The organism is Streptomyces sp. SID12501 (genome assembly GCF_010550245.1).
Classification (GTDB): Bacteria; Actinomycetota; Actinomycetes; order Streptomycetales; family Streptomycetaceae; genus Streptomyces.
In genome coordinates, this window is record NZ_JAAGLU010000013.1 from 1 (window position 1) to 55,658 (window position 55,658).

Sequence of the window (55,658 nt, forward strand, 5' to 3'; positions counted from 1 at the left end):
GATCTCGTCGTCGATCTTCACGTACAGTGCGGTCAGCAGGGCGTCCAGGTTGTTCGTCACACAACGATCATGGACGCCCTGTCTGCGTTCCCGGACACACCGTCAGCATTCGGAATGACTCGTCTAGGCCGGGTTCGGGGCAGCACGCAGAAGCGTAGCGATCGAGTCCCGGCACCGCTGAAGTTCCCCCTCGGGGGCTCCCCTTGAAGGGGAATGGATCGTCCCTCACGAGGGACCGGCCGGAGGAGGTGGGGCTGCAATGGATCGAAGTCATCCGTGCAGTAGCACCCGCTCTTCCGCCCGCTGATGTAGTTGCTCCGGCTTCTCCGGCTGGCTGTCACCTCCTCGCATTCGCGTCATCGCGGAAGAGCACTTGGTTTCGTTTTGCCTGATCCATGTGATCTGCGTCAGTTCTGAATCAGCAGCGAAAGCTCACCACCGCGACGGTGCGGTGCTCCCCGCTTTGTGGACGTGCCGGACATCCTCAGTCAGGACGTCCCCATTCCGGGTAGTTCCAACCGTTGTCGGCGGTCTTTCGTTGCCTGTAGCGAAGGAACCTGCCAATGTCGATGATCAACAACCTGCGTGCCGCCGTCCGCCCGTCCCGTCCCTCCCTGCGCAAGGACGGCAGCAGCTACGACACCACCCGCGACCCCTCGACGCCCTCCGCCGTCGTCGACTGCGCCGTCTACCGTGACGGCGCCCGGGTCGAGACCCCGAAGCCGCTCACCCCGCACGAGGCGATGCGCAAGGTGCGCCGTGACGGCGGCTTCGTGTGGATCGGGCTGCACGAGCCGACGGAGGGCGAGTTCTCCGGTATCGCCAGCGAGTTCGGGCTCCACCCGCTCGCCGTCGAGGACGCGATCCAGGCCCACCAGCGGCCCAAGCTGGAGCGGTACGACGACACGCTCTTCACCGTCTTCAAGACCATCCACTACGTCGACCACACCGAACTCACCGCGAGCAGCGAGGTCGTGGAGACCGGCGAGGTGATGTGCTTCACCGGGCGGGACTTCTTCATCACCGTCCGGCACGGCGGCCAGGGTTCCCTGCGCGCGCTGCGCCACCGTCTCCAGGACGACCCGGAGCTGCTCGCCAAAGGTCCCTCCGCCGTGCTGCACGCCATCGCCGACCACGTCGTCGACGGCTACGTGGCGGTCGCGGACGCCATGCAGGACGACATCGACGAGGTCGAGACGGAGGTGTTCTCGCCGGGCCGCAAGGGCACCCCGCGCGGTACGGACGCCGGCCGGATCTACCAGCTCAAGCGTGAGGTCCTGGAGTTCAAGCGGGCCGTCTCGCCGCTCCTGCGGCCCATGCAGCTGCTGAGCGAGCGCCCGATGCGGCTGATCGACCCCGACATCCAGAAGTACTTCCGCGACGTCGCCGACCACCTCGCCCGGGTCCAGGAGCAGGTGATCGGCTTCGACGAGCTGCTCAACTCGATCCTCCAGGCCAACCTCGCGCAGGCGTCCGTCGCGCAGAACGAGGACATGCGGAAGATCACGTCCTGGGCGGCGATCATCGCCGTACCGACGATGGTGTGCGGCGTCTACGGCATGAACTTCGACTACATCCCGGAGCTGCACTGGAAGTTCGGCTACCCCATGGTCATGACGGCCATGGTGGGCATGTGTGTGGGCATCCACCGCACGCTGAAGCGCAACGGCTGGCTCTGACGGCGACCGGGGCGGCGGACGGCATCGCTACCCTTCTGCCCATGACTGACACGCTGCTCGACCGGGCCCTCGTCGAGGAGGCCACCAAGAAGTCCGGGCTCATCTGGGTCAAGGGCAACGGCGTGCCCGCCCAGCACGTCGCGGGCCATGGCATCCCGGCCCGTCCGATGTGGCACGTCTGGCACGAGGGGGCGGCCGTCCTGGTCGGCGACGGGCCCGGTGAGCAGCCGTTGCCCGGCCTGATCGAGGGGGCCGACGCGGAGGTCACCGTCCGCAGCAAGGACAAGGGCGGGCGGCTCGTCACCTGGCCGGCGACGGTCGTGGAGCTGGCCCCGCACTCCCCGGAGTGGGAGGCCGCGGTCGCCGAGCTGAAGGGGAAGCGGTTGAACGCGCCGGACGGTGAGGCGATGACGGATCGGTGGGCGCGGGAATGCAGGGTGGTGCGGTTGGTTGTTCGCGCCGGGGAAACGCGCCCCCTGCCGGACGGGTCGCTGTCTGCGCCGCCGCTGCCGACGCCCGCGACCACCCGGGAGCCGATCCCGGCGGGGTTGCCGCGGCTGCTCTTCAAGAAGCGCAGGCGGTCTGTGGGGTAGGTGGTTCGTTCACCGCGGGCCCGGTGGGGGCTGGTCGCGCAGTTCCCCGCGCCCCTTTCGGGGCGCTGCCCCTCAAGAGGTCGGCAGTTGCTGGCCGTAGTCCACTGTCTCGTTCTTCGCCGGTTCCTTCAGGGGGAAGTCCTTGCCCCAGTCGCTCAGCAGGAGGGTGCCCGCGCCGCCCGCGCGGACCAGGCGCAGGGGGTACGGGGCTCCCTCCAGGGAGACATCCAGGGTGCCGCCGTCGCCCTTGTCGCCGGTGATGCGGATCGTGCGGACGCCCGACTGCTTGTGGTGGCCGTCCGTGGCGAGACTGCCGTGCAGGGTGAGCAGACCGTCGAGGAGCACGTCCTTGTCGGTGAAGCCGCTGAACTTCTTGTACGAGGGGTCGCCCGTCGGCACCTTCACGAAGAGGCCCCCGAGCTTCGCGGCGGCTGCCGTGTCCGACTCCCCGCCCTTCCCCTTACCGCCGTCCTCGTGGCTCCAGAACGCGGCGTCGGCCTTCAGGAACAGGTGCTTCCCGACCCGCAGCAGCCGGAACGTCGACCCCTTCGCGGTGACCGAGCCGGTGCCGCCGTCGTCCTTGAGGCTCATGTCGAGGGTGTACGTGGTCCCGCTGGTCACCACGGTCCCGGAGAGGCGTACGGCGTCGGCGGACCCGGCTGCCGTACGGGTCTTCGTCTGGATGGTGTCGGCGGGCAGTTTGCCGACCCCGTTCGTGCCCTCGTCCGGGTCGGCGGCGCATCCCGTCAGCCCTGTCCCCGTCACGAGCAGTGCGCACATCGCGCTCACCAGGCCGACACTGCGGGTACGGCCACGGGGAATCGCAGACACAGGTGGGGCTGCCTCTCGTACGAGTGTCCTGAGGAGTGTGGACGGCAGCGTACCGGTGCCGTCGGCCCCCGGCGGAGCCAGTCCGTCCGGACCCCCCACCAAGGCGCGGCCGAACCGGACGGGCTAGCCTGAAGCGCACCCGAGCAGGCAATTCGGAACCCCCGGACGCAATCTGACGCGCTCCCCGCAGCGCACACCGAAGCAGGAGGCGTGGCATGGCGGCAGGATCGTCCCGTGTCTTCGTCTCGCACCTCGCCGGTATGGCCGTCTTCGACCCGAACGGCGACCAGGTGGGCCGCGTGCGCGACCTCATCGCGATGCTGCGCGTCGGCAACCGCCCGCCCCGGCTGCTCGGCCTTGTCGTCGAACTCACCACCCGGCGCCGCGTCTTCATGCCCATGACCCGCGTCACCGGCATCGAGTCCGGCCAGGTCATCACGACGGGCGTACTGAACGTCCGGCGCTTCGAGCAGCGCCCCACCGAGCGGCTCGTCCTCGGTGAGCTCCTCGACCGGCGCGTCACCCTCGGCGAGACCGGCGAGGAGGTCACCGTCCTGGATGTGGCCGTACGACAGCTGCCTGCCCGCCGCGACTGGGAGATCGAGCGGGTCTTCGTACGGAAGAAGGGCCGCGGCGGTGCCTTCCGGCGCAACACCGGGGAGACGCTGACCGTCGACTGGTCCGCCGTCACCGGCTTCTCGCTGGAGGAGGACGGACAGGGCGCCGAGAGCCTCCTGGCCACCTTCGAGCAGCTGCGGCCCGCCGACCTCGCGAACGTCCTGCACCACCTCTCCCCCAAGCGGCGCGCGGAGGTCGCCGCCGCCCTCGACGACGACCGGCTGGCCGACGTACTCGAGGAGCTGCCCGAGGACGACCAGATCGAGATCCTCGGCAAGCTCAAGGAGGAGCGCGCCGCCGACGTCCTGGAGGCGATGGACCCGGACGACGCCGCCGACCTGCTCGGTGAGCTGCCCGAGAACGACCAGGAGCGGCTGCTGAGCCTGATGCAGCCCTCCGACGCCGCCGACATGCGCCGGCTGATGGCGTACCGGGAGGACACGGCGGGCGGTCTGATGACGACCGAGCCGATCGTGCTGCGCCCCGACGCGACCGTCGCCGACGCGCTGGCCCGGGTCCGCAACCCCGACCTCTCCCCCGCGCTCGCCGCCCAGGTGTACGTGTGCCGTCCGCCGGACGAGACCCCGACGGGCAAGTACCTGGGCGCCGTCCACTTCCAGCGGCTGCTGCGCGACCCGCCGTACACCCTGGTCGGCTCGCTCGTCGACGACGACCTCCAGCCGCTGCGCCCGGACGCCGAACTGCCGGTCGTCGCCGGTTTCTTCGCGACGTACGACATGGTGGCCGCGCCGGTGGTCGACGAGAGCGGGTCGCTGCTCGGCGCGGTGACCGTGGACGACGTACTCGACCACATGCTGCCCGAGGACTGGCGGGAGACGGAGTTCCACCTGGCCGAGGGCGACACCGACATCAACGCCGATGACGATGACGATCACGACACTTACGGCGATGACGAGAGCGAGTCCGAGAGAGCGGGTGGTCATGACTCCTGAGCGTGAGCCCGGCACCCGCGAGCGCACTGCCAGTGGCTCCACGGCGGCCTCCCGCCCCCGGGTGCGCCTCGACCAGCCGCGCGCGCCCAGGCGTCGGCTGCTGCCCGAGTACGACCCGGAGGCATTCGGACGGCTGTCCGAACGCATCGCGCGTTTTCTCGGCACCGGGCGGTTCATCGTCTGGATGACGGTCGTCATCGTCCTGTGGGTGGTGTGGAACGTCTCCGCGCCGGCCGACCTGCGCTTCGACCACTACCCGTTCATCTTCCTGACCTTCGCACTTTCGCTCCAGGCCTCCTACGCGGCCCCGCTGATCCTGCTGGCGCAGAACCGGCAGGACGACCGCGACAAGGTCAACCTCGAACAGGACCGCAAGCAGAACGAGCGGTCGATCGCCGACACCGAGTACCTGACCCGTGAGGTCGCCTCCCTGCGCGCCGGACTCGGCGAGGTCGCGACCCGGGACTGGATCCGGTCCGAGCTCCAGGACCTGGTCAAGGAGCTGGAGGAGCGGCGCGCGGAGCGGTACGAGGGCGGGCACCACTCCGACAAAACAGTCAGATTCCCGACAGAACGGCCGCGAGGGCGTGACGCAGAAGACCGGTGACGGGCTTTCCGCGTGCCGTGTGCGGCCCCGTACCATCGGGGTCATGGCTACGGAAGACGCGGTGCGTGAAGCACTGTCGACGGTGAACGACCCCGAGATCCACCGACCCATCACCGAGCTGGGGATGGTGAAGTCGGTGGTGATCGGCGCGGACGGGGCGGTCGCGGTCGCCGTGTACCTGACGGTCTCCGGCTGCCCGATGCGCGACACGATCACGAAGAACGTGACGGAGGCGGTCTCGCGGGTCGAGGGTGTCACCCGCGTCGACGTCGAACTGGACGTCATGAGCGACAACCAGCGCAAGGAACTGGCGTCCGCCCTGCGCGGCGGCCAGGCCGACCGCGAGGTCCCCTTCGCCAAACCGGGCTCCCTCACGCGCGTGTACGCGGTCGCGTCCGGCAAGGGCGGTGTCGGCAAGTCGTCGGTCACCGTCAACCTGGCGGCGGCGATGGCGGCCGACGGCCTCAAGGTGGGCGTGGTCGACGCCGACATCTACGGCCACAGCGTGCCGCGCATGCTGGGCGTCGAGGGGCTTCCGACCCAGGTCGAGAACATGATCATGCCGCCGTCCTCGCACGGCGTGAAGGTCATCTCCATCGGCATGTTCACCCCGGGCAACGCCCCGGTCGTCTGGCGCGGCCCGATGCTCCACAGGGCCCTCCAGCAGTTCCTGTCGGACGTGTACTGGGGCGACCTGGACGTGCTCCTGCTGGACCTGCCGCCGGGCACGGGCGACATCGCGATCTCGGTCGCCCAGCTGGTCCCGAACGCCGAGATCCTGGTCGTGACGACCCCTCAGCAGGCGGCGGCCGAGGTGGCCGAGCGCGCGGGCGCCATCGCCGTCCAGACCCACCAGAAGATCGTCGGCGTGGTCGAGAACATGGCCGGGCTGCCCTGCCCGCACTGCGGCGACATGGTCGACATCTTCGGCACGGGCGGCGGCCAGAGCGTCGCGGACGGCCTCACGAGGACGACAGGGGCGACGGTCCCGGTCCTCGGCTCCATCCCGATCGACGTCCGCCTGCGCGAGGGCGGCGACGACGGCAGGCCGGTCGTCCTGACGGACCCGGACTCCCCGGCGGGCACTGCGCTGCGCGCGATCGCCGGCAAGCTGGGAGGCAGGGCACGAGGCCTGTCGGGCATGTCCTTGGGGATCACCCCGAGGAACAAGTTCTGATTCTCGCCGGGTCCTGATTCCTTCACCGCACTCCGTGTACGTGGCTGGGGGCGCCCTCTTCCGAGAGGGCGCCCCCAGCCACGTACCGCCGACTACGCGTACACGCCAATATCCTTGATCACGGCGAAGCCCAGCCCGTACGCGCTCATCCCACGCCCGTACGCACCCACGTGCACGCCCTCCTGCGTCGACCCGGCGAGGACCCAGCCGAACTCGGACTCGCGGTAGTGGAAGGGCGTGGGCACCCCGTCGACCGGGAGGGAGAGGGTGGACCAGTCATCGCCGCCGAGATCGTCCGCGAGGACCCACGCCGTCTCCGTCTGCTGGTCGAGCCAGTCGTCGCGGAGGGTGTGGTCCATCTGGCCGGGCCAGGTGAAGGACAGCAGCCCCACACCGGCCAGCCAGGCCGCCGACGAGACCGACGTGGCCTCCAGCAGCCCCGTGCCGTCCGCACTGCGTCGTACGGGGTTCGCGGCCACGGTGACCACCACCGCGAACCGCTCCTTGTCCTCCCCCATGGCCTCGTGCCGTACGGAGGGTTCGTCGCCGTGCCCGATCGAACCGTGCTCGACGGCGCCGTTGGCCGCCGTACCCACCTGCATCAGCCAGCGCGGTCCCGTGAAGGCCTCGTCGAGGCCGTACCAGGGGAAGGGCGCCAGCAGATAGCCGTCGACCGTGCGCCGGGCGGAGGGGACCTGTTGTCCGCCCTCCGCGGCCGGCGCCTGCGCGCCCACCCGACTTGTCGTCTCCATGTACCCGGACGCCTCCTCGTTCTCGTCGGCCCGGAGCGGCCCGCCCCCCTTCGGGCGGCGTAGTTCGCCCATGTACGGCCCACAACAACTCGGCAGCATAGCCACACCGCTCGGAGCGGCAGGGAAAGCGCCCGGCGCGCGGGCCGCGCAGACGTCCGGATCAGGCCCTCAGAGGCCCGGTCGGAGTATGAGACACGTCACGCGCGGACCTACGACGGTCAGGTGGCGTCCGCGTCGAAGGGCGGGCGCTCGTCCGGCTCGGGCTTCTTCGTCATGTCGACGGTGCCACCGGAGGAATCCGACGAACCGGACGAGCCTGAAGACGAAGAGGACGACGACGTGTCCGACGCTCGGCCGTGGACCGCGTCCGTGACGTCGGCCATCTCCTTCTTCAGGTCGAAGCCGTTGCGGATCTCCTTGAGCCCCAGCTCGTCGTTGTCCAGGTGCTTGCGGATGAACGCCTTGGGGTTCAGGTCCTCGAACTCGAAGTCCTTGAACTCGGGGCCCAGCTCCGAGCGGATGTCTTCCTTCGCGCCGTCCGAGAACTCCCGGATCTTGCGGATGGTGCGCGTGACGTCCTGGATCATCTTCGGAAGCTTCTCCGGACCGAAGACGAGCACGGCGAGGAGCACGAGCGTGACCAGTTCGAGCGGTCCTACGTCATTGAACACCTGAAGCTCCTTGCGATGTCCTCGGTCCTCGGCCCTCGGTGGTCCGTGCGGTCTTCGCGGTCTTCCGTGGTCCGGGCCGGATCCACGGTACCCGGCCATCCCGTCCCACCGGTACCGTCCGGGGGCCCAAGAGTGGGTGTACGCGACCGGTTTTCCGCGATGTTTGCCTAGTGGGAGCCGGTAGGGGCCCGCCACCTGTGAGGTTTCTGTCAGTTGCCGCCGGAGGAGCCCAGAACGAGGGAGATCGTCCGTTGTCTCCCACCGCGCAGCAGAGACAGTCCCAGTCGGTCACCGGGACGGTGGGCGCGGATCCTGACGATCAGTTCCTCGCCGGAGTGGACGCGTCGTCCGTCGACCCCGGTGATGATGTCGCCGGCCTGCAGTCCCGCCCGGTCGCCGGGGCCGCCCTCGGTCACCGGAGGCTCGCCGTCGTTGCCCTGCGTGCCCACGCGGGCGCCGTCGCCGCTGTAGTCCATGTCGAGGGTGACACCGATGACGGGGTGGGTCGCCCTGCCGGTGTTGATCAGTTCCTCGGCGACGCGCTTGCCCTGGTTGACGGGGATGGCGAACCCGAGCCCGATCGAACCGGCCTGCGTGCCGTCCAGCCCCGAGCCGCCGTCGGCGGAACGGATCGCGGAGTTGATCCCGACCACCCTGGCCTCGGCGTCGAGCAGCGGCCCGCCGGAGTTGCCCGGGTTGATCGACGCGTCGGTCTGGAGCGCGTCGACGTACGACACGTCGCTCCCGTCCCCGCTCTCGCCCCCGGCGGTGATGGGCCGTTCCTTGGCGCTGATGATGCCGGAGGTGACGGTGTTGGCAAGGTCGAAGGGGGCCCCGATGGCGACGACGGGATCACCGACCGCCACGTTGTCGGAGTTCCCGAGGACCACGGGCCGGAGCCCGTCGACCCCGCTCACCCTGACGACGGCGAGGTCGTATCCGCTGTCCCGGCCGACGACCTCGGCCTCGGCACTCTCGCCGCCGCTGAACGTCACCGTCACCTCGCCGTCGGCACCGGCGGCCTCGACGACGTGGTTGTTGGTGAGGATGTGTCCCCGGCCGTCGAGCACGAACCCGGTACCGGTGCCTTCCGCGCCGCCGCCGCGCACATGCAGTGTCACCACGCTGGGCAGCGCCCGCGCGGCGATCCCGGCCACGCTGTCAGGGGCCCGCCCGACGGACACGTCCCTCCCGGCCTGCGACAGCTGAATGCGGTCGCCGTCCCCGTCATGGCGCTCCAGATAGGACCCGACGGCTCCACCGATGCCCCCGGACAGCAGGGCGAGCAGCACGGCCCCGGCAACCAGCCCGCGCCTGCGCGCTCCCGGTCGGCCGCCGGCGGGGGCGGCTCCGTTCTGCTGGAGAGGGGAAGGGGCGGCGGGCGCCCACGGGTCGTAGCGGCGCCAGGGGTCTTCGGCGGGCGTCAGCGGCTCCGGTACGGCCGTACCGTGCGCCGGGGTCACCACGGGGTGCTGGACCGGCGGAGCGGGCGCCCAGGGCCCGGGATGGCCGTACGGCGGGGTGCTGTAGGGATCGGGGTCGTGCAGGAGCCCGGGGTCCGCCTCGACGGCGGGTACTGGCTCGGGCACCGCTACGGGCAGCGGCAGCTCGAAGTCCCCGTCCTCGCCGGCGTCCCCTTCGGCACCCTCGGCAGGACCGGGCACCGCCCGGGGCCGCTCCAGTTCGAAGTCACCCCCGGAATCGGCTCCTGCTCCGGCCGAACCCGCCCCGGACGCTCCCTCACCGAGAGCCGAAACGGAGGCCGGAACCTCCTGGCCGGAAGCCGAAGAGTCCTGGCCGGGCGCCGATTTCCCGCCGGGCCGGTTCCACCAGTTGGCCTTCGCGGGCTTCCGCTCGTCCATGCTCTCCCCACACCTGGCCCGCCCGACGGCTCGTCGGCGGTGACCGAGGGCCGCTGTCGCCGCGAACCACCGCTCCGCCGACCGCTGTTGCGCGGACCGCCGATGCGCGGTCCGCACCTCGGATTCAACCAGGTTCGTGGGGTCAGCGGACGGTGTCCGACGTGGACGGGGACGGTGAGACGGATGCGTCGGGCACCGGGCCCTTGATCAGGCCCCGGACCGCCGCCTCGGGCGCCGTCGACCAGGAGGTCAGGGCGACCTCCGGGGCAGCCAGCGGGCGTATGAGCGGGGACAGCACCGCGGCGGCGGCCACGACCGGCGCGGTCAGCTGATGCATGGCCTCCCGGTCACGGACACCGGAGGACGGTGACGGGATGCCCGGCAGCAGCGGCGCGGACACCTCTGTCGGCGCCGTCGGCGTCTGTCCGAAGGTCCCCTGCCCCAGGCCGTGCGAGAACAGCGGACCGACCGAACGGCGCCGCTGGCTGTCAGGAGCCGTCGAGGTCCCACCACCCTGCGGACGCATCGGCGTCACATTGCTGCCCCCGGAGGTGCCCCGGGCGTCCGTCGTGTCACCGGGAACTCCCGTCGACACCCCGCCCAGCGCGATGGCGGCGATCGACACGGCACCGGCGGCGGCGAACGCGAACCGCAGGCTGCGCGAGGACGACCGGTCGGCATAGTGACGCCCGACGTCGTGGATACGGAAACCCGGGCCGGGAGCGGACGGGAGTACGGAGGTGTGCGGCCGGGCGGGAACGTATCCGAACCCCTCCCCCCTCACCCCGAAGACTCCTGAGCCGATTCCTGGGCTTCTGGGGAATCCGGAGAGCCCGTCGGTGAATCCTCCCCCGCCCAGCGGGGAGCCGCCGGAGTCGGAATCACCCCCTCCCGGAAGGCCCTGGAGGCGGGCCAGGAAGCTCTCGGAGGGCGGTGGCGGGGCCATCTCCGCGAAGACGTTCTTCAGACGGCGCTGTGCGTCGGCCTCGGCCTTGCACTTCGCGCAGGTGGCCAGGTGCGCCAGGACGCGTTCACGCGTCTCATGACCGAGTTCTCCGTCCACGAGGGCGGAGAGCCGGTCTCCCAGATGCTGCTCGGCGAGACGACGCTCGGCAGAGGCAGAGTACGGCCGTGATGCGCTCACGCGGTCGCGCCCCCTCCTCCCAGCGCGGCCACCCGTGGCATCGCGAAGCGGCGCTCGGCACGGGCCTCCGGAGAGCGGTGCGCGAGGGCCTTGCGGAGCTGGGAGCGGCCTCGGTGGATACGGGAGCGGACGGTGCCGAGCTTCACGCCGAGAGTCGCGGCGATCTCCTCGTACGACAGTCCCTCGATGTCGCACAGGACGACGGCGGCGCGGAACTCCGGCGCCAGCGTGTCCAGCGCCTGCTGGACGTCCGCGTCGAAGTGCGCGTCGTTGACGAGCTGTTGCGGGGACGGCTCGCGGCTGGGCAGGCGCTCGGCGGCGTCGTCGCCGAGGGCGTCGAAGCGGATGCGCTGCTTGCGGCGGACCATGTCCAGGAAGAGGTTGGTGGTGATGCGGTGCAGCCAGCCCTCGAAGGTGCCGGGCGTGTACGTCGACAGCGAGCGGAAGACGCGGACGAAGACCTCCTGCGTGAGGTCCTCGGCGTCGTGCTGGTTGCCCGTCAGGCGGTATGCCAGGCGGTAGACGCGGCCGCTGTGCGTGCTGACGATCTCCTCCCACGAGGGCGGAGTCCACGCCTGCCCGTCCGCGTCGGTGGAGAAGGTCGCGGTCTGGGCTCGGTCAGCGGCATGGCTCGGGTCAGCAGCAGTCTTGTTCACGGATTTCGGCCTACCCGCTGATCCGAGAAGGCGCCTCAGCGCTCCTCCCCGATCCACAGGTGCAGCCGCACCTCCCCTGTCGGCTCTGGTGGTGTCCAGTGGAGCCCCTACCATAGCCACCTCGCCCGTTAGCTCCGGATAAGCGGTTTTCTGAGAAATTGATGTACGCCGGTCCGGCTCCCACGGCCGCTCCAGCACCTGAACCGAGTTCTCCGTACGCACCGTGTACTCCGTGTGCCGGCCCATCCGCTGGTCCACTGATCCCCCACGTAGTCGCCCTGTCTGCGCCACCTCGTCCCGCACCCCTCCAAACGACTGGTCCCATCTGCGGGTTCCCGGGCGCAACGGATACAGTCACGCCCAGGCAACCGCGGGGACAAGGAGAGGGTCATTACCGGCAACCGGCAGACGAGCTGGGCGTTCGCCGACGCCTTTGTCGCCGAGGACGAAGCACTGCGCTGGGCCCGTGACCGGGCCCGTGAGGCAGGGCTGCGCTCAGTGGCGCCCAGCACGGGCGCCGCCCTACGGCTGCTGGCCGCCTCGGTGGACGCGAAGTCGGTGGCGGAGATCGGGACCGGAACAGGCGTCTCGGGGATGTACCTCCTGCACGGCATGCGCCCGGACGGGGTCCTGACGACGGTCGACCCCGAGCCGGACCACCAGCAGTTCGCCCGCCAGGCCTTCCGGGCGTCCGGCTTCGCCAGCAACCGCGCCCGCTTCATCCCCGGCCGCGCCCTGGACGTGCTGCCCAGGCTCGCGGACGCGGGCTACGACCTCGTCTTCTGCGACGGCGACCGGCTGGAGTGCCTGGACTATCTAGCTGAATCGTTGCGTCTGCTCCGTACGGGTGGCCTGGTGGTTTTCGAGGGCGTCTTCGCCAACGGCAGGACCGTCGATTCGGGGCCCCAGCCCACCGAGGTCATACGGCTGCGGGAGCTGCTGCGCGCGGTGCGCGAGAGCCACGAACTGGTGCCGTCCCTGCTGCCCGTGGGCGACGGCCTGCTGTGCGCGGTCAAGCGCTGAGCCCTTGCGGCCCACGGCGTACGGACGGTGTCCGGACAGCAGAACAGTGCCCCGGCACCGTACGTTCACGGTGCCGGGGCAGCTGAAAGGGTATGGACGCGTCCGCGCGTCAGCCGACGACCTTCTTGAGGGCATCGCCCAGCGCATCGGCCTCGTCAGGGGTCAGCTCGACGACGAGTCGACCGCCGCCTTCGAGCGGAACGCGCATGACAATGCCCCGCCCCTCCTTTGTCACCTCGAGCGGGCCATCGCCCGTCCGCGGCTTCATGGCCGCCATGCTCGTTCCCCTTCCTGAAACCAGCTCATCGTCGCCGACGGCCCCTTGAGAGGGCACGCGCTTCCCCTCATGAGAGGCACGTCACCGGCATCGAACACATTGCTTCCCAGCCATTATCCCGCATCTCAGGACCCTATGACCAACATCAGTCGGCATCGCTTGGGCAACGCGCGCGATCAAAACCACTCAATTCGGCGATGTGACTGCGATACTTCGCCGCCGCGCGCACTCTCGGCCGACCGCGACCGATCCGGAATTCTTTGACGCAGGTCACATGACCGGTCCTCTCCTCGGCGCGTGATCTCCGCCATGCTGTCATGGGACGACTACGTACTGATCAGTACGTAGGACGACGCAGCCGCGACACCGGAGGGGACCCCCATGGCCGACACCGTGCTCTACGAGGTGCACGACGGGCTGGCGACGATCACGCTGAACCGCCCCGAGGCGATGAACGCGCTGAGCATCGCGACCAAGGTCGCGCTCCGCGAGGCGGTCCAGGCCGCGGCCACGGACGACGCCGTACGGGCCGTACTGCTGACCGCCGCCGGTGACCGGGCGTTCTGTGTGGGCCAGGACCTCAAGGAGCACATCGGGCTCCTGGCCGCCGACCGCGAGGCCGGCACGGGCCAGACCATGACGACGGTCCGCGAGCACTACAACCCCATCGTGCGGGCGCTGACGAGCATGCCCAAGCCGGTGGTGGCGGGCGTGAACGGCGTCGCCGCCGGGGCCGGCTTCGGCTTCGCGCTCGCCGCCGACTACCGGGTCGTCGCGGACACGGCGGCGTTCAACACGTCGTTCGCGGGCGTGGCGCTGACCGCCGACTCGGGCGTCTCCTGGACGCTCCCGCGCGTGGTGGGCCCCGGCCGCGCCGCCGACCTGCTCCTGTTCCCGCGCAGCATCAAGGCGCAGGAGGCGTACGAGCTGGGCATCGCGAACCGGGTCGTCCCTTCGGCGGAGCTGCGGGCCGAGGCCACGAAGACGGCACGGGCCCTGGCCGACGGTCCCACGGTGGCGTACGCGGCCCTCAAGGAGGCCGTGGCCTACGGGTTCACCCACACGCTGGCCCAGACCCTGGAGAAGGAGGACGAACTCCAGGCACGCGCGGGCGCGTCGGAGGACCACGCGATCGCGGTGCAGGCGTTCGTCAACAAGGAGAAGCCGAAGTACCTGGGTCGTTAGTTCGGGGGCGGGCGCTCTGTCGGAAGCGTCCCTCAGGGGGCGCTTCTGGCGACGCACGTCTCCAGGTGGTCGTCCACCAGTCCGCAGGCCTGCATCAGCGCGTACGCGGTCGTGGGCCCCACGAAACGCAGCCCCCGTTTCTTCAGGGCCTTGGACAGGGCGGTCGACGCGTCGGTGACCGCGGGTACGTCGGACAGGGTCCGCGGAGCCGGCCGGGAGGCCGCGTCCGGGGCGTGGGACCAGATCAGCTCGTCCAGTTCCCCCGGGGCCCACTCGGCCAGCACGCGCGCGTTGGCGATCGTCGCGTCGACCTTCGCGCGGTTGCGGATGATGCCGGCGTCGGCGAGGAGCCGTTCGCGGTCGGTGTCCGTGAAGACGGCGACGGACGAGATCTTGAAGTCGGCGAAGGCGGTCCGGAAGCCCTCTCGGCGGCGCAGGATGGTGATCCAGGAGAGGCCGGACTGGAAGGCCTCCAGGGAGAGCCGCTCGAAGAGGGCGTCGTCGCCGTGGACCGGGCGGCCCCACTCCTCGTCGTGGTACGCCACGTAGTCCTCCGTGGACAGCGCCCAGGGGCAGCGCAGCGCGCCGTCGGGGCCGGCCAGGGCCACGCCGACGTCGTCGCTCACTGCTCGTTCCCCTCGACCGGCTTGTCCATGATGACCCGCGGCGGGGCCTGGGCACCGGCCAGCGCGGACTCCAGGTCGCTGATACGGGCGTCCCGCTCGGCGAGTTCGGCACCGAGGCGGGTGAGCGCGTCATCGACGTCCGACATCCGGTAGCCACGGGCCGCGACCGGGAACCGGAGGGACTCGACATCGCCGCGGCCGACGGGACGGTCGGGCGGCAGCAGGTCCTGGAGCCGCTCGGGCGCGACCTCCGGCAGGACGGCGCTCTCGCCGCCGCCCACCACGGCCAGCGTCACCGCGGCGACCACGACGGCGAGCGCGACGACCAGGAACAAGAACATCAACATCGCTGGGTCCCCACGGGATTCGGACGGATCGGGTTGATCGGGTTGATCGGGTTGATCGAAGTGCCTGTGCCGATTGCGGCAGGGTCCGATCGTGCCATGCGAGTCTGGCAGTTATGGTCGCAGGCGGCCGAATACAGGGCTGATTGCCGGGCCGGGCACAGGAACGCACTGGGAGACGCACACGGTGAGGTCACAGCGGATGCTCAGGCTGGGCAGGCGTGAGTTCGACACGCACGAACCGGTGATCATGGCGATCGTGAACCGGACCCCGGACTCCTTCTACGACCAGGGAGCCACCTTCCGCGACGAGCCGGCGCTCGCACGCGTGGAGCAGGCGGTGTCGGAAGGCGCCGCCATCATCGACATCGGCGGGGTGAAGGCGGGACCGGGCGAAGAGGTGACGGCGGCTGAGGAGGCACGGCGGACGGTCGGCTTCGTGGCGGAGGTGCGGCGCCGTTTCCCCGACGCGATCATCAGCGTGGACACCTGGCGGGCCGATGTGGGCGAGGCCGTGTGCGAGGCCGGCGCGGATCTGCTGAACGACGCGTGGGGCGGCGTCGATCCGAGGCTCGCGGAGGTCGCGGGGCGGTACGGGGTGGGGCTGGTGTGCACGCACGCGGGCGGTGCGGAGCCTCGGACACGTCCGCACCGGGTGGCGTACGAGGACGTCATGGCCGACATCCTGCGCGTGACCGTCGGGCTGGCCGAGCGGGCGGTCGCGCTGGGGGTTCCGCGGGAGTCGGTGATGATCGATCCCGGGCACGACTTCGGGAAGAACACGAGGCACAGCCTGGAGGCGACGCGGCGGCTGGGGGAGATGGTGGAGACGGGCTGGCCGGTGCTGGTGTCGCTGTCCAACAAGGACTTCGTGGGCGAGACGCTGGACAGGCCGGTGAAGGAACGCCTGGTGGGGACGTTGGCGACGACGGCGGTGTCGATGTGGCTCGGGGCACGGGTGTACCGCGTCCACGAGGTCGCGGAGACGCAGCAGGTCCTCGACATGGTGACGTCGATCGCGGGCCGGCGTCCCCCGACGGTGGCGCGACGGGGGCTGGCGTAGGAGTTCTTCGGCCCTGAAGGGGCCTCGTCCTCAAACGCCGGACGGGCTGGGTATTTCAGCCCCTCCGGCGTTTGAGGAGCGGGGGTTCGGGGGCAGCGCCCCCGGGAACCCGCCGCTCAAGCCAAGCGCTTAGCGCCCCGCCTCCTTCGACACCAGCGCCACCGCCTCGTCCACGTCGTCCGTGACGTGGAACAGCATCAGGTCCTTCTCCGACGCCTTGCCCTGGGCGATCAGCGTGTTCTTCAGCCAGTCGATCAGGCCGCCCCAGTACTCACTGCCGAAGAGGACGATCGGGAAACGCGTGACCTTCTGCGTCTGGACCAGGGTCAGCGCCTCGAAGAGTTCGTCCAGGGTGCCGAGGCCCCCGGGCAGGACCACGAAGCCCTGCGCGTACTTCACGAACATCATCTTCCGGACGAAGAAGTAACGGAAGTTCAGGCCGATGTCGACGTAGGCGTTGAGCCCCTGCTCGAAGGGGAGCTCGATACCCAGCCCCACCGAGACGCCCTTCGCCTCGCACGCGCCCTTGTTCGCCGCCTCCATCGCCCCCGGGCCGCCGCCCGTGATCACCGCGAACCCGGCCTCCACCAGGCCCCGGCCGAGGCGGACGCCCGCCTCGTACTCCGGTGAGTCCGCCTTCGTCCGCGCCGAGCCGAACACGCTGATCGCGGGCGGGAGTTCGGCCAGTGTGCCGAAGCCCTCGATGAACTCCGACTGGATGCGCAGCACCCGCCAGGGGTCCGTGTGGACCCAGTCGGAGGGGCCGCCCGCGTCGAGGAGACGCTGGTCGGTGGTGCTCGCCTGAACCTGCCCACGCCTGCGCAGCACCGGTCCGAGCCGCTGCTCCTCCGGTGGCTGCTTCCTGTCCTCGGGGTTGCCGTTGCTCATGGCCGCTCCCTTCCTCCACCTACTGTCGATCCACCTCAGCGTAGATCTCCGCCGGTTACGGACGGGGGACGTGAGCATGTCCGCCGTGAAGCGGCGCCGCGTCCCCCTGCCGGGTCATGACGTCAGCCAGGCCCGCAGCCGTTCCTCACCCGCGAGGATCTTCCCGGTTTCCACCCTTTCGTCCCGCTTGTGTGCCAAGTGCGGGTTCCCCGGGCCGTAGTTGACCGCGGGGATGCCGAGCGCGCTGAAGCGCGACACGTCCGTCCAGCCGTACTTGGGCTGCGGGGTGCCGCCCACCGCCTCGATGAAGGCAGCCGCCGCGGGGTGGGAGAGACCGGGGAGGGCGGCGCCGCTGTGGTCGTCGACGACGAACTCGGCCACTCCGCAGTCCGCGAACACCTCCCGTACGTGCGCGAGGGCCTCGGCCTCCGAACGGTCGGGCGCGTAGCGGAAGTTGACCGTCACCACGCACTCGTCGGGGATGACGTTGCCGGCCACTCCGCCCCCGATACGGACCGCGTTGAGGCCCTCCCGGTACTCCAGTCCGTCGATCACCGGGTAACGCGGCTGGTACGAGGCCAACTTGGCCAGGATCGGGGCCGCCGCGTGGATCGCGTTGGAGCCCATCCAGCTGCGCGCCGAGTGGGCCCGCTCGCCCGTCGTCTTCAGCAGCACCCTCAGCGTGCCCTGGCAGCCGCCCTCGACCTGACCGTCGGACGGCTCCAGCAGGACCGCGAAGTCGCCCTCCAGCCACTCCGGGTGCGCCTCGGCAACGTGCTTGAGGCCGTTCAGGTCGGCCGCGACCTCTTCCTGGTCGTAGAAGACGAACGTCAGGTCCCTGTTCGGTTCCGGCACCGTGGCCGCGATCCGCAGCTGGACCGCGACGCCCGACTTCATGTCGCAGGTGCCGCAGCCCCACAGGACCCCGTCGTCGTCCAGCCGCGACGGCACGTTGTCGGCGATCGGGACCGTGTCGATGTGGCCGGCCAGGATCACGCGCTGCGCACGGCCCAGGTTCGTCCGGGCGACGACGTTGTTGCCGTACCGCTCGACCGTGAGGTGCGGCAGTCCACGCAGGGCCGTCTCGATCTCGTCCGCGAGCGGTTTCTCGCTGCCGCTCTCCGAGGGGAAGTCGACGAGCCACGCGGTCAGGCGAGCGGCGTCCAACGTGAGGTCAAGCGGGGTATCGGCCATGCCGACGACCCTAACGCGCCCCCTCACCAGGCCGCCGCACACCGTCCCTTCACCCTCTTCCGACCTGCTTCCTCACCCGACACGCAGGCCGCACTCCCTACTCTCCAGTACCTTGTACGGATGCCGGAGTCGTCCCCCACCCAGACGCGTCGTGGCCGCCTCCTCCGTCGCGGGGCGTCCTTCCTGGTCCTGCTCGCCGTCGCGGGTTATCTCGCGGTGCAGTACGTCACCGGCGGCACCGGGGATCCGGCCTGCGAGGTCGCCTCGGCGGGCGGCGACGGAGCCTCGTACGAGTTCACCCCCGAGCAGGCGGTCAACGCGGCGACGATCACCGCGGTCGGTACCGCGCGCGGGCTGCCCGAACGGGCCGTGGCCATCGCGCTGGCGACCGCCCTCCAGGAGTCGGGGCTGCGCAACATCACCCATGGCGACCGGGACTCGCTGGGCCTGTTCCAGCAACGGCCCTCGCAGGGCTGGGGCACGGCGAAGGAGATCCAGGACCCGGCCTATGCGGCGGGCGAGTTCTACGACCATCTCGTCAAGGTCTCCGGCTATTCGCGCCTCCCCCTCACCGTGGCCGCGCAGCGCGTGCAGCGCAGCGGCTATCCGGAGGCGTACGCCAAGCACGAGCAGGACGCCACGCTGCTGGCGGCGGCCCTGACCGGGCACGCGGCGGCCACCCTGACCTGCGAGGGCCGCCAGGCCGCCACCCCGACCGGCGGCCCGGACGCCGTACGGGCAGCGCTCGTACGGGACTTCGGCCGCGAGGTGCTCACCGCGGCCGGCGCCACAGTGACCCTCAAGGCCCCAGCCACCCCCACCCCCACCCCCTCGCCCTCCCCCACGGCGACGTCCACCGCCCTTCGGACCGTGACGCTTCCCGTGTCCGCGGACACCGACACGGCCGCCGGGACGACGGCTCGTCAGCGCGGCTGGCAGCTGGCGCACTGGGCGGTGGCCAACGCCTCCGCGCTGCACATCGAGAACGTCTCGTACGCGGGACTCCGCTGGACGGCCGGCAACACCGACAGCGAGTGGCGCCCGGTCGCGACGCCCAAGGGGACGGCGAAGGGCACGGACGCGGTCCGGATCGTCACCGCCCAGTAGTACGGGCAGGAGTACGGGACGTCACTCGGGAGGGTTACTCCTGACGGGTCCCGGCCGAAGTCCGGGCGGGTTTTCGCCGAGTCACTCCCCCATCCGTGCACTGTCCGTCAAAACCCTTGCGAACAAAGGGCTGCAACCCGTCACAAGGATTCACCCGACTTTCGGACCGGGTGGCTTTTGCCCGTTTTTATCCGCAGCCGATAATGCGACGCATTGCCAATTCTTTACATTGGGGCGCCGCAACTTCAGGGCCCTTCGAGCGGTAGTCACTGCGTCCGAGTCCGGACGATCACAGTCAACCGACACTCAGGAGCATCATGTCCCTCCCCCTGACCCGCCGGATCGCCCGTGCAGCGCTGCTCGTCGCAGCGGGAGCGGCAGCCGGGGTCGGTGCGGCCGGCGCCGCCAGCGCGGCGCCCGCCGGGCTGCCCGCCACCCCGAACCTCGGCGCCCTGACCGCCCTGGACACGGCGAGCGCCACGGACGCGGTCACGAAGTCCGTTCCGGCGCCCGGCGCCGACCTCCTCGGCAGCACCACCAAGACAGCCACGAAGGGCGGCCTGCCGACGGACGCGCTCCCCACGAAGGGCCTGCCGGGCGCCGGTCAGCTGCCCCTGGACGGCCTGCCGCTGGGCTGACCCGAGCAGCGGTGACCAGGTGATGGCGGAGGGGCCCGGGGATCTTCCCCGGGCCCCTCCGTCGTACGGCTGTCGGTGTGCGGGGCGGCTACAGGCGGGCGACCGCCGCCGCCACCCGCTCGTCCGTCGCCGTCAGGGCCACGCGGACGAACGTCTCGCCCGCCGTGCCGTAGAAGTCGCCCGGCGCCACCAGGATGCCCAGGCCGGCGAGGTGGGCGACGGTGTCCCAGCAGGACTCGTCCCGGGTGGCCCACAGATAGAGGCTGGCCTCGCTGTGCTCGATACGGAAGCCGTGCCGCACCAGGGCCTCGCGCAGGGCCGTACGACGGGCCAGGTACCGTTCGCGCTGCTCGCGCACGTGCGTGTCGTCGCCGAGCGCGGCCACGACCGCCGCCTGGGTGGGCGCCGACGTCATCATGCCGCCGTGCTTGCGGATCTGCAGGAGCGGGCCGAGGACCTCCGGGTCACCGGCGAGGAAGGCGGCGCGGTAGCCGGCGAGGTTGGAGCGCTTGGAGAGGGAGTGGACGGACACGATCCCCTCGTACGAGCCGCCGCACACGTCCGGGTGGAGTACGGAGACCGGGTCGGCCTCCCAGCCCAGCTCGATGTAGCACTCGTCGGAGAAGATCAGCACACCGTGCTCACGGGCCCAGGCGACCGTCCGCGTCAGCTCCTCCTTGCTCAGCACCCGGCCCGTGGGGTTCGAGGGCGAGTTGAGCCAGAGCAGCTTCAGGTTCGTCGGGTCCAGCTCGGTCCCCGCGGCGCCAGACGCAAATGTCTCAGCGTCGTAGACCTCGTACTCGGCGCGGGCCAGGCGGGCGCCGACCTCGTACGTCGGGTAGGCGAGGCGCGGGTAGGCGACCCGGTCGCCGGGGCCGAGGCCCAGCTGCGTGGGGAGCCAGGCGACCAGTTCCTTGGAGCCGACGATCGGCAGGACGTGCCGGTGGGTGATGTCCCGGGCGCCGAGTCGCCGTTCGACCCAGGCGGTGAGCGCGTCACGCAGTTCCGGTGTGCCCCAGACCGTCGGATACCCCGGCGAGTCGGCCGCGGCGACCAGCGCTTTCTGGATCAGCTCGGGGACCGGGTCGACCGGCGTGCCGACCGACAGGTCGACGATGCCGTCCGGGTGCGTGGCGGCCGTCTTCTTGTACGGCTCCAGCTTGTCCCAGGGGAAGGTGGGGAGGCGGTCGGAGACTGCGGACACGGGCTCTGGCTCACTTTCACGTACGAAGTACACGTACCTGCGTCACGTACACGCGTACGGCGAACGCCTCGGTCCCGTACGGCGATCACGATCAGGGTGATCAGGCCGTACGGGACCGGGGCGGCGCAGGCTCTGCGGGCCGCTCTCAGCCGGTCTGGTTCTGCGGAGGAAGCGCGGCGATGAAGGGGTGATCGCGTTCGATCAGTCCCAGCTTGCTGGCGCCACCGGGCGAGCCGAGCTCGTCGAAGTACTCGACGTTCGCCTTGTAGTAGTCCTTCCACTCCTCCGGAGTGTCGTCCTCGTAGAAGATCGCCTCGACCGGGCAGACCGGCTCACAGGCTCCGCAGTCGACGCATTCGTCCGGGTGGATGTACAAGGACCGGGAGCCCTCGTAGATGCAGTCGACCGGGCACTCTTCGATGCACGCCTTGTCCTTGACGTCGACACAAGGCTGCGCGATGACGTAGGTCACGCTGTCGTTCCTCCTCGATAGGGCGCTGGCGAGCCGTTCAGGCTCCGCCACCTGGCGCGCGGGAGCGCGGCGTCGTCGATGCCCGCACCTAGTATCTCCGTTCCACGGCATGATCCATACAGGAGGGGTGAACTGACCTGTGGAAATCTCCGCGGCCGGCCGTCTCGAGGTCCGCATCACCGCTGCTGACGTGGGCAAACGTGTCTCTGTTCGACGGCTGAACGAAGAACCTCCCGGTGGCGAGAGGTTCACCGACACGGTCGGCGTTCTCACATCATGGGACGAAGACGCCGGTGTGCTTCTGATCACACGGCGGAACGGCGAGCGTGTCCGGGTCGCGGAAGCGTCCCTGGTGGCGGGCAAGGTCGTCCCCGCGGCCCCCGCCCGCCGTCGCGGTCCCGCCGCCTCGTACGAGGAGCTGGCGCGGGTCTCCGCGCGGTCCTGGCAGCCGGTGGAGAGCGAGCGGCTGGGCGACTGGGAGCTGCGGGCCGCCGCCGGGTTCACCCGGCGGGCCAACTCGGTGCTGCCGGTCGGCGACCCCGGCCTCCCGCTCGACGAGGCGCTGACCGTCGTACGGCGCTGGTACGGCGAGCGCGGTCTGCCCGCCTACGTCCAGACCGCCACCGGCGCCGAGGGCACGCAGGAGCTGCTGTGCGCGCAGCTGGAGGAGCGCGGGTGGACGCGTGAGGTGACGGCCGAGCTGTGGGTCGGAGGGCTGGCGCCCGTCGCCGACCAGGACACCGTCGGTGTGGTGCTGTCGCGGGAGGCCGATGAGGCGTGGCTCGCGCGGTATCAGCGCAAGGGTGTGAGTGACGTGGCGCTGGCGGTCCTGGGGAGCGGTCCGTCGGTGTGGTTCGCGACCGTGCCGGGGGGCGCGGGCGAGCCCCCCGCCGCCATCGGGCGGTGTGTCGTGGACGGGCGCTGGGCCGGGTTCGGCGCCGTCGAGGTGGATCCCGCCCAGCGGCGGCGCGGGCTGGCGACCACTGTCATGGCCGCGTTGGCCGGGCGGGCGCTGGAGGAGGGTGCGTCGGCCGCCTGGCTCCAGGTGGAGGCCGACAACTCGGGGGCGCGGGCTTTGTACGCCAGGATGGGGTTCGCAGCGCATCACTCCTACCACCACTATCGATCGGTGTGAGAGGGCACGGGCCTGTTATGCGTTTCCCTCATCCCCCGCCGTATCCCCCGGAGCCCGGACGGTCCGCCGAGTTGCGGCGGCTGTTCGCCGACGAGGCCCGGTCCGAGCGGCCCGATCTGACGACGCTGTGTCTGCTGATGGGCGCGGTCGCGGACCGGGCGCTCGACGAGGCCGGGATCGACGGCGTGCAGATGGAACTCGACCGGCTGGCCGGGCAGTTGCCGTTCCGGCCGGGCGGGCCGCACGCCTGGGCGACGGCCATGCGCGAACTCCTCGGAGAACGCCACGGGTTCGGTGGCAGCCCCGCCGACTATCAGCGACTGGAGTCCTCGCTGCTGCACGAAGTGCTGGTGCGGCGGCGGGGGTTGCCGATTCTGCTGTCCGTGGTGTGGATGGAGGTCGCACGCCGGGCGGGGGCGCCGGTGTACGGGGTCGCGTTGCCCGGACACTTCGTCGTGGGGTTCGGGCCGGTCGACGAGCAGGTACTTGCCGATCCCTTCGACGGGGGGCGGGTGCTGAGCGGGGGCGACGCGGAGTTGCTGGTGGCCGGGGCCACGGGAGAGGCGCTGGATCCGTCGATGCTGGCGCCCGCGGATCCGCTGGATGTGGTGTTGCGGGTGCTGAACAACGTCCGGGCGTGGGGGGCGGCGCGGCCGGAGCGGTCGGAAGTGTCCTTGTGGGCGGTGGAGTTGGCGCTGCTGTTGCCCTCGCATCCGGCTCGGTTGCGGTACGAGCGGGCTCAACTGCTGGTGCGGAGAGGGGAGTTTCTGGCGGGGGCGGCTGAGCTCGAGGGGTATGCGGAGGTTGTTTCCACGTTTGACGGGCCGTCGGCCGAGCGGATGCGGGGGCAGGCCCGAGCGGCTCGGGCCCGCCTCAACTGAGGTTGTGTTTCGGGTGCGGGTGCGTTGTGGCTTGTCGCGCAGTTCCCCGCGCCCCTAGGGAGTTGCCCCCAGGCCTCCCTACAACCAGCCCTTCTCTCTCGCTATCCGCACCGCTTCCGTTCGGTTCCGGGCCGTCAGTTTCTGGATGGCTGTGGAGAGGTAGTTGCGGACCGTGCCCTGGGAGAGGTGCAGGGTGGTCGCCAGCTCCGCGTTGGTCGCGCCGTCCGCCGCCGCGCGCAGGACCTCGCGTTCGCGGTCCGTCAGAGGGTTGGCGCCGTCCGCCAGCGCGGCTGCCGCCAGTGTCGGGTCGATGACTCGTTCCCCGGCCAGTACCTTGCGTACCGCTGCGGCGAGTTGGGCGGCCGGGGCGTCCTTGACGAGGAAGGCGTCGGCGCCGGCCTCCATGGCGGTGCGGAGGTAGCCGGGGCGGCCGAAGGTGGTGAGGACGACCAGTTTCAGGGACGGGAACTCCTTGTGGAGCTGGGCCGCCGCCTCGATGCCCGTGGCGCCCGGCATCTCGATGTCCAGGAGGGCCACGTCCAGGTCGGCGTGGGCCCGGACGGCCGGCAACACCTCGTCGCCGCGAGCCACTTGGACCACGACCTCGATGTCGGGCTCCAGGCCGAGCAACGCGGCCAGCGCCTCGCGGACCATCGACTGGTCCTCCGCCAACAGGACCTTGATCATGCGGCTCATGAACCGGATCCTACGTCCGCGGGAGCGGAGGCGGTGCCCGTCGGCACCCTTGCCACCAGGCGGAAGCCGCGTTTCGTACGGGACGTCTCCAGGGAGCCGCCCGCCTTCTCCAGGCGTTCCGCGAGGCCGGTGAGACCGTTGCCGGGGGTGCCGGTGGAGCCGTCGCCCGAGCCGTCGTCCTCGACCGACAGTTCGAGCACCGGGCCGCCCAGGGTCTGGCGGCTCAGCACCTCCACCGTGCAGCGCCGGGCCCCGCTGTGCCGTACGACGTTCGTCACCGCCTCCCGCAGCGCCCAGGCGAGGGCGGACTCAGCCTCCTCGTCGGCGTCGGCCGGGACCGGGTCCAGATCCGGGGGCAGGGCGGCCGTGATGCCCGCCGCCGTCAACGCGACCTGCGCGCCCGCCAGTTCTCCGGCCAGCCGGGGGCGCCGGTAGCCGCTGACCGCCTCACGTACGTCGACCAGGGCCTGGCGGCTCACGTTCTCGATGTCGGCGACCTGCTGGGCCGCCTTCTCGGGGTGGTCGGGAAGCATCCGGCCCGCCAGCTCGCTCTTCAGGGTGATCAGCGAGAGGGAGTGACCCAGCAGGTCGTGCAGGTCCCGCGCCAGGCGCAACCGTTCCTCGTTCGCCGCCAGTTGGGCGACCGTGGCCCGGGCCTCGCGCAACTCGATGGTCGTGCGCACGAGTTGTCGTACGCCCGCCATGGCCGCGCCTCCGAGCAGGGCCGGGACGAGGAGCGAGGCCAGGTAGGAGTGGCCGCCGGGGACGGTCAGCGCGACTGCCGTCATCAGGGCCGCCGTGGCGGGGATCGCCCAGCGGGACATGCGGATCGGCAGGGCGGCGCCGGAGGAGGTGGACACGTACACGAACAGGACGAGCCACTCGCGGCCCAGGCTGAGGGCCAGGAGGGTCGACTGGGCCGCGAGGAGCGCCAGGGAGGCCACCACCAAGCGGGTCGTCTCGCCGCGGCCCGTGCGGAAGACCAGGGCCGCGTACCAGACGACGAAGACCGCCAGACCCAGCCAGCCGAGGATCCGTACGCCCGTGCTGTGGCCGCCGTGGAGGAGGTCGCTGACCGGGGCGCCCAGGTAGACCAGCCAGACGCCGATCCACAGGGACTTCATCACCCGCCGTTTCGGGGTGGTCGGGCGCTGCCCGATGCCGACGCTGCTCACGCCTTCAGCGTGTCCTTCCGGTACAGCCAGGCCGCGCCGCCCGCGAACAGCACGAACGAGACGGCCAGGATCGCCACGTCCTTCGCCTGCGGGGCGTCGCCCAGCTCGATGGACCGTCCCAGGGCAGCGTACGCGTGCGTGGGCAGCCACTTCGCGATGTCCTGGAGCCAGTCGGGGAAGGTCGTCGTCGGCATCCACAGGCCGCCGAGCATGGACAGGCCGAAATACACGATCATCGTGATCGGGCGGACCGCGTCCCCGCTCGCCAGATAGCCGATGGCGACCCCCAGGGCCGCGAAGACCAGGCTGCCCACCCAGATCGCCCCGGTGAGCGCCAGCCACTTCCAGGCGTCCAGGCGTACGTCCTTCACGGCCGCCGCGACGACGAAGACGATCACGATCGACGGGAGGCTGATCACGGCCGCGCTCGCGGTCTTCGCCAGCACGTAGCCCCGGCCAGGCAGCGGGGTCAGCCGCAACTGCCGTACCCAGCCGCTCTCGCGCTCCTTGGCGATGCGCTCGCTGTTGCCCATCAGGACGGCCGTCAGGGCGCCGAAGGAGGCCATGGAGACCATGAAGAAGGTCGGGAGGTTGAGGTCGGTTCCCGTCACCTTCGTGGTGCTGTCCGCGCTGCCCGCGATCAGCAGGAACAGCGCGGAGGGGTAGATCACCGAGAAGAACAGGAACTTGCGGTTGCGCAGGGCCCGGGTGATTTCGAGTCGGATGAGGTCGTTCATGAGGTGCGCGCCTCCTCGGCTGCGGCGGTGAGGGTGACGAACGCCTGTTCAAGGCCCAGGCCGGCCACTTCGAGGTTGCGCGGGTAGAGGCCGAGTCCGTACAGCGCGTGGACGGTCGCGTCGGCGTCGGAGGACTGGATGCGGACCGTCTGACCGGATATGTCGAGGGAGGTGAGGAAGGGCAGGGAACGGAGTACCGCCTCCTCCGCCGGGGTCTCCCCTGTCTTCCCTGTCTTCCCTGTCTTCGCTGTCTCCCCGGTCTCCCCGGTCTCCCCGGTCTCCCCGGTCTCCCCGGTCTCCAGGTCGAAGGAGATCCGGCGCGCGCCCGCCTTCGCCTTGATCTCGGCGGCCGTGCCGTCGGCCAGCAGGCGGCCCCGGTGCAGGACGAGGACGCGGTCCGCTATCGCGTCCGCCTCCTCCAGGTAGTGGGTGGCGAACAGGACCGTACGGCCCTGGTCCGCCTGCTCGCGCATGGTCGCCCAGAAGGCCTGGCGGGCGGTGACGTCCATGCCGGTCGTGGGCTCGTCCAGGACGATCAGGGCGCTGTCCCCGGCCGTGGCGAGCGCGAACCGGACGCGCTGCTCCTGGCCGCCGGACAGCTTGTTGACCTTGCGGTCGGCGAACTGGGTGATCCCGGCCCGGGAGAGGACCTCGCCGACCGGGAAGGGGCGCGGGTGCAGGGCGCAGACCAGCGACACGAGTTCGCGGACGGTGACCTCGTCCATCAGGCCGCCGCTCTGGAGCATGGCGCCGACGTGCCCGCCGACGATGGCGTCCCGGGGGCTCCTGCCGAGAACGCCGACCGTGCCGCTGTCGGGCTGCTTGAGACCGAGGAGCAGATCCAGGGTGGTCGACTTGCCGGCGCCGTTGGGGCCCAGGAGGGCCACGGTCTCGCCGGGCCGGAGGGTGAGTGAGAGCCCGTCGACGGCCCGGACCTCGCCGTAGCTCTTGGTGACCTGGTCGAACGCGACCACGGGGGTGGTTTCCATGGGGTCCATCGTGGCCGTGGGCCCGGCCCGCCCGGCAGTGCCGGTGATCCTGACTCGCGGATGACAGATGTCATGGACGGGCCTGGGCGGGTCTGGGCGGCAGGGCGTACGCGGGTGGTGACCCGCGCATACGTCAGGAGGGGCACCCGGTGTTCCGGGCGCCCCTCCTGACCTGCGTTGCCGTGCGGCCGAGCGGCTACGAGGGGTTGGTGTCGATGACGCCGACCCGGTCGGTCGTGCTGACCAGGGCCGGGCGCAACGCGCCGATGACGTCCTCGACGGTGACGGGAGTCTTGTTTCCGTTGCCGCGGGGGATCAGGACCTGGCTGAAGAAGCCGCCGTACAACTCCTTGAGCGCTTCCTTGTCGTACGCCTCGACAAGTGTGCCGTTGACCGCCTTCACCTGGAGGAACTTCCACAGGGAGTTCTTCGGGCTGAGCTCCAGCCCCGCCGTGGCGGTGTCCGCGCGGACGGTGACGTTGGCGGACATCGCCGGGATGGCGAACTTCTTCATCATCCGGTCGACCTCGGCGTTCGAGATCGTCGGCTCCTGCGTCTTGGTGGGGACCTGGACCGGCGTGCTCGTGCCGCTCTCCACCTGGCTGCGGTAGGCGTTCTCGACCGACTCCGCGGCTGCGGCGGCGTCGATGCCCTTGCCTGCCTTGCCGTAGACGGCGACGGCCTTGCCGGACACGAATTTGATCGTGCCGTCGCTCGCCGAGCTGGCCCCGCCGGCCACCCGCTGGAGCGCGGCGGCGAGCTTCTCCTCGTCGACCGGCATGACGGGTTCGACGACTCGCTGCTGCCCGAAGAGCGAGCCGATCACCGACACCGGGTTGTAGTCGCTGCCGGCCGCCGCCCGGACCGTGGCCTGGGTGTCGAACTGGAGCCCCGCCTGATCCGGCTTGAGCTCGACCGTCTTTCCGTCGACCGACAGCTTCAGTGACTGCGTCATCCGGGCGTCGAAGGCGTCGTCGAGCTTCTTGACGGCGTCGTCACGGGTGCCGCCGCCGATGTCGACGCCGAACACGGTGGTGCCCTTGGGCACGTCGGAGTGGTTCATCAGCAGCCCGGCGCCGTACGCGCCACCGGCGACGAGGAAGACGGCGACGAACAGCAGCGTCAGCTTGCTGCGGCCCTTCTTCTTCGCCTTCTTGCCCTTGGGCGCGGCAGCGGCGGGCGTGCTCGGCGACACCGGCTCGGGCAGCTTGGGCGGGGTGTGCGGAAGCGGTCCGACGGAGTGTGTGCCCGGCGCGAACGGGGAGTTACGGTCGGTCGGGACGACGGGCATGCCGCTGGTGAGGGTGGAGCTGGAGACGTTGTCCACGGAGCCGCCGTAGCCGCCGTAGCCGTCGGCGCCCGGGTCGGGGACGTGCTTCTGCGGGGTCAGGATCGCGGTGTCGTCGCTGAGCCCGGCGGCGAACCCACCCGTGCCGGAGACACCGGGGGCCATGGTGCCGTCGCCGACGAAGGGCGGGACGACCGGGCCGTCGCCGGTGACGGGACCGCCGGTCGGGCCCGCGGGACGTCGTCCGCCCGGGCCGCCGGGCCCACCGAAGCCGTTCTGGCCGTTCTGGCCGTTCTGACTGTTCTGACCGTTCTGGCCGTTCGGACCGCCGAAGTCGGCGAAGTCACCGAAGTCGTTGGGCGCCGTGAAGTCGTTCTGGGGGCTGAACCCGTTGCTCTGACCGCCTTGGCCGTTCGGACCGCCCTGGCCGATTTGACCGTTCAGGCCGTTCTGGCCGCCCTGCCCGTTGTCCGAGAAGTAGGGCAGGTCGTCGCGGCGCGGCTCGCCACGACCGTCGGGAGCCCCGGCCGCAGCGCCAGGACCACCCTGGCTACGGGAGCTGCCGGGCGACGGGTAGGCAGACGTGCCCGGCGACGACGGAGCCGCCCCGGCCGCCAGCGCGGACACGTCGAAGGAACCGGTGCCGCCGCCGTGCCCCGGCGCCACGGGACCGGCGCCGGTGGCACCGCCGAGGCCGGCACCCTTCGTACCGCCGCCGCTGCCGCCACCGGCGGCGCGCGGGCCGCCCGCGTTGCCCGCGGCGCCCATGACACCCAGACCGGGGCGAGAGCCCGAGGAACCAACGCCGCCTGGAACGCGGGGAGGTGAAGCACCCGCCGGTCCTGTGCCGTTGGGGCCGCCCGGACGGGCACCTGCGGGCGCGGGGCCCGAAACACCGGGCAGACCGGCCCCGTTGCTCGCGCCGCCGCCCGGACCGCCATTGGGCGCACCGGACTTGCGCGGCGCGAACCAGTCGCTGGTCTTCTCCCCGGGCTGGCCCGGGGATTCGGCGGACGGCTCGGCGGCGCCGTTGGACATGGGTGCGCCCGGCGTTCTGCCGTCGCCTCCCGTCCCGGGCCGCGCATGCGTCCCGGTGGTCTCGGCGGACTCGGTGTCCGCGACGGGCGTCCGGAGGACGACCGGCGGAATCGGCCGGGATCCGGGGATGTTGATCCGGATCCGGGTCGTCAGCGTGGTCTCGGTCTTGGGCCCGTCCGGCTCCGCGGCCGAACGGCCCGCGTCCGGACCGCCGTCGGACGCCATGGGCGTGCCGTACGGCGGTGTTCCCGAGGGGTAGGCGGCACCTCCGCGCCCGTTGGGCCCGGAGGACGGACTGTCAGTTTCACGACTCAAGGCAGGTTCTCCCGGTTGGCTCCGCCGCCCGACGCGACCTCACGCGGGCAGCTCGGCGGCGCGCACCACCATACTGGCCACGTCTGGCGGGTATCCCACGACCGCCGGAGAAACCGTCACCGGACCCCCACGCGGTTGCGGCGGCGAAGTAGTACGTCACTTGCCAAGTCGGACAGCGGGACCGTCCGGTTGCCGCGTCAGGGCGAGCGTGGCAGACATCACAGCGACCGCCATCCCGCCGAGGAGGAAGAGGTACGAGCCGACTCCCGCGGCGAACAGGAAGTCCCCCTCCGGGCGGCTGGCGGTGAGCAGGATGACGGCGACCATCCAGCCGGCCGCGGGCGCGACCGCCCCGGCGCGAGTGCCGACGGCACGCGCCCCGCCGAGGAACAGCCCGGCGGCTCCGCCCAGCGCGAGCAGCAACCCGCCCGGGAACCACGCGCCCTGGAGGAGCGTACCCGCGGCCCCTACGACGGCCCCGAGGACGAAGAGCCCCAGGTAGCCCACCGCCCGCCCCGGAGAGGGTCCGACGAGCGGCTGCGCCAGCAGACTGCCCCCGGCCACGGCCTTCCCACGCGCTTCGCTCGCGGGAACCTTCCCCTTCGCACTCATCGCGCACCACCCTCCGCAGTCACTGCGATCCCGTCGAACAGATCGGTCTCACGCACAGAAATACGCTCAACACCCTCGCCACGCTCAATACGCTCACCACGCACCAACTCGTAGTACTCGTCGGTGAAGAGCGGCTGGGCCTGCTGGTTGGAGAGGGCGAACCAGGGTTCGGCCACCTCGATCTGCGTGGCGTGGGCGCGCATCGCGGCGGCCTTGGCGGCGGCGTACGCGGTCCCGTCGACGACCGTGGTGATGCGCTCCTCGTCCACGACACCCGGTACGTCGCCGATCGCACCGGCCTCGGCGAAGGGCAGCCCGGGCAGCGCCTCCTGAAGCCGGGCGAAGCCTTCCTCGGCGACAGGACGCGACACCCGGTTCCAGTACACCTTGGGGACGCTCCAGCCGGCCTCGGCGGCCAGTTCCACGGCGCGCATGGCGACGCGGTGGGCCTGGATGTGGTCGGGATGGCCGTAGCCGCCGTCCGGGTCGTACGTCACGACGACCTGCGGGCGTACTTCGAGGATCACCTCGACGAGGTACCCGGCCGCCTCGTCGACATCCGCCTGCCAGAAACAGCCGGGGTCGTCGTTGTCGGCGAGCCCCATCATCCCGGAGTCCCCGTACCTGCCGGCTCCGCCGAGCAGCCGGTGGTCGGCGACGCCGAGGGCGCGCATGGCCGCGTCCAGCTCACTCAGCCGGTGCGCGCCGAGGGCGGCACCGGTGAGATGCGCGAGCTCGGGCGGAATGACCTCACCACGCTCACCGAGGGTGCAGGTGACCAGGGTCACCCGGGCCCCCTCGGCCGCGTACCTGGCCATGGTCGCGCCGTTGTTGATCGACTCGTCGTCCGGATGCGCGTGCACCAGAAGAAGACGCCGGTCGGGCAGTTCCGTCATGAGGTCAGCCTACGAGGCGACGATGCCTCCCATAGGGCCCAGGGCCCTACAGGCCGAGGACGCTGCGAACGGCACGCTCGATGCGCTCCATCGTCTCGGGCGTCACCGCGCCCAGTCGCTTGGCGTTATCGAAGCGCCGGGCGGCGTACTGGGTGATGTTCACGGGAACTACGACCGCTTGCACCGGATCGGTGATCGGCACAGAGACCAGTGTGTCCGGGTAGGCGCCTGCTGGATGCAGGAGCAGACACACGGCTGCCTGGAACTTCGTATTCACCTCGTCGATGGAGAGCACTACGACCGTACGAGTGGCCTCGCCGACCGGAACCTCCCAAACAGAGCCTCGCTTCAACGGATGTCCTCCGCCGGATCGTCGTCACCGGTGTCGACCAGCAGCGCACCTTCACTGTCCACAGCGGCCAGCGCCTCCCGGAGTGTCTGCTCGCGCAGGGTGCGGACCATGTAGGCGTTCAGCGAAAGTCCCGCGTCAGCCGCCGCCTTGCGCACTTCGACGTCGAGATCATCTGGTATGCGAACTGTGAATACACTCATGCCACCACTTTAGTCGTTACAACATGCATCGCGAAGGTGCTTCCGGTGAGATCGGATCGGCAGTCGCGGCAGCGACCGGGTTCGGGTCCCCGAAACGCCCGGTCGCAGCCGTCGCAGTTGTGGAGCGGGTGCCGGACACGGACGGTCTCCGGTTGCGAGGGAAAGCCTCCGACGGGTGCCGGAGGCGGCAACTGGGCGCTGAGGCGGTGAGCGAGGAATGCGGCTGGGCGGCGCATGCCTTCGGGTGGGAGGTCGCTGGTCAGTGCGTGTCGTACGGCGGTGGGGCTGGCGTCGCGTTCCAGCCAGGCGGCGACTCCGGGTGCGAGGTGGGCGGTGTCGCAGGCGGACAGGAGCAGGTCGGGGTCGAGGCGGCGGAGCCCGGCGAGGAGGTCGGTGGCGGCCTGGAGGAGACCTGGTCCCTTGTATGCGGGCTGCGGTACGGCGGGGAGGGGCTTGCGTGGGGTGCGCTTCTTCGGCGGGCCGGGGGCAGCAGTGGTGGGGTGTGCGGGGCGGGTGGGCTCGGGGGCCCTGTGCTCGGGGGCGGGCGCGTGGTGGGGAGCGGGCCCCGGATGCGACTCCGGTCGGGGCTTGGACTCCAACTCCGAGTCTGGCTCCGGCCTGGTACGGCGATCGGCGTGGCCCTCGGCCTTACGCCCCGGCTGGTTGCAGGAGACGGTGCGGGTGACGATGTTGCCGCCGGTGGTGCGTTCGCGGGTTCGGCGCAGGTAGCCGTGGGCTTCGAGTTCGCGCAGGGCGGCGGCGATGCGGTCGGGGCCCTCGGGGAATCTCTTGGCGAGGGTCTTGATGTCGACGGGGGAACCAGCTTGCAGCGACTGGATGTGGGTGCCCAGGCCGATCGCGAGCAGTGACAGCGCGGGGTGCTGGGCGAGGTGGTTGCCGATCACCGTGAAGCGGGTGGTGTGGCGGGCGTTGTCGTGGATCACCCCGGAGACGCCGGAACTGGGGCGCCGACGGGGGTGGTTCTTGCCCCGGGTACGGGCTTGGGCGTGCGAGGGCACGCTAAGGTTTTTCGTATCCATCGGGAAGAGGTCTACTTCCTTGGTGGTCAGGCCCTCGCATCGGGAGTGCAATCCCGGCGAGGGCCGTCTCATGTCTGCGGTTGTCCGTGAAGTTGCTGGTGGTGCTGCGCTGAGCGTAAGGCAGGCAACCGGGCACAAATCCAGCTGAGTTGCTGATGTTCACTCGGGCGAGTGAGTTTGCGCGGCGGCAGCGGAAGTGGCTGTGGTCGCTGTCTCCTGCGGACGGGAGGGGTGGGGTTTGGTTGGTTGAGTTCTTTCTCCCCAAGTTCCTTTGAAAGGACCGCTGGTCGCACCGGAACACGGGGTACAGGGTTCCGGTGCGACATCGATTTCCGCCCACACCGTTTTGCGAGGCCGCAGCCCCGAACCCCACCCCCACCGATCGGCGAGTGCATCGACGAGAGCGAGGCCCCGTCCGGACTCCGCGTCGTCGGACGGGGGTTGAGGACAGGGTGGGCGGTCGCCGGCGGTGTCGGTCACCTCGATGCGCAGGGTGGTGCCGATGACGTACACAGTGAGCCGGAAGTCGCGGCCCGGGATGCGTCCGTGGGTGACCGCGTTCGCTGCCAGTTCGGCGACGATCTGGCAGGCCGGGTCCAAGGGGAGGTCCCAGGAGCGCAGTTGTTCGGCGGTGAGCAGCCGGGCCAGGCGGGCGCCACGGGGTGTGGGGGACAGGCGCACGCTGAAGTTGCGGAAGGCGTGGTCGGGTTGGGCCTCGGGGGTGGCGGTTTGTTGGTTCACGTCACTCACAGTGGCCGCACACACCTACCGTGAGCGGTGACTCCACTGTTGCGTACGGTGACTGTCCGGAGCTTGTCCGGTCATGTCCGGGCTGTCGGAACGGGCCCTGCGGGTAGGGCGGGGGTAACGTACAGCGCGGTACGACGGAGGGGCGCGGCATGAGCGTGGACAGTGACGCGGGGCAGCTCAAGAGCGAGGCGGACGAGCCGGGTTGGGAGGTCGACCCGGACGACGAGTGGGGTGTGGCGGTCGTGGCCACCGTCGGACGCCAGCTGAAGCTGCGCCGGGAGGCGGCGGGGATGCGGGCGGCCGACTTCGGCAGGGCGCTGGGGTACGGCGAGGACATGGTCTACAAGATCGAGGGCGGGAAACGGATCCCCCGGCCCGAGTACCTGGTGGAGGCCGACGAACTGCTGAGGGCGGACGGGTTGATCTCCGCCATGAACGAGGACCTGGAGAAGGTCCAGTACCCGAAGAAAGTACGGGCCATCGCGAAGCTGGAGGCCCGGGCGGTGGAGATCGGCGTGTACGTCGGACTCAGCCTCCACGGCCTGTTGCAGACGCCTGAGCATGCGCGGGCCTTGTTCGAGGCGCGGCAACCGCCGTATTCAGAAGAGGAAGTGGAGCGCCTCGTGGCCGCCCGTATGGCCCGGAAATCGGTCTTCGGCAAGTCACCCGTGACCGCGCTGAGCTTCGTCCAGGAAGAGGCGGCACTGCGTCGACGTATCGGCGGCACAATGGTGCGACGCCGACAGCTCGAACACTTGCTGGAGGTGGCGCACCTGCGCAACGTAACGTTCCAGGTGATGCCAACGGAGAGCGGCGCCCACCCTGGGGTGGATGGCAAGATCGAGTTGCTGAAGTTCGCGGACGGCGCGGCTGTGGGGCGCTCCGACGGGGCGTTCAGCGGCCGTCCGACAACAGAGCCGAAGGAACTGCGCATCCTGGAGCTTCGCTACAGCACCATCAGGGCCGAGGCCCTCACCTCCGGGGAGTCACTCGCCTTCATCGAGCAACTACTGGGAGAGACATGATCCGCAAGCACCTCGCCGGAGACCCCTCCGAACTTGCGTGGTTCAAGAGCAGCTACAGCGACGGCACAGAGGGCGACTCCTGCGTCGAGATCGCCACCGCTCCCGGCACCATCCACGTGCGCGACTCCAAGAACACAGAGCGCGGCCCTCGCCTGGCATTCGCGCCCGCCGCCTGGTCAGCCTTCGTTTCGTACCCGACCGAGCGCTGAGCGGCTGGTCGCGTGGACGCGTCGAGCCCACGCCAAGCCCGCTTCCCTGCGGTTCGGCGACGTCTCGGCCTCTGCATCGGGAGACGGGTGTACACGGCTTCCGGTCCTGGTGAACTTCTCCACACCGATAGATCCTCTGGCGGACCAGATGGTGGCACTGTTCGACACGGTGGCAGGGACGCTGCATTGGGGCTGAGTCGATGACAGAGAAGCGGAGCGAAGAGTTCCGGCTGCGTGAAGGACTCGGGATCGCCGGGTTCGTGATCACTCTGGTGGGTGCCGGTGCTGTTCTTGTGTTCGTCCTGGGCGCATGGAAGGCATTCGTGCGGAATACGGCACCTACGGTGCTGGACCTGCCTGGTGGGCCCTGGACCTTTGGGATTCTCTGCGGTCTGATCTCGGTCTTCGGGGTGTTCTCCGGGCACCGCCTGCTCATGGCCGGCCCGTACGCAGAGGCGCGGATTCCACGCGTGGCTCGCTCCGCCGCGACGGCTGTCTGCTGGGGCGGGGCACTGGCATCCCTGAGTTACGTACTGGGCTCTCTGCCTGGCAGGAACTGCCCGTCGTACCGGGCATGCGCCTACATCCCCGGTACAGGCAGCGCACTCATTGCGTACGCGGGCACCACGGCCGTTGTCGGGTGGCTCGTCCACCGTGTCAGCAACACGCGAGTCGAGAAGCGTCGGGCGCTCGAGCGCGAACGTGTGCGCAAGATGCGCAAAAAGGGGAAGGGCAAGAGCCGGGCGGCGGCACGGCGCGGGTAGCCAGTTACGGGACTCGGTGTACGCGTCCCAGGCTCGCGTGGAGGCTTTCACCCCGGAGGAGGGTCGGACCGCCAACATAAGTCGCTACTTCGCGGCCAACGCCCTCAGCACCTGCATCTCGGCCGGGAGCGTCGGCGGGACGAACGCGACCACAGTCCGCGTCCCACCCATGACCCGGCCGAAGACATTGCCCAGTTGCTGTCACAGCTCCAGCGCTTCGAATGCCTTCGTCGAGCACGCCGGACCGGATCAGCGCCCTGAGGCGCTCGACCAGGTGCCCACGACGCACTTACCGGTTCGGGTGGCGAACGCCTCCGCAAGTACGCCGTACACGCGACCCGAGGGCCAAGCTCCGGTCACACACCCACCGGAGCCCACCAGCGCCCACCCGAACCCACCGGCAGCCCACCCAGGCGCTGCCCAGCAGATCCGGGTCAGAACTTGAGGTCGCCGATCATGCCCGCGATGCTTGTCGTCAGGTCGCTGATCGTCGGGGCGAAGGTCGATGAGGCCATGTAGAACCCCAGCAGCATGCACACCACCGCATGCCCTCCCTTGAGACCCGACTTCTTGATCAGCAAGAAGACGATGATCGCCAGCAGCACTACCGCCGAAATCGAGAGCGCCACGGCGGCTCACCTCCAAAGGGCCCAGGGACCGGGGGTCGGACTATGGGGGCAGTAAATCCATACAGTGGCCAGCAGGTTCATACCCACTCGCCGCCAGTGATCATAACTATTCGCCCGCGCGCATCGGTCGGCGCACGGCCGCACAAGGGGGCGCATGGCCAATATGGTCGGGGCATGACGACCGAGCCTGTCTCCTTCCCCCGTCGGCACGCCCGCACCCAGCGATTCACGCTCGGCGCGCCTCGCGCGTTCGCCGTGGCGCCCGACGGTTCGCGGGTCGCCTACCTGCGGTCCTCCGCCGGTACCGACCGGGCCAACAAGTTGTGGGTGCTCGATCTCCCGGACGGTGGGGAGCGCGTCGCCGCCGATCCGTTCGTGCTTCTTGGCGGGGTCGGCGAGAGCCTGTCCGCCGAGGAGCGGGCGCGTCGGGAGCGCAGCCGGGAGGGCAGCGCCGGGATCGTCGGATACGCCACCGACTCGGCTGTCGAACTGGCCGCCTTCGCCTTGTCCGGGCGGCTTTTCGTGGCCGAACTGCAGGCCGGGACTGTGCGCGAGATCCCCGCCCGGGGGCAGGTGATCGACCCGCGCCCCTCCCCCGACGGGCGCCTCGTCGCGTACGTCTCGGACGGCGCCCTGTGCCTCACGGACCTGGTCGGCGAGCGGGCCCACGCGATCGCGGAGCCCGAGTCGGAGACGGTGACGTACGGGCTGGCCGAGTTCATCGCGGCCGAGGAGATGGACCGTTCGCGCGGCTTCTGGTGGTCCCCGGAGTCCGACCGGCTGCTGGTCGCGCGGGCCGACGACGCGCCCGTGAACCGCTGGTGGATCGCAGATCCGGCCCATCCGGAACGGGAGCCGCAGCGGGTCGCGTATCCGGCGGCGGGCACCCCGAACGCGGAGGTGCGGCTCTACGTACTCACCCTCGAAGGGGTGCGGACCGAGGTCGTCTGGGATCGGGCGCGGTACCCGTATCTGGCGCGTGTGCACTGGTCAGGGGCGGGTGCGCCGCTGATTCTGGTGCAGTCGCGGGATCAGCGCGGGCAGCTTTTCCTGGCCGTGGACCCGGACAACGGGGCGACCCGGATGGTGCACGCGGAGGAAGATCCACATTGGCTGGATCTTTTCCCCGGCGTGCCCTGCTGGAGCCCCTCCGGACAGCTCGTGCGCATCGCCGACGAGGGTGGCGCCAGGGTGTTGGTGGTCGGTGAACGGCCCCTGACAGGAGCCCAGTTGCACGTCCGGGCGGTGCTGGACGTGTCGGCCGACGACGTGCTCGTGTCGGCGTCGGCAGGTGAGGCTGCGGTCGGTTCCGAGATCGGTGAAGTGCACGTCTATCGAGTGAATGAGCTCGGGTTGGAGCGCGTCTCGCAAGAGCCCGGCGTGCACTCGGCACTTCGCGCCGGGGGCGTGACCGTGCTCGTGTCGGCGGTGCCGGACCGGCCGGGGGCCCAGGTGCAGGTGCTGCGCGACGGGAAGAGGGCGGCGACCGTCACCTCGTATGCCGAAGACCCCGGTTTGTCCCCGCGCGTGACCTTCACCGAGGGGGGCGCACGCCGAATTCCATGCGCCCTGCTTATGCCGACCGACTACGACGGCGTCACCCCCCTCCCCGTCCTCATGGACCCCTACGGTGGTCCGCACGGCCCGCGCGTGGTCGCCGCGCACAACGCGCACCTCACCTCGCAGTGGTTCGCCGACCAGGGGTTCGCTGTGGTCGTGGCCGACGGGCGGGGCACGCCGGGGCGGTCGCCCGCCTGGGAGAAAGCCGTCCACGGGGACTTCACGGTGTCGCTGGACGACCAGGTCGACGCCCTGCTCGACCTCGCCGAGCGCTACCCGCTCGACCTCTCCCGGGTGGCGATCCGGGGGTGGTCGTACGGCGGCTGGCTCGCGGGGCTGGCGGTGCTGCGACGCCCGGACGTCTTCCACGCGGGTATCGCGGGCGCCCCGGTGACGGACTGGCGGCTGTACGACACGCACTACACGGAGCGGTATCTCGGTGACCCGGCCGCGGCCCCGGAGGCGTACGCGAACAGCTCACTGATCACCGAGGAGGGTCTCTCGTCCCCCGCCGAGCCGCACCGGCCGCTGATGGTCGTGCACGGCACCGCCGACGACAACGTGGTCTTCGCGCACGCCCTGCGGCTGTCCTCGGCCCTGCTGGCCGCCGGCCGCCCGCACGAGGTGCTTCCGCTGTCGGGCGTCACGCACATGACCCCGCAGGAACAGGTGGCGGAGAACCTGCTGCTGCTTCAGGTGGACTTCCTGAAGCGGGCGTTGGGGCCGGCGTAGGTCTCGCGCAGGTCTCGTGCGGGTACGGCAACGGGCTGGGGCTACATGGCGAGCCCCAGCCCGTTTACGGCACCCGCACGGCCGTACGTTCCTCAGAGTGGACCGTCCATATATCGAGATCGGGTCGGCCAAGTTGCCTGCGTGTAAACGCGGTTCGTGCATATTTATGCACTTATTTCACCCCGTCGGCAAGATCGTCCGGCGGGTCCGCCATGGGTACGACCCGTTTCTCCTCCGCGAAATGGCAGGCCGAGGCATGCGCCGCCGGGCCGGTCGTCAGCCGGAACTCCGCTGGGACCGCCAGCAGCGGTACTTCCATGGCGCACCGTTCCCGCGCCTTCCAGCAGCGGGTGCGGAAGCGGCAGCCGGAGGGCGGGTTGGCCGGGGAGGGCACGTCACCGGTGAGGATGATGCGCTCCCGGTGTTCGCGGGCCTCCGGGTCGGGGACGGGCACGGCGGAGAGGAGTGCCTGGGTGTAGGGGTGCGTCGGGTGGTCGTAGATCTCGGCGTCGCGGCCCGTCTCCACGATCCGGCCGAGGTACATCACCCCGACCCGGTCCGAGATGTGCCGCACGATCGACAGGTCGTGGGCGATGAAGACGTACGAGAGGGCGAACTCGCTCTGGAGCCGGTCCAGGAGGTTGATCACCTGTGCCTGCACCGAGACGTCGAGCGCCGACACCGGTTCGTCGGCCACGATGATCTCGGGGCGCAGCGCCAACCCCCGTGCGATACCGATACGTTGGCGCTGGCCGCCGGAGAACTGGTGGGGATAGCGGTTGATGTACTCGGGGTTGAGGCCGACCACGTCCAGCAGTTCCTGCACCTTGCGGCGCCGGTCGCCCTTGGGCGCGACTTCGGGGTGGATCTCGTAGGGCTCCCCGATGATGTCGCCGACCGTCATACGGGGGTTGAGGGAGGTGTAGGGGTCCTGGAAGACCATCTGGATGTTGCGGCGTACGGCCTTCAGCGCCTTGCCCGACATCCTGGTGATGTCCTCGCCCTTGTACAGAATCGTCCCTGCCGTCGGTTTCTCCAGGTTGACCAGCATCCTGGCGACCGTCGACTTGCCGCAGCCGGACTCCCCGACGATGCCCAGGGTTTCGCCGGCGCCGAGCGAGAAGTCGACTCCGTCGACCGCCCGGACGGCGCCCACCTGCTTCTTGAGGAGGATGCCCTGGGTGAGCGGGTAGTGCTTGACCAGCCCGGTCACTTCGAGAATCGGCTCGAGAATCGGCTCAGTGGCCGCGACGGCCTCAGTGGTTGTGGGCATCGAGCGTCTCCTTCCAGAAGAAGCAGGCGCTTCTGCGGACCCCGGCCCCGTCTGCCGAGTCCACCTCCGCCAGCGGGGGTACGTCCGTGCGGCAGATGTCCTGGGCCATCGGGCAGCGCGGGTTGAAGGCGCAGCCCGGCGGGATGTTCATCAGGTTCGGCGGGAGGCCCTTGATGGCGTACAGCTCGCGGCCCTTCTGGTCGAGGCGCGGGATCGACTCCAGCAGGCCCTTGGTGTACGGGTGGGCGGGCGCCTTGTAGATGTCGTGGACCGGCGCCGACTCGACGATCCGGCCCGCGTACATGACGGCGATCCTGTCGGCGACGTCGGCGACGACTCCGAGGTCGTGGGTGATGAGGATCAGGCCCATGTTCAGCTCGCGCTGCAACTCGGCGAGCAGGTCCATGACCTGGGCCTGGACGGTGACGTCGAGGGCTGTCGTCGGTTCGTCGGCGATGATCAGGGCCGGTTCCAGGGCCAGCGCCATGGCGATCATGATGCGCTGGCGCATGCCTCCGGAGAACTGGTGGGGATAGTCCCGTACGCGCTGGGCGGCGGCCGGGATGCGGACGCGGTCCATCAGCTCGATCGCCTTGGTCCTGGCGTCCTTCCGGGACAGTCCGCGGTGGACCGTGAACATCTCGCCGAGCTGGTCGCCGACGGAGAGGACCGGGTTGAGGGAGGACAGGGCGTCCTGGAAGATCATCGCCATCTGAGCGCCCCGGACCTTGCGGCGCTCCTCCTCCTTGAAGGTGAGCAGGTCCTTGCCCTGGAAGAGGATCTCGCCGCCGGTGATCTTCCCCGGCGGGGTGTCGAGGATGCCCATGACCGCCTGGGCCGTCACCGACTTGCCGGAGCCGGACTCGCCGAGCACGGCGAGGGTCTCGCCCTCGTCCACGGCGTAGGTGACGCCGTTGACGGCCTTGGCGACCCCGTCCCGGGTTCTGAACTCCACGTGGAGGTCGCGTACTTCGAGGAGCATGGCGCCGGTCACCTCAGCTTCGGGTCGAGGGCGTCGCGCACCGCGTCGCCGAGCATGATGAACGCGAGCACGGTGACCGCGAGCGCTCCGGAGGGCCACAGGAGGGCGTGCGGGGCGTTGCGGATGTACGGGGAGGCCGCGCTGATGTCGATGCCCCAGGAGACGGTGGGCGGCTTCAGACCGACACCCAGGTACGACAGGGTGGCCTCCAGGGCGATGTACGTGCCGAGCGCGATGGTCGCCACGACGATCACGGGCGCCACGGCGTTGGGCGCGATGTGGCGCAGCAGCATGCGGGAGTTGGACGCGCCGAGAGCCCGGGCGGCCTGGACGTAGTCGTTCTGTTTGGCGGTGATGACCGAGCCGCGGGCGATACGGGAGAGCTGCGGCCAGCCCAGCAGCACCATGAACCCGATGACCGGCCAGACCGTCGAGCTGGTCACCACGGAGAGCAGGACCAGACCGCCGAGGACGACCGGGATCGCGAAGAAGACGTCGGTGATGCGGGACAGCACCGAGTCCCAGACCCCGCCGAAGAACCCGGCGAGGCCGCCGAGGACGGACCCGAGGACCGCGACCCCGAGCGTGGCGCAGACGCCGACCGTGACGGACGTACGGGCGCCGTAGACCGTGCGCGTGTAGACGTCGCAGCCCTGGCCGTCGTATCCGAAGGGATGGCCGGGCCCGGAACTCTTCTGGGCGTTGGCGAGGTCGCACTTCAGCGGGTTGCCTGAGGCGATCACCGAGGGCCAGACGGAGATGACGACCAGGAAGAGGATGACGAGCGCGGAGATGATGAAGACGGGGTTGCGGCGCAGGTCCAGCCAGGCGTCGGACCAGAGGGAGCGGGGTTTGTCGTTCGGGTCCCCGACCCGTCCGGCGCCCGGGCCCTTCTCCAGGGTCTCGGCCTCGCTCGTGGCGAGGTCCATGGCGCCGCCCATGCCGGTCGCGGCGATGGCGCCCTCGGGTGCGCCCGTGGCGCCCGTGGACTGGGGCTCAGGCATAGCGGATCCTCGGGTCGAGTACGGCGTACAGGAGGTCGACGAGCAGGTTGGCGACCAGGAAGACGAGGACGAGGACGGTCACGAAGCCGACGACCGTCTGGGTGTTCTGGCGGAGGATGCCCTGGTAGAGCTGGTAGCCGACGCCGTGGATGTTGAAGATCCGCTCGGTGACGATCGCGCCGCCCATCAGCGCGCCGACGTCCGTGCCGATGAAGGTGACCACGGGGATGAGCGAGTTGCGGAGCAGGTGGCGGGTGATCACCCGACGCCTGGGCAGGCCCTTGGCGACCGCTGTACGGACGTAGTCGGAGCGTTTGTTCTCGGCGATGGACGTGCGGGTCAGACGGGTCACGTACGCGAGTGAGACCGAGGCCAGGACCAGGCCCGGCACGATCAGTTCGTCGAAGGGGGCGTCCGTCGACACCGAGGGCTTGATCCAGCCCCACTCGACGCCCAGCAGCAGCTGGAGCAGCAGACCGGTGACGAAGGTCGGTACCGAGATGACGACCAGGGTGACCAGGAGCACGCCGGTGTCGACGGGCCTGCCGCGGCGCAGGCCCGTGATCACGCCCAGGGTGATGCCGATGACGACCTCCAGGACGACCGCCACGACGGTGAGCCGGATGGTGACGGGGAACGCCGTCGACATCAGCTCGGTGACCTTCTGGCCGTTGAAGGCGGTGCCGAAGTCGCCGGTGAAGACGTTGCCCATGTAGGTCAGGTATTGCTGCCACACGGGCTTGTCGAGGCCGAACTCCTTGCGGAGCTGGGCGGCCGTGGCCGGGTCGCACTGCCGGTCGCCGCAGAGGCCCGCGATGGGGTCGCCCATCACGTTGACCATCAGGAAGATCAACAGTGTGGCGCCGATGAAGACCGGGATCATCTGCAGCAGACGCCGGATTACGTACCGTCCCATGAGGGCTCCGGAGATAGGAGATGGAGATGGTGGGACAGCCGTCCGTGAACGGCTGTCCCTGCGGCTCGGAGGCTCGGAGGCTCGGCCGGTCAGCTGACCTTGATCTCGCTGTACACGGGCAGGCTGAACGGGCTCAGGGCCACGTTCGAGAGGCGCTCCGAGTAGCCGGCGCTGCCGTTCTGGTACCAGAGCGGGATGGCGCCCATGTCGTCCCGCAGGACCTCCTCGGCCTGCTGGAACAGGCCGACGGCCTTGGCCCGGTCGGTCTCCGCGTTGGCCTGGTCGACGAGCTTGTCGAACTCCTTGCTGGTCCACTTGCCGTCGTTGGAGGAGGCGTTGGTGTAGTAGAGCGGCTGGAGGAAGTTCTGGATGAGCGGGTAGTCCATCTGCCAGCCGGCCCGGAAGGGGCCCGACATCTTCGACTGGGTGATCTGGTTGCGGTAGTCGGCGAAGGTGCCGACGGGGTTGCCGACGCAGGCCTTGTCGTTGTCGAGCACGTTGTTGACGCTGTTGCAGACCGCGTCGACCCACTGCTTGTGCGAGCCGGCGTCCGCGTTGTACGAGATCTTGACCTGTCCGCCGGGGAACCCGCCGCCCTCCTCGATGAGCTTCTTGGCCTCCTCGGGGTCGTATTCGCAGGCGTCGCCGCACAGGCCTTCCTTGAAGCCGCCCTCCTCACCGAGGACGGGTGAGGTCCAGTCGGTGGCGGGGGTGCGGGTCTTCTGGAAGATCGTGTCGGTGATCTGCTCGCGGTTGATCGCGCGGGAGAGCCCGGTGCGGACCTTCTCCATGCCGGGCTTGTTCCAGTCCTTGTCGTAGAACGGGAAGGAGAGGGTCTGGATGATGCCGGCGGGTGTGTTGATGTACCGGTCGCCGAGGTCGCTCTTGACGTTCCTGAGCTGAGCGGCGGGCACGTCGTCGACGAGGTCGAGGTTGCCGGCCATCAGGTCGGTGTAGGCGGTGTTGTTGTCGGTGTAGACCTTGAGGTCGACGCCGCCGTTCTGCGCCTTGTCCGTGCCGGAGTAGGCGTCCCACCTGCGCAGGGACATCTGCGCGCCCTTGGTGTACGAGTCGATCGAGTACGGGCCGTTACCGACGGGCTTGCTCACCCAGGCCGCGTGGTCCTTGAAGAAGGCCTGGGGCAGCGGCGAGAAGGCCGCGTAGCCGAGGGTGTCGGGGAAGGTCGAGAACTTCTGGTTGAGCTTGACGGTGAAGGTGTCGGTGCCGGTCACCGCGAGCCCGGAGAGGGTGTCGGCGGTCTGCTTGCCGCCGTCCTCGGGGTGCGCTTTGTCGTAGCCGTCGATGTAGCCGAAGAAGTACGCGTTCTTCTGGTTGTTCTTCAGGCTGGCGCCGTAGTTCCAGGCGTCGACGAACGACTTGGCAGTGACGGCCTCGCCGTTGCTGAACTTCCAGCCGTTCTTGATGGTGACGGTGAAGTTCTGCGAGTCGGTCGTCTCGATCTTCTCGGCCATCATGTTGTTGGCCTTGCCGGTCTTGGGGTCGTACCGTTTCAGACCGCGGAAGATCATGTCGAGGACCTTGGCGCCCTGCACCTCGTTGGTGTTGGCGGGCTCCAGCGGGTTCTGCGGGTCGCCCCAGGACGAGCTGAGGGTGCCGCTGCCGCTGCCGTCGCCGCTGCCGCTGCCGCCGCCGCTGTCGTCACCGCCCCCGCAGGCGGTCGCCGTGAGGGCTACCGCCACCGCGCATGCGGCCCATCGGGCGTGCGTGGCTCCACGCATGGAGTGCCTCCAGTTCAGTGCGCCGTACCGTTACCGGCAAATATCGGCGCACAGCACCCATACCGCACGTCTACTCGGCCCGTCCGGGTTTACCTCCCGCTTTGGTCATGGCCGTCCAAAGCCGACCCAAGTGACGCACCACCCTCGGGTCAAAGGACAAAAGTCCAGATCAAAGGCACCAACGAAGCATTGACGCCGACTGAACCAGCGCTGAAAAGTCACGTTCAGCCCGCTGCTCTGCTGTACGCGGGACCCCTCACCACTCCGGGCCTGGAGCACCATGACCTCGCCTATGCCTTCCGCCACCGCACCCCAGGTGGCGGCCGATTCCGGTGCCGCGGGGCCGGCGCCATCCGCGCCTGCCCGCGGCGGCACCGGCCGCTCGCCGGGGCGGATCGCCTGGCTGCGCTTCCGGCGCGACCGCACCGGCGTCGTCTCGGCCGTCGTGGTCGTGCTGTTCTTCGTGGCGGGCATCGGCGCCCCGCTGATCTCCAAGGTCTACGGCAAGGACCCGTACACGACATACGGCCAGAACGGCACCGGTCTGCTCAACGAGTTCGGGTTCCCGATCCGGCCCAACGGCGGCATCAGCGGCGGCTTCTGGTTCGGGGTCGAACCGCAGCTCGGCCGGGACGTCTTCACCCTGCTGATCTACGGCATCCGCAACTCGCTGCTCATCGCCACGGTGACGACAGCGCTGGTCACCCTGCTCGGCATCGCCGTCGGTCTCACCGCCGGCTATCTGGGCGGGCGCATCGACGGCTTCGTCGGCCGAGTCATCGACATCCTGCTGGCGTTCCCCTCCACCCTGTTCTTCATCGCCTTCTGGCCGGTGATGATCTCGATCTTCGTGTCGCCGGAGGAGAACACCCCGACCTGGCTGACCGTCGTCAGCCTCATCTCCGTGATGACCGCGTTCGGCTGGGCTCCCCTCGCCCGGCTGCTGCGCGGTGAGGTACTCGCCCTGCGCGAGCGGGAGTTCGTCGAGTCCGCCAAGGTCACCGGCGCCTCACCGGCCCGGATCGTGTTCCGGGAGCTGCTGCCCAACCTGTGGACCCCGATCCTCATCCAGGCCACCCTCGCGCTGCCCATGTACGTCACCACCGAGGCGGCGCTCGCCTTCCTCGGGGTCGGGCTCAGCGACCCCACACCCGACTGGGGCGTGATGATCCAGCGCGGGGCGCAGGTCTACCAGAACGACATCACCTACATGCTCTTCCCCGGCCTGTCGATGGTGATCTTCGTGATCGCCTTCAACCTCCTCGGCGACTCCGTGCGCGACGCACTGGACCCGAAAACCAGGCGCTGAACAACGGCGCCGGCCTCCTCCTCTCCCCCCGCACGGGAAACACCCCTTCTCCCTGATTCAGGCAGGAAACCCCATGTCTCTCTCGCGCAGAAACTTCGTCATCGCCACCTCGGTAGCCGCCGGCGGCTCCATGGTCCTGTCCGCGTGCAGCAGCGGTGGTGGAGGCGGTGACGGTACGTCGGGGAGCGGCGCGGTCGCGGCCGGCAAGTACTCGTCGGTCAGCATCGGCACCAAGGCGGACTCCACGGGGCCCGCGCCGGAGATCCCGGGGGCGAAGAAGGGCGGCACGATCCGGCCTATCGGCCCGCAGGACTTCTCGCACCTCGACCCGCAGCGCATCTACTTCGCGTGGAACTCCGAGATCGGCAACCTCTACATCCGCTGTCTGACCGGCTACCGCGTCGACGGCGGCGCGATGAAGCTCGTCGGCGACCTCGCCACCGACACCGGCACCATGGCGGACGGCGGCAGGACCTGGACCTTCACCCTGAAGGACGGGCTGAAGTGGGAGGACGGCAGCGAGCTGACCGTCGAGGACGTACGGCACGGCATCGAGCGCGGCTTCGCCACCTTCACCACCGAGGGCGCCACCTACCTCCAGGCCGCACTGACCGGCACCAACGACTTCCGCTCGGTCTACAAGGGCCCGTACAGCGGCAAGCACCTCGACTCGGTCGTCACGGACACCGCGAAGAAGACGATCACCTTCCACCTGAAGACGGCCCGCCCGGACCTCAACTGGACGCTGGCCATGCAGTCGTACGGAGCGGTGTCGGCCAAGCACGACACCAAGGAGAAGTACGACAAGGACCCGTTCTCCTGCGGTCCGTACCGGCTCAAGTCACACTCCGTCGACAAGTCGCTGACGGTGGTCCGCAACACCCACTGGGACCCGGCGACCGACCCGATCCGCAACGCCTACCCGGACACGTTCGCCTTCGAGTTCGGCCCCGAGGCACTCCAGGCCACCGACCGGCTCATCGCGGACTCCGGGACCGACCAGTACGCGGTGATGGCGTACAGCGCGGTGCCGGCCGAGCGTATCCAGAAGGTGCTGACCACTCCCGACCTGAAGAGCCGTACCGTCGACGGGCTGTCGGCCGGCCTGTACTACTACGCCATCAACTGCAGGCGGATCACCGATCTGAGAGTCCGTCAGGCCCTCAACTATGCCTGGCCGTTGCAGCAGATCCGGACGATCTACGGCGGCCCCTCCGCCGGCGACTACGCGACCACGATCCTCGGCCCCGACATGGCGGGCCGGGTGAAGTTCGACATCTACGGCAAGCTGACGAAGCCGCAGGGCGACACCGCGAAGGCGAAGGCGCTGCTGAAGGAGGCCGGCAAGCTCGGTCAGAAGATCGTCTACACCTACCCGCAGGGCGCCAACGACGCGTACGAGAAGACCAAGGTCGTCATCGCCAACGCCCTGAAGGAGGCCGGCTTCGACCCGGTCGTCAAGCCGGTGGAGTCGACCAGCTACTACGACCAGATCCAGCAGATCGACAACTCCTTCGACGTGATGTGGTTCGGCTGGTCCCCGGACTGGCCCACCGGCTACACCATGCTCCAACCCCTCTTCGACGGCCGGACGATCGCCAACGGCGCGAACAACGTCTCGCAGCTGAAGGTGAACTGGGTCGACGCGGCGATCGACAAGGCCGCCGCCCTCGCCGACCCGACGAAGGCCAACGCGGCGTGGGCAGCCCTGGACAAGGAGCTCATGGAGAAGGAGGCGCCGGTCATCCCCGAGACGTATCAGCGCCGCTTCTATCTGGGCGGCAGCAAGGTGGGCGGCGCCGAGTACGACCCCCTGAACTCGTCGTTCGTTCTCTACAAGCTGTACGCGAAGGCATAGGCAGTTCTTTTGCTTCAGGCCCGTGGGGGCTGGTCGCGCAGTTCCCCGCGCCCCTGACGGGGCGCTCCCGCACACCCGACCACTCCGGCACCGGTCCCGCCCACCAGGGACCGGTGCCGGGGGTTCCGCCAGGGAATCCGATCGCCATGTTCCGCTTCATCCTCCGCCGGACACTCAGCGCGCTGATGATCCTCCTCGTCATCAGCGCGATCACCTTCGTCCTCTTCTACGTCGCCCCGCGCGACCCGGCCCGCAGCGCCTGCGGCAAGCTCTGCACGCCGGAGACGCTCGCGCTCGTCCGGCGCAACCTGGGCATCGACGACCCGCTGCCGGTGCAGTACTGGCACTGGCTGGCGGGCGTGTTCGTGGGCCGTGACTACAGCGGCCTCGGGCACTGCGCCGCGCCCTGCCTCGGCTACTCCTTCACCAACCACGAGCCGGTCCTCGGCCTGATCACCAACCGCTTCCCCACCACGCTGTCCCTCACCCTGGGCAGCACGGTGGTCTTCGTGGTCCTCGGTGTCGGTACGGGCATGCTCGCGGCGGTGAAGCAGGGCCGGGCCCTGGACAAGATCGCTTCGTCGGTCTCGCTGATCGGCTCGTCCCTGCAGATCTACATCGTCGGCGTGGTGGCCATGTACTACCTCTCCGACCAGTGGGGCATCCTCCCCCGCCCCCAGGACAGCGTCGGCTTCAGCCAGGACCCGGTGGCCTGGTTCAAGGGCCTGCTGCTGCCCTGGTTCGTCCTCGCGATCATCTTCACCGCCAACTACACCCGGATGACCCGCTCCCAGCTCGTGGAGACCCTCGCCGAGGACTACGTCCGTACGGCCCGCGCCAAGGGCCTGTCCCGCCGCACGGTGTTCTTCCGGTTCGCCTGGCGGGGCGCGATGGGCCCGATCGTCACGATCCTGGGCCTCGACATCGGCTATCTTCTCGGCGGCGCGATCATCACGGAGGAGACCTTCGGCCTGCACGGCATCGGTGCCCTGTCCATCAAGGCGGTACGGGACAACGACCTGCCGCTGCTGCTGGGGGTGGTCCTGGTGGCCGCGGCGGCGATCGTCGTGGCGAACATCGTGGTGGACGCGGTGTACGCGCTGATCGACCCGCGGATCAGGCTGGCGTAGGGGGACTTGATGACCTCACCGCACGCCCCGCCGCCGGCCGAGCCCTTCCTCTCCGTGCGGGACCTGAAGGTCCACTTCGCCACCGACGACGGTGTGGTGCGGGCGGTGGACGGCCTGTCCTTCGACGTGGAACGCGGCCGGACCCTGGGCATCGTCGGCGAGTCCGGCTCGGGCAAGTCGGTGACGAACCTGGCGATCCTGGGCCTGCACGACCGTAGGCGCACGACGCTGTCCGGCGAGATCCTGCTCGACGGCAAGGAGTTGCTGACGGCGCGGGAGCGGGAACTGGAGAAGCTACGCGGCAGCAGGATGGCGATGATCTTCCAGGACGCGCTGACGTCCCTGTCACCGTTCCACACGGTGGGCCGGCAGATCGCGGAGACGTACGCCAAGCACACGGGCGCGTCCCGGAGGGATTCCAGGGCCCGTGCGGTGGAGATGCTGAGGCGCGTCGGCATCCCGCAGCCGGCACTCCGCGCCGACGACTACCCTCACCAGTTCTCCGGCGGTATGCGCCAACGGGTGATGATCGCCATGGCGTTGGTGTGCGACCCCGAACTCCTCATCGCCGACGAACCGACGACATCCCTGGACGTCACGGTCCAGGCCCAGATCATGGACCTGCTGGGGGACCTCCAGCAGGAGTTCGGCACGTCGATCGTCTTCATCACGCACGACCTCGGGGTCATCTCCCGTATGGCGGACGACATCCTGGTGATGTACGCGGGCCGGGCGGTGGAGCGAGGTACCCGGGCCGAGGTACTGAGGACGCCTGAACACCCGTACACCTGGGGCCTGTTGGGCTCGATGCCGACGCTGCGCTCCCCGGTGGACATCCCGCTGTCCCCGATCCCGGGCACGCCCCCGTCACTCCTCGACCCGCTCCCGGGCTGCCGCTTCGAGCCACGCTGCGCGTTCACGGAACAGGTCCCGGAGGGCCACTGCGCGACCCGGCGCCCCCTCCTGCCCCGTACGCCCGCCCATGGCGCCGCCTGCCATCTGACGCCGGCGCAGCGCCGGGAGTTCCACGCGGACTACGTCACCGCGCAGGTCTGCTGATCAGCCCAGTTCTCCCCGCTCCACGCAGAACTCGTTGCCCTCGGGGTCGGCCATGAGCGCCCACCCGCCGCCGTCGGGCCTGCGGTGGTCCGCGACGACCCGGGCTCCGAGGGAGACGACCCGCTCGACCTCCTCGTCCCGGGTGCGCCCGTGCGGGCGCAGGTCGAGATGCAGGCGGTTCTTCACCGACTTGCCCTCCGGCACCTGGATGAACAGCAGCGTGGGCCCGCCGTCCGGGTCCTGGAGCACCGCCGCAGGGTCGCCGGGCTTGTCGTCGTCGGCCAGCGGGCGGCCGAACACCACGCTCCAGAACAGGCCGAGATCGTAGGGGTCACCGGTGGTGTCGAAGGTGATGTTGTGGATCGTCGGGAAAGACAACGAGGCCTCCAGGCCATGTGAGGGATACCGCGTGTGAGCGTCCCGGACCCGGCACCCGTGTGTCGAACGAATAAAAGCCGGGGGTGAGGAGCCGCTGCTCCTCACCCCCGGCCGACTTCACGTCCCGGAATCCCGGAACCTCAGTCCTGCTTGGCGTCCGCCTCCAGCGCCTTCAGCGCCGGGTCCAGGACGACGTCCTCGGCGCGGGCCTCCGTCGTCGGGTCCTCCGGGAAGTGGCAGGCCGTCAGGTGGCCCTCACGGTTGCCGGAGATCCGGACCAGCGGGGGCTCCTCGCTCGCGCACTTGTCCTGGGCCTTCCAGCAGCGCGTACGGAAACGGCAGCCGGACGGCGGGTGGATCGGCGAGGGGACGTCACCGGCGAGGCGGATGCGCTCACGGGCCTCCGTCTCGTCGTCCATCGCCACCTCGGGGACGGCCGACAGAAGTGCGTGCGTGTACGGGTGACGCGGGCGGTTGTAGATCGAGTCCCGGTCGCCGACCTCGACGATCTTGCCGAGGTACATCACCGCGACCCGCTGCGAGAAGTGCCGCACGATCGCCAGGTCGTGGGCGATGAACAGGAACGCGATGCCCATCTCCTCCTGGACCTTCTTGAGGAGGTTCACCACCTGGGCCTGGATGGAGACGTCCAGCGCTGAGACCGGCTCGTCCGCCACGATCAGCTTCGGCTTCAGGGCGAGCGCACGGGCCACCCCGATGCGCTGACGCTGACCGCCGGAGAACTCGTGCGGGAAGCGGTTGTAGTGCTCGGGGTTGAGCCCGACCAGCTCCAGCAGCTCCCGGACCCGCTTCTCCCGGCCGCCCGCCGGCTCGATCCCGTTGACCTCCATCGGCGACTTGATGATCGTACCGACGGTCTGCCGCGGGTTCAGGGAGCTGTACGGGTCCTGGAAGATCATCTGGATCTCGGAGCGGACCGGCGCCAGCTGCCTGCGCGAGGCGTGTGTGATGTCCTGGCCGGAGTACGTGATCCTGCCGCCGGTCGGCTCCAGCAGACGGGTGAGGAGCCGGCCCGCGGTCGACTTGCCGCAGCCGGACTCGCCCACCATGCCGACGCTCTCGGCGACACCGATGGTCAGATCGATGCCGTCGACCGCCTGTACGGCACCGACCTTCCGTTTGACCGGAAAGCCGCCGTAGATCGGGAAGTGCTTCGTGAGGCCCTCGACCTTGAGCAGTTCCTCGGTCGACGTACCGCTGGAACCCTGCTGTGCGGGGAGGGTGAGGTTGTCACTCATGTCTCGGTGCTCCCTACCGCAGCCGGGGCTGGATCTTGTCGATGAAGATGGTCTGCTTCTGCTCCGCCGACAGATGGCACGCGGAGGCGCGCCCGTCCGCCAGCGACGGCCGTACGGCGGTGCAGCGGCTGCCCGGCACCTCGCCGGTGAAGGCACAGCGCGGGTGGAAGGGGCAGCCCGGGGGCGGGTTGAGCAGCGAGGGCGGCGAGCCGGGGATCGGCGTCAGCGCCTCGTCGATGTCGCCGTCCAGGCGCGGCATGGAGGTGAGCAGACCCCAGGTGTACGGGTGCTTCGGCGTGCGGAGCACTTCCTTCACGCTGCCGCGCTCCACGGCCCGGCCCGCGTACATCACCAGCAGGTCGTCGGCCATGTTCGAGATGACGCCGAGGTCGTGCGTGATGAAGATGATCGCGGAGCCGAACTCCTGCTGGAGGTCCTTGAGCAGGTCCAGGATCTGGGCCTGCACCGTCACGTCCAGCGCGGTGGTGGGCTCGTCGGCGATCAGCAGATCGGGGTCGCACATCAGCGCCATGGCGATCATCGCGCGCTGGCGCATACCGCCGGAGAACTGGTGCGGGTAGTCGTCGAAGCGTGTCCTGGGCTGTGGGATGCCGACCTTCTCCAGCATCTGGACCGCACGGTCCTTGGCCTCCTTCCTGGAGGCTCCGCGGTGCTTCATGAACGGCTCGGACAGCTGGCGGCCCACCGTGTAGTACGGGGCGAGCGCGGTCAGCGGGTCCTGGAAGATCATCGCCATCTTGTTGCCGCGGAGCTGCTCCAGTTCCTTCTCCGTGGCGGTGACGAGTTCCTTGCCGTCGAGGACGATCTCGCCGTCGACGGTCGTGCTCATCGGGTTGTGCAGACCGAGGATCGTCAGGTTCGTGACGGACTTGCCCGATCCGGACTCGCCCACGATGCCCAGGGTCCTGCCGCGCTCGACGTCGAAGGAGAGTCCGTCGACCGCCTTGACGATGCCGTCCTCGGTGGAGAACTGCACCTTGAGATCGCGGACCGAGAGGAAGCCGTCCGGACCGGTCGGGGCCGGTGCGCCCTCGGGCTTGGTCAGTGTGGTCACGGTGGTTCGTTCCTCCTCGGAGTGCCGGACCTACGGGTCGATGTAGGAATACAGGACGTCGGTAAGAACGCTCCGGGTCGGACCGAGGACGCCGGCGACAGGCCTGTTGCGGCACTCATGCCCGATGCCGGCCTCCCAGGGGAGACCGGCATCGGGCATCACTCACCTCAGCGGATCGGTCACCGCACGGGCGTCCTGAAGACCACACGGAAATCGCCGTGCGGCGACAGCGCGATCAGCAGGTTCGACGACATGGCCGCCGCCAGCCGCTCCAGGAGCGGCAAGGTCGGCACCCCCCTGCCGTGCTCCAGGCGCGACAGCGCCCCCTGGCTCATGCCCGCCTGAGCCGCGACCCGTTCCTGTGTCAGCCCCATTTCCAGGCGCCTGGCACGCACAGCCACCCCGAGGGGTCTGCCGAGCGATTCGCTCGTCACTCCGTCGCAGGTGTTGCCATGTCTGCGATCTGTCACAACAAACACTTTCGCCACTCTCCCCGTGCACTGGAACGACCGGCACACCTCGCGCGTCCGACAGAACCGCGAGGCACCCCAACGATCAGAAAGACGGACCCGCTGCGGTAGGCGGTTCCGCCCTTGGCCAGTTCTTGAGCACGCCTTTCATGTCGCAAAGCACATGAGCCCCCACAGAGAGATGTTGATCACTTTATACACTTCACGAGATATCGGAAATCAACACAAGAGCGACGAACCAAGTCGCCCAGCTTCCACGCGAGCCCTTGTTCGCACGCTTTGCCCGGTGGTGATCACAGCTGTCAAGGCATACGCGCATCTTCGGCACACCATCCCTCGCTTGCCATCCCGCCGACACGCGGTCAATTCTCTGCCCCAGCTTCTGCGTCACTCGCCCAACTGCCGTCTCCGGCGGGCGAGCAGCAGCTGCTGACGGGGGTTCTGGTGAGTCCTTCATTCCACGGCAACGGTCATGACCGCGCCGTCGGTGCCAAGGCCAGGCAGAGCCATCAGTTCGACACAAGTCGCCGACCGGCTTTACTCACTTGAAGGGCATCATCCATGCGGAAACTCGCAAGTAGCGTCATCACCACCGCCATTGTCGCGGGCGGCATCGTGGGCGGCATCGCCGCGCCGGCCTCGGCCGCGTGTGCGCCGGACCCCGGCAAGGGTTACAAGATCACGAACAAGTCGACGGTGCAGAAGGCGACGAACCTGCACAGCAACTGGGTGTACGACAACATCAAGAGCGAAATCAAGTACGGCGAAAACGAGACCGCCGAGGTGAACGCCAGCGGCACTGCGGGCGTCGAAGCCGAGGCCTCGGCCATCTTCGCCAAGGCGAGCACGTCGTTCAGTGTGACCGTCGGCGGATCCTGGTCGAAGTCCAGCAACTGGGAGTACACGCTCACGCCCACGAACAAGGCCGGCAAGACCAAGGTCCGGATGACCATGTTCCACGAGTCCAAGAAGTTCAAGGTCCGCAAGTACACGTACAAGTACGACGCCAACTGCAAGTACAAAGAGACGACCGTGTGGACCAAGTGGATGACCGCTCCAGTGAAGAAGAACAGCAACGTCTGGGGCCTCGAGTGGAAGTAGCCCCATAGAGAGCGGCCCGCCGGAGAATCCGGCGGGCCGCTCTCGTTCAGGGGCCGTCAAGCTCCCACCAGGGAGGCTTCACCGGTTTGGACCAATAGCGGTCGTACGATCAGGTCAATCTCGCATTTCCGCAGGCCACACACGGTGGAGGCACCGTTGACGGGCACAGAGCGCCACTGTTAGATACCTGATCGACCCACTTGACCCCACCCGGTCGAGCCGGGCCCGGCTGCCCCACCCAGCCGTTCCTGTGCGAGTGATGACACGAGGCCTGGTGCTATGAACGCTCACGACCGGCGCAGCACAGCGAACCGAAGCCCGAGGAGCGGTACGCTCCGGCTCCTCACCGCCGCCCTGACCCTCTCGGCCGCCGTCTCGGCTCCGTTCGGCCTCGCACCCCAGCAGGCGTCGGCGGCGGAGGGCGACAAGGTCCTCACCGTCGCCGTCGCCCAGAGCGTCGACTCCCTGAGCCCCTTCCTGGCGTCCCGGCTGGTCAGCACCAGCATCCACCGGCTGATGTACGAGTACCTGACCAACTACGACCCCAAGGACGCCCACCCGGTTCCGGGGCTCGCCACCAAGTGGACGTCGTCCGCCGACAAACTCACCTGGACGTACACGATCCGCTCCGACTCCAAGTGGTCGGACGGGCAGCGGGCAACCGCCGAGGACGCAGCGTGGACGTTCAACAAGATGATGACCGACGAGGGGGCCGCCACCTCGAACGGCAGCTACGTCGGCAACTTCGAGAAAGTGACGGCTCCGAGCCCGGACCGGCTCGTCATCGAGCTGAAGAAGCCGCAGGCCACGATGGCCGCCCTCGACGTGCCGATCGTGCCCAAGCACGTCTGGGAGAAGGTCGGGGACTTCTCCAGGTTCAACAACGACAAGAGCTTCCCCGTCGTCGGCAACGGGCCGTTCGTCCTCACCGGTTACAAGGCCGACAGCTACGTCCGGCTCAAGGCCAACAAGAGCTTCTGGCGCGGAGCACCGAAGTTCGACGAGCTGGTCTTCCGGTACTACAAGGACCAGGACGCCGCCGTCGCCGCCCTGCGCAAGGGCGAGGTCTCCTTCGTCGCCGGGGCCCCCGCCCTGACGCCCGCTCAGGCCAAGTCCCTCAAGGGCGTGAAGAACATCCACGTCAACGAGGCGCCCGGCCGCCGCTTCTACGCCCTGGCCGTCAACCCGGGCGCGAAGGCCGCGAACGGTGAGAAGTTCGGTGACGGAGACCCCTCGCTGCTCGACGAGCGGGTGCGGCACGCGCTGTTCACGGCCGTGGACCGTACGACCCTCATCGACAGGGTCTTCCAGGGCCACGCGGTCGAGGGCGAGGGCTACATCCCGCCGCGCTTCTCGACGTATTTCTGGAAACCGTCGGCAGGCCAGAAACTCGCCTACGACCCCACGACGGCGGGCCGGCTCCTCGACGAGGCCGGCTACCGGAAGAACGGCGACGGCAAACGGGTCGGCAAGGACGGCAAGCCGATCACGTATCGCATCCTGTGCCACGCCACCGAT

General features: G+C 69.5%; 56 protein-coding genes (1 of these 56 running past the window's edge). 22 read left to right on the plus strand and 34 right to left on the minus strand.

Annotated features, from left to right (window positions below; translation table 11 throughout):
* Positions 1-563 precede the first annotated feature (563 nt).
* Complete coding sequence (locus G3I71_RS16960; RefSeq protein WP_164315615.1) at positions 564-1,679, plus strand: magnesium and cobalt transport protein CorA; 1,116 nt, start codon at positions 564-566, stop codon at positions 1,677-1,679.
* A 41-nt stretch (positions 1,680-1,720) separates the two neighbouring features.
* Complete coding sequence (locus G3I71_RS16965; RefSeq protein WP_164315616.1) at positions 1,721-2,272, plus strand: hypothetical protein; 552 nt, start codon at positions 1,721-1,723, stop codon at positions 2,270-2,272.
* Between the two features lie 72 nt (positions 2,273-2,344).
* Here G3I71_RS16965 and G3I71_RS16970 read toward each other — a convergent pair whose 3' ends face one another.
* Positions 2,345-3,103, minus strand: coding sequence for a hypothetical protein (locus G3I71_RS16970; RefSeq protein WP_164315617.1), 759 nt, complete (start codon positions 3,101-3,103; stop codon positions 2,345-2,347).
* Between the two features lie 215 nt (positions 3,104-3,318).
* Between G3I71_RS16970 and G3I71_RS16975 the strand changes: the two genes are divergently transcribed.
* Genes G3I71_RS16975 through G3I71_RS16985 form a run of 3 tightly spaced genes read left to right on the plus strand, consistent with a single transcriptional unit; the run spans position 3,319 to position 6,458 of the window.
* Positions 3,319-4,674: a CBS domain-containing protein gene (locus G3I71_RS16975; protein ID WP_239149192.1), complete on the plus strand. Its 1,356-nt coding sequence runs from the start codon at positions 3,319-3,321 to the stop codon at positions 4,672-4,674.
* Positions 4,664-5,281 (plus strand): DUF1003 domain-containing protein, encoded by a 618-nt coding sequence (locus G3I71_RS16980; RefSeq protein ID WP_164315618.1) that lies wholly within the window; start codon positions 4,664-4,666, stop codon positions 5,279-5,281. The genes G3I71_RS16975 and G3I71_RS16980 overlap by 11 nt, the downstream gene beginning before the upstream one ends.
* A gap of 43 nt (positions 5,282-5,324) precedes the next feature.
* Positions 5,325-6,458: an Mrp/NBP35 family ATP-binding protein gene (locus G3I71_RS16985; protein WP_164315619.1), complete on the plus strand. Its 1,134-nt coding sequence runs from the start codon at positions 5,325-5,327 to the stop codon at positions 6,456-6,458.
* A 92-nt stretch (positions 6,459-6,550) separates the two neighbouring features.
* Here G3I71_RS16985 and G3I71_RS16990 read toward each other — a convergent pair whose 3' ends face one another.
* From G3I71_RS16990 to sigE, 5 genes are all read right to left on the minus strand, one after another.
* Complete coding sequence (locus G3I71_RS16990) at positions 6,551-7,210, minus strand: hypothetical protein (protein WP_239149193.1); 660 nt, start codon at positions 7,208-7,210, stop codon at positions 6,551-6,553.
* Between the two features lie 218 nt (positions 7,211-7,428).
* Entirely contained in the window at positions 7,429-7,881 is a 453-nt protein-coding gene (locus G3I71_RS16995) for a sec-independent translocase (protein ID WP_164315621.1), read from the minus strand.
* Positions 7,882-8,090: 209 nt separating this feature from the next.
* Entirely contained in the window at positions 8,091-9,743 is a 1,653-nt protein-coding gene (locus tag G3I71_RS17000) for a S1C family serine protease (protein WP_164315622.1), read from the minus strand.
* A 142-nt stretch (positions 9,744-9,885) separates the two neighbouring features.
* Positions 9,886-10,887, minus strand: coding sequence for an anti-sigma factor (locus G3I71_RS17005; protein WP_164315623.1), 1,002 nt, complete (start codon positions 10,885-10,887; stop codon positions 9,886-9,888).
* Positions 10,884-11,657 carry an RNA polymerase sigma factor SigE gene (gene sigE, locus G3I71_RS17010; RefSeq protein WP_203730592.1) on the minus strand — a complete coding sequence of 258 codons (774 nt, stop codon included), beginning with the start codon at positions 11,655-11,657 and terminating at the stop codon, positions 10,884-10,886. The genes G3I71_RS17005 and sigE overlap by 4 nt, the downstream gene beginning before the upstream one ends.
* Positions 11,658-11,891: 234 nt before the next feature.
* On the opposite strand from sigE, the gene G3I71_RS17015 reads away from it, so the two are divergent.
* On the plus strand, positions 11,892-12,566 hold the full coding sequence (locus tag G3I71_RS17015; protein ID WP_164315817.1) for an O-methyltransferase: 675 nt from the start codon (positions 11,892-11,894) through the stop codon (positions 12,564-12,566).
* Between the two features lie 109 nt (positions 12,567-12,675).
* Here the strand turns inward: G3I71_RS17015 and G3I71_RS17020 are convergent, their stop codons facing one another.
* Positions 12,676-12,843, minus strand: a complete 168-nt coding sequence (locus G3I71_RS17020) for a DUF3117 domain-containing protein (RefSeq protein ID WP_003966491.1) — start codon at positions 12,841-12,843, stop codon at positions 12,676-12,678.
* Positions 12,844-13,224: 381 nt separating this feature from the next.
* Here G3I71_RS17020 and G3I71_RS17025 point away from each other — a divergent pair, with 381 nt between their 5' ends.
* Positions 13,225-14,028, plus strand: a complete 804-nt coding sequence (locus G3I71_RS17025; protein ID WP_164315624.1) for an enoyl-CoA hydratase/isomerase family protein — start codon at positions 13,225-13,227, stop codon at positions 14,026-14,028.
* 32 nt (positions 14,029-14,060) lie between these two features.
* Here G3I71_RS17025 and G3I71_RS17030 read toward each other — a convergent pair whose 3' ends face one another.
* Together G3I71_RS17030 and G3I71_RS17035 are read right to left on the minus strand one after the other, a co-directional pair.
* Positions 14,061-14,654, minus strand: coding sequence for a DNA-3-methyladenine glycosylase I (locus G3I71_RS17030; protein ID WP_164315625.1), 594 nt, complete (start codon positions 14,652-14,654; stop codon positions 14,061-14,063).
* On the minus strand, positions 14,651-15,001 hold the full coding sequence (locus G3I71_RS17035; RefSeq protein ID WP_164315626.1) for a DivIVA domain-containing protein: 351 nt from the start codon (positions 14,999-15,001) through the stop codon (positions 14,651-14,653). The genes G3I71_RS17030 and G3I71_RS17035 overlap by 4 nt, the downstream gene beginning before the upstream one ends.
* A gap of 199 nt (positions 15,002-15,200) precedes the next feature.
* On the opposite strand from G3I71_RS17035, the gene folP reads away from it, so the two are divergent.
* The gene (folP, locus tag G3I71_RS17040; RefSeq protein ID WP_164315627.1) at positions 15,201-16,061 is read left to right on the plus strand and encodes a dihydropteroate synthase; all 861 of its coding nucleotides are present in this window, start codon (positions 15,201-15,203) and stop codon (positions 16,059-16,061) included.
* Between the two features lie 129 nt (positions 16,062-16,190).
* Here folP and G3I71_RS17045 read toward each other — a convergent pair whose 3' ends face one another.
* The gene (locus G3I71_RS17045; protein ID WP_164315628.1) at positions 16,191-16,949 is read right to left on the minus strand and encodes a TIGR00730 family Rossman fold protein; all 759 of its coding nucleotides are present in this window, start codon (positions 16,947-16,949) and stop codon (positions 16,191-16,193) included.
* A gap of 114 nt (positions 16,950-17,063) precedes the next feature.
* Positions 17,064-18,143 carry a succinyl-diaminopimelate desuccinylase gene (dapE, locus tag G3I71_RS17050; RefSeq protein ID WP_164315629.1) on the minus strand — a complete coding sequence of 360 codons (1,080 nt, stop codon included), beginning with the start codon at positions 18,141-18,143 and terminating at the stop codon, positions 17,064-17,066.
* 120 nt (positions 18,144-18,263) lie between these two features.
* Here dapE and G3I71_RS17055 point away from each other — a divergent pair, with 120 nt between their 5' ends.
* Both G3I71_RS17055 and G3I71_RS17060 read left to right on the plus strand, forming a co-directional pair.
* Positions 18,264-19,250, plus strand: a complete 987-nt coding sequence (locus tag G3I71_RS17055; RefSeq protein ID WP_164315630.1) for a heavy metal transporter — start codon at positions 18,264-18,266, stop codon at positions 19,248-19,250.
* 317 nt (positions 19,251-19,567) lie between these two features.
* Complete coding sequence (locus tag G3I71_RS17060) at positions 19,568-19,888, plus strand: ATP-binding protein (protein ID WP_164315631.1); 321 nt, start codon at positions 19,568-19,570, stop codon at positions 19,886-19,888.
* Positions 19,889-19,976: 88 nt separating this feature from the next.
* Here the strand turns inward: G3I71_RS17060 and G3I71_RS17065 are convergent, their stop codons facing one another.
* The gene (locus G3I71_RS17065; RefSeq protein ID WP_164315632.1) at positions 19,977-21,092 is read right to left on the minus strand and encodes a bifunctional succinyldiaminopimelate transaminase/glutamate-prephenate aminotransferase; all 1,116 of its coding nucleotides are present in this window, start codon (positions 21,090-21,092) and stop codon (positions 19,977-19,979) included.
* 145 nt (positions 21,093-21,237) lie between these two features.
* On the minus strand, positions 21,238-21,564 hold the full coding sequence (fdxA, locus tag G3I71_RS17070) for a ferredoxin (protein WP_006375731.1): 327 nt from the start codon (positions 21,562-21,564) through the stop codon (positions 21,238-21,240).
* Between the two features lie 139 nt (positions 21,565-21,703).
* Here fdxA and G3I71_RS17075 point away from each other — a divergent pair, with 139 nt between their 5' ends.
* Together G3I71_RS17075 and G3I71_RS17080 are read left to right on the plus strand one after the other, a co-directional pair.
* Complete coding sequence (locus G3I71_RS17075; protein WP_164315633.1) at positions 21,704-22,699, plus strand: GNAT family N-acetyltransferase; 996 nt, start codon at positions 21,704-21,706, stop codon at positions 22,697-22,699.
* Positions 22,700-22,716: 17 nt separating this feature from the next.
* Complete coding sequence (locus G3I71_RS17080) at positions 22,717-23,580, plus strand: transglutaminase-like domain-containing protein (RefSeq protein WP_164315634.1); 864 nt, start codon at positions 22,717-22,719, stop codon at positions 23,578-23,580.
* 78 nt (positions 23,581-23,658) lie between these two features.
* Here G3I71_RS17080 and G3I71_RS17085 read toward each other — a convergent pair whose 3' ends face one another.
* From G3I71_RS17085 to G3I71_RS17135, 11 genes are all read right to left on the minus strand, one after another.
* Positions 23,659-24,276: a DNA-binding response regulator gene (locus G3I71_RS17085; RefSeq protein WP_164315635.1), complete on the minus strand. Its 618-nt coding sequence runs from the start codon at positions 24,274-24,276 to the stop codon at positions 23,659-23,661.
* Complete coding sequence (locus G3I71_RS17090) at positions 24,273-25,451, minus strand: sensor histidine kinase (RefSeq protein ID WP_164315636.1); 1,179 nt, start codon at positions 25,449-25,451, stop codon at positions 24,273-24,275. The genes G3I71_RS17085 and G3I71_RS17090 overlap by 4 nt, the downstream gene beginning before the upstream one ends.
* Positions 25,448-26,188 carry an ABC transporter permease gene (locus tag G3I71_RS17095; RefSeq protein WP_164315637.1) on the minus strand — a complete coding sequence of 247 codons (741 nt, stop codon included), beginning with the start codon at positions 26,186-26,188 and terminating at the stop codon, positions 25,448-25,450. Before G3I71_RS17095 ends, G3I71_RS17090 begins: the two co-directional genes overlap by 4 nt.
* Entirely contained in the window at positions 26,185-27,177 is a 993-nt protein-coding gene (locus G3I71_RS17100; protein ID WP_203730594.1) for an ABC transporter ATP-binding protein, read from the minus strand. The genes G3I71_RS17095 and G3I71_RS17100 overlap by 4 nt, the downstream gene beginning before the upstream one ends.
* A gap of 196 nt (positions 27,178-27,373) precedes the next feature.
* The gene (locus tag G3I71_RS17105) at positions 27,374-29,818 is read right to left on the minus strand and encodes a hypothetical protein (protein ID WP_164315639.1); all 2,445 of its coding nucleotides are present in this window, start codon (positions 29,816-29,818) and stop codon (positions 27,374-27,376) included.
* Positions 29,819-29,974: 156 nt separating this feature from the next.
* Complete coding sequence (locus G3I71_RS17110; protein WP_164315640.1) at positions 29,975-30,430, minus strand: DUF6113 family protein; 456 nt, start codon at positions 30,428-30,430, stop codon at positions 29,975-29,977.
* Positions 30,427-31,326 carry an N-acetyl-1-D-myo-inositol-2-amino-2-deoxy-alpha-D-glucopyranoside deacetylase gene (gene mshB / locus G3I71_RS17115; protein ID WP_164315641.1) on the minus strand — a complete coding sequence of 300 codons (900 nt, stop codon included), beginning with the start codon at positions 31,324-31,326 and terminating at the stop codon, positions 30,427-30,429. The genes G3I71_RS17110 and mshB overlap by 4 nt, the downstream gene beginning before the upstream one ends.
* Before the next feature lie 46 nt (positions 31,327-31,372).
* Complete coding sequence (locus G3I71_RS17120) at positions 31,373-31,678, minus strand: type II toxin-antitoxin system PemK/MazF family toxin (RefSeq protein WP_164315642.1); 306 nt, start codon at positions 31,676-31,678, stop codon at positions 31,373-31,375.
* Complete coding sequence (locus tag G3I71_RS17125; protein WP_164315643.1) at positions 31,675-31,878, minus strand: toxin-antitoxin system HicB family antitoxin; 204 nt, start codon at positions 31,876-31,878, stop codon at positions 31,675-31,677. The genes G3I71_RS17120 and G3I71_RS17125 overlap by 4 nt, the downstream gene beginning before the upstream one ends.
* Positions 31,875-32,918 (minus strand): helix-turn-helix domain-containing protein, encoded by a 1,044-nt coding sequence (locus G3I71_RS17130; protein ID WP_203730595.1) that lies wholly within the window; start codon positions 32,916-32,918, stop codon positions 31,875-31,877. The genes G3I71_RS17125 and G3I71_RS17130 overlap by 4 nt, the downstream gene beginning before the upstream one ends.
* Before the next feature lie 159 nt (positions 32,919-33,077).
* On the minus strand, positions 33,078-33,659 hold the full coding sequence (locus G3I71_RS17135; protein ID WP_164315645.1) for an ATP-binding protein: 582 nt from the start codon (positions 33,657-33,659) through the stop codon (positions 33,078-33,080).
* Between the two features lie 158 nt (positions 33,660-33,817).
* Here G3I71_RS17135 and G3I71_RS17140 point away from each other — a divergent pair, with 158 nt between their 5' ends.
* From G3I71_RS17140 to G3I71_RS17150, 3 genes are all read left to right on the plus strand, one after another.
* Entirely contained in the window at positions 33,818-34,693 is an 876-nt protein-coding gene (locus G3I71_RS17140) for a helix-turn-helix transcriptional regulator (RefSeq protein WP_164315646.1), read from the plus strand.
* Positions 34,690-34,902, plus strand: coding sequence for a DUF397 domain-containing protein (locus tag G3I71_RS17145; RefSeq protein ID WP_164315647.1), 213 nt, complete (start codon positions 34,690-34,692; stop codon positions 34,900-34,902). The genes G3I71_RS17140 and G3I71_RS17145 overlap by 4 nt, the downstream gene beginning before the upstream one ends.
* A gap of 200 nt (positions 34,903-35,102) precedes the next feature.
* Positions 35,103-35,666 (plus strand): hypothetical protein, encoded by a 564-nt coding sequence (locus G3I71_RS17150; RefSeq protein WP_164315648.1) that lies wholly within the window; start codon positions 35,103-35,105, stop codon positions 35,664-35,666.
* 434 nt (positions 35,667-36,100) lie between these two features.
* On the opposite strand, the gene G3I71_RS17155 is transcribed toward G3I71_RS17150, so the two are convergent.
* Positions 36,101-36,295: a hypothetical protein gene (locus tag G3I71_RS17155; RefSeq protein ID WP_006375723.1), complete on the minus strand. Its 195-nt coding sequence runs from the start codon at positions 36,293-36,295 to the stop codon at positions 36,101-36,103.
* A 174-nt stretch (positions 36,296-36,469) separates the two neighbouring features.
* Between G3I71_RS17155 and G3I71_RS17160 the strand changes: the two genes are divergently transcribed.
* Entirely contained in the window at positions 36,470-38,587 is a 2,118-nt protein-coding gene (locus G3I71_RS17160; protein ID WP_164315649.1) for a S9 family peptidase, read from the plus strand.
* 172 nt (positions 38,588-38,759) lie between these two features.
* On the opposite strand, the gene G3I71_RS17165 is transcribed toward G3I71_RS17160, so the two are convergent.
* The 5 genes from G3I71_RS17165 to G3I71_RS17185 form a co-directional block, all read right to left on the minus strand.
* Positions 38,760-39,860, minus strand: a complete 1,101-nt coding sequence (locus tag G3I71_RS17165; RefSeq protein ID WP_164315650.1) for an ABC transporter ATP-binding protein — start codon at positions 39,858-39,860, stop codon at positions 38,760-38,762.
* Positions 39,844-40,842 carry an ABC transporter ATP-binding protein gene (locus G3I71_RS17170; protein ID WP_164315651.1) on the minus strand — a complete coding sequence of 333 codons (999 nt, stop codon included), beginning with the start codon at positions 40,840-40,842 and terminating at the stop codon, positions 39,844-39,846. The genes G3I71_RS17165 and G3I71_RS17170 overlap by 17 nt, the downstream gene beginning before the upstream one ends.
* A gap of 8 nt (positions 40,843-40,850) precedes the next feature.
* Positions 40,851-41,846: an ABC transporter permease gene (locus tag G3I71_RS17175; protein ID WP_164315652.1), complete on the minus strand. Its 996-nt coding sequence runs from the start codon at positions 41,844-41,846 to the stop codon at positions 40,851-40,853.
* Positions 41,839-42,762 (minus strand): ABC transporter permease, encoded by a 924-nt coding sequence (locus G3I71_RS17180; RefSeq protein ID WP_164315653.1) that lies wholly within the window; start codon positions 42,760-42,762, stop codon positions 41,839-41,841. Before G3I71_RS17180 ends, G3I71_RS17175 begins: the two co-directional genes overlap by 8 nt.
* A gap of 89 nt (positions 42,763-42,851) precedes the next feature.
* On the minus strand, positions 42,852-44,501 hold the full coding sequence (locus tag G3I71_RS17185; RefSeq protein ID WP_164315654.1) for an ABC transporter substrate-binding protein: 1,650 nt from the start codon (positions 44,499-44,501) through the stop codon (positions 42,852-42,854).
* A gap of 292 nt (positions 44,502-44,793) precedes the next feature.
* Between G3I71_RS17185 and G3I71_RS17190 the strand changes: the two genes are divergently transcribed.
* The 4 genes from G3I71_RS17190 (at position 44,794) to G3I71_RS17205 (ending at position 49,857) form a co-directional block, all read left to right on the plus strand.
* On the plus strand, positions 44,794-45,810 hold the full coding sequence (locus G3I71_RS17190) for an ABC transporter permease (RefSeq protein ID WP_239149194.1): 1,017 nt from the start codon (positions 44,794-44,796) through the stop codon (positions 45,808-45,810).
* A gap of 73 nt (positions 45,811-45,883) precedes the next feature.
* On the plus strand, positions 45,884-47,668 hold the full coding sequence (locus G3I71_RS17195) for an ABC transporter substrate-binding protein (RefSeq protein WP_164315656.1): 1,785 nt from the start codon (positions 45,884-45,886) through the stop codon (positions 47,666-47,668).
* A 146-nt stretch (positions 47,669-47,814) separates the two neighbouring features.
* A complete protein-coding gene (locus tag G3I71_RS17200; protein ID WP_164315657.1) occupies positions 47,815-48,798 on the plus strand; it encodes an ABC transporter permease in 984 nt (327 codons plus the stop codon).
* Positions 48,799-48,807: 9 nt separating this feature from the next.
* Entirely contained in the window at positions 48,808-49,857 is a 1,050-nt protein-coding gene (locus G3I71_RS17205) for an ABC transporter ATP-binding protein (RefSeq protein ID WP_164315658.1), read from the plus strand.
* Here the strand turns inward: G3I71_RS17205 and G3I71_RS17210 are convergent, their stop codons facing one another.
* From G3I71_RS17210 to G3I71_RS52705, 4 genes are all read right to left on the minus strand, one after another.
* Positions 49,858-50,235: a VOC family protein gene (locus tag G3I71_RS17210; protein WP_164315659.1), complete on the minus strand. Its 378-nt coding sequence runs from the start codon at positions 50,233-50,235 to the stop codon at positions 49,858-49,860. It abuts the gene before it with no gap.
* 140 nt (positions 50,236-50,375) lie between these two features.
* Positions 50,376-51,494, minus strand: coding sequence for an ABC transporter ATP-binding protein (locus G3I71_RS17215; protein WP_164315660.1), 1,119 nt, complete (start codon positions 51,492-51,494; stop codon positions 50,376-50,378).
* Between the two features lie 13 nt (positions 51,495-51,507).
* Positions 51,508-52,569, minus strand: coding sequence for an ABC transporter ATP-binding protein (locus tag G3I71_RS17220; RefSeq protein WP_164315661.1), 1,062 nt, complete (start codon positions 52,567-52,569; stop codon positions 51,508-51,510).
* 179 nt (positions 52,570-52,748) lie between these two features.
* Positions 52,749-53,087, minus strand: a complete 339-nt coding sequence (locus G3I71_RS52705) for a helix-turn-helix transcriptional regulator (RefSeq protein WP_343242983.1) — start codon at positions 53,085-53,087, stop codon at positions 52,749-52,751.
* 513 nt (positions 53,088-53,600) lie between these two features.
* Here G3I71_RS52705 and G3I71_RS17230 point away from each other — a divergent pair.
* The gene (locus G3I71_RS17230) at positions 53,601-54,140 is read left to right on the plus strand and encodes a hypothetical protein (RefSeq protein WP_164315663.1); all 540 of its coding nucleotides are present in this window, start codon (positions 53,601-53,603) and stop codon (positions 54,138-54,140) included.
* Between the two features lie 279 nt (positions 54,141-54,419).
* Positions 54,420-55,658, plus strand: partial view of an ABC transporter substrate-binding protein gene (locus tag G3I71_RS17235; RefSeq protein WP_164315664.1) — the 5' portion only. 615 nt of this gene lie beyond the right edge of the window; the window shows 1,239 of its 1,854 coding nt (coding positions 1-1,239); its start codon is at positions 54,420-54,422; its stop codon lies off the right edge, out of view.

Excerpts from the sequence above, each read along its gene's own strand:
- G3I71_RS16960 (WP_164315615.1), top strand. The coding sequence starts at position 564 with ATGTCGATGATCAACAACCTGCGTGCCGCCGTCCGCCCGTCCCGTCCC.
- G3I71_RS16965 (WP_164315616.1), top strand. The coding sequence starts at position 1,721 with ATGACTGACACGCTGCTCGACCGGGCCCTCGTCGAGGAGGCCACCAAG.
- G3I71_RS16975 (WP_239149192.1), top strand. The coding sequence starts at position 3,319 with ATGGCGGCAGGATCGTCCCGTGTCTTCGTCTCGCACCTCGCCGGTATG.
- G3I71_RS16980 (WP_164315618.1), top strand. The coding sequence starts at position 4,664 with ATGACTCCTGAGCGTGAGCCCGGCACCCGCGAGCGCACTGCCAGTGGC.
- G3I71_RS16985 (WP_164315619.1), top strand. The coding sequence starts at position 5,325 with ATGGCTACGGAAGACGCGGTGCGTGAAGCACTGTCGACGGTGAACGAC.
- G3I71_RS16990 (WP_239149193.1), bottom strand. The coding sequence starts at position 7,210 with ATGGAGACGACAAGTCGGGTGGGCGCGCAGGCGCCGGCCGCGGAGGGC.
- G3I71_RS17000 (WP_164315622.1), bottom strand. The coding sequence starts at position 9,743 with ATGGACGAGCGGAAGCCCGCGAAGGCCAACTGGTGGAACCGGCCCGGC.
- sigE (WP_203730592.1), bottom strand. The coding sequence starts at position 11,657 with ATGGTAGGGGCTCCACTGGACACCACCAGAGCCGACAGGGGAGGTGCG.
- G3I71_RS17020 (WP_003966491.1), bottom strand. The coding sequence starts at position 12,843 with ATGGCGGCCATGAAGCCGCGGACGGGCGATGGCCCGCTCGAGGTGACA.
- G3I71_RS17025 (WP_164315624.1), top strand. The coding sequence starts at position 13,225 with ATGGCCGACACCGTGCTCTACGAGGTGCACGACGGGCTGGCGACGATC.
- G3I71_RS17035 (WP_164315626.1), bottom strand. The coding sequence starts at position 15,001 with ATGTTGATGTTCTTGTTCCTGGTCGTCGCGCTCGCCGTCGTGGTCGCC.
- folP (WP_164315627.1), top strand. The coding sequence starts at position 15,201 with ATGCTCAGGCTGGGCAGGCGTGAGTTCGACACGCACGAACCGGTGATC.
- G3I71_RS17045 (WP_164315628.1), bottom strand. The coding sequence starts at position 16,949 with ATGAGCAACGGCAACCCCGAGGACAGGAAGCAGCCACCGGAGGAGCAG.
- dapE (WP_164315629.1), bottom strand. The coding sequence starts at position 18,143 with ATGGCCGATACCCCGCTTGACCTCACGTTGGACGCCGCTCGCCTGACC.
- G3I71_RS17055 (WP_164315630.1), top strand. The coding sequence starts at position 18,264 with ATGCCGGAGTCGTCCCCCACCCAGACGCGTCGTGGCCGCCTCCTCCGT.
- G3I71_RS17060 (WP_164315631.1), top strand. The coding sequence starts at position 19,568 with ATGTCCCTCCCCCTGACCCGCCGGATCGCCCGTGCAGCGCTGCTCGTC.
- G3I71_RS17080 (WP_164315634.1), top strand. The coding sequence starts at position 22,717 with ATGCGTTTCCCTCATCCCCCGCCGTATCCCCCGGAGCCCGGACGGTCC.
- G3I71_RS17085 (WP_164315635.1), bottom strand. The coding sequence starts at position 24,276 with ATGAGCCGCATGATCAAGGTCCTGTTGGCGGAGGACCAGTCGATGGTC.
- G3I71_RS17095 (WP_164315637.1), bottom strand. The coding sequence starts at position 26,188 with ATGAACGACCTCATCCGACTCGAAATCACCCGGGCCCTGCGCAACCGC.
- G3I71_RS17100 (WP_203730594.1), bottom strand. The coding sequence starts at position 27,177 with ATGGAAACCACCCCCGTGGTCGCGTTCGACCAGGTCACCAAGAGCTAC.
- G3I71_RS17110 (WP_164315640.1), bottom strand. The coding sequence starts at position 30,430 with ATGAGTGCGAAGGGGAAGGTTCCCGCGAGCGAAGCGCGTGGGAAGGCC.
- mshB (WP_164315641.1), bottom strand. The coding sequence starts at position 31,326 with ATGACGGAACTGCCCGACCGGCGTCTTCTTCTGGTGCACGCGCATCCG.
- G3I71_RS17125 (WP_164315643.1), bottom strand. The coding sequence starts at position 31,878 with ATGAGTGTATTCACAGTTCGCATACCAGATGATCTCGACGTCGAAGTG.
- G3I71_RS17130 (WP_203730595.1), bottom strand. The coding sequence starts at position 32,918 with ATGGATACGAAAAACCTTAGCGTGCCCTCGCACGCCCAAGCCCGTACC.
- G3I71_RS17140 (WP_164315646.1), top strand. The coding sequence starts at position 33,818 with ATGAGCGTGGACAGTGACGCGGGGCAGCTCAAGAGCGAGGCGGACGAG.
- G3I71_RS17145 (WP_164315647.1), top strand. The coding sequence starts at position 34,690 with ATGATCCGCAAGCACCTCGCCGGAGACCCCTCCGAACTTGCGTGGTTC.
- G3I71_RS17150 (WP_164315648.1), top strand. The coding sequence starts at position 35,103 with ATGACAGAGAAGCGGAGCGAAGAGTTCCGGCTGCGTGAAGGACTCGGG.
- G3I71_RS17160 (WP_164315649.1), top strand. The coding sequence starts at position 36,470 with ATGACGACCGAGCCTGTCTCCTTCCCCCGTCGGCACGCCCGCACCCAG.
- G3I71_RS17165 (WP_164315650.1), bottom strand. The coding sequence starts at position 39,860 with ATGCCCACAACCACTGAGGCCGTCGCGGCCACTGAGCCGATTCTCGAG.
- G3I71_RS17170 (WP_164315651.1), bottom strand. The coding sequence starts at position 40,842 with ATGCTCCTCGAAGTACGCGACCTCCACGTGGAGTTCAGAACCCGGGAC.
- G3I71_RS17175 (WP_164315652.1), bottom strand. The coding sequence starts at position 41,846 with ATGCCTGAGCCCCAGTCCACGGGCGCCACGGGCGCACCCGAGGGCGCC.
- G3I71_RS17180 (WP_164315653.1), bottom strand. The coding sequence starts at position 42,762 with ATGGGACGGTACGTAATCCGGCGTCTGCTGCAGATGATCCCGGTCTTC.
- G3I71_RS17185 (WP_164315654.1), bottom strand. The coding sequence starts at position 44,501 with ATGCGTGGAGCCACGCACGCCCGATGGGCCGCATGCGCGGTGGCGGTA.
- G3I71_RS17190 (WP_239149194.1), top strand. The coding sequence starts at position 44,794 with ATGCCTTCCGCCACCGCACCCCAGGTGGCGGCCGATTCCGGTGCCGCG.
- G3I71_RS17195 (WP_164315656.1), top strand. The coding sequence starts at position 45,884 with ATGTCTCTCTCGCGCAGAAACTTCGTCATCGCCACCTCGGTAGCCGCC.
- G3I71_RS17200 (WP_164315657.1), top strand. The coding sequence starts at position 47,815 with ATGTTCCGCTTCATCCTCCGCCGGACACTCAGCGCGCTGATGATCCTC.
- G3I71_RS17205 (WP_164315658.1), top strand. The coding sequence starts at position 48,808 with ATGACCTCACCGCACGCCCCGCCGCCGGCCGAGCCCTTCCTCTCCGTG.
- G3I71_RS17215 (WP_164315660.1), bottom strand. The coding sequence starts at position 51,494 with ATGAGTGACAACCTCACCCTCCCCGCACAGCAGGGTTCCAGCGGTACG.
- G3I71_RS17230 (WP_164315663.1), top strand. The coding sequence starts at position 53,601 with ATGCGGAAACTCGCAAGTAGCGTCATCACCACCGCCATTGTCGCGGGC.